We start from the raw sequence: 57,671 nt of genomic DNA on the forward strand, positions 1-57,671 counted from the left end.
AAATCCAGCTTATGGTTGGTGAAAACGGCGATTGTGTTGGGACCGGCGGGGCTACAGACAGAATAGGATGGGGAATCCATCCTATTCGCACAAACATAGGTTACTTAAGGTCAATAAGATGGGAAACCCAGCTTATTGTTGGTGAAAACGGCGATTGTGTTGGGACCGGGCGGGGCTACAGACAGAATAGGATGGGGAATCCATCCTATTCGCACAAACATAGGTTACTTTCTTGGGACAAATAGTTTTAACAACCTTACCTAACAACGAGAGGCCATCCCAACAGCCTGCCGGCTATTAAGATGGCCTTTTCTTGATGGTAGCAGCTATTGCAGAACGACGCTGTCTACGTACACGGAAGTTGCTCCGCTCGAGTTGCTCGGCGACATATATAGGATACCGATTTCCCTTACATCGCCAAGATTGGCCACCCCGCTAAGACTTAATGTAAGCGTCGATGCCGATGAAGCGTTCAAATTTACGGTTGGCGATTCATACCAAGCATAGCTTGATCCTGTCTTGATGAACAGCTTAGCCTGCAGGCCGCTGCCAAAGGTTCCCCAAGCTGCGTGCTTCACTTTGGCGGTGACGGAGCTTTTGCCGCTGAAGTTATTCGCGCCTGTATACTTGAGCGTGAACTGGCCGCCGCTGCCCAGCGTGACATCCGCCTTCAAGGAGCTGCTCCCGCTTGTCGCCCATTCCGTTACTGACCATGGTCCGCCGCCGACATTAAGTGCTGACCATCCTTGAACATTGCCGCTTTCAAAATCGTATAACGTCGAGCTGCTGCCTCCGCCGCTGTTGAATACCGTAGCTTTCACAGAAGTCGCTTTAATGCCGTTCGTACCGTTAACGACAAGGTTACCCCACGAAGTAAGCGTCTGCCAATCGCTGGTCGTCATATCGAGCCATGAATTGGAGGAATCATTCCCCGTCCAAGACCATGCCATATATCCGATTCCTTTGGCCTGGGATTGATTCAACACCTCTTGGGCATTCACTTGGCTGCCTAAGTTGTTGTTGCCGTTATTGTAATTATAGCCGAATTCCCCGATCATCACGGCGAGTCCCAGGTTTTTAATATTTTGCAGCTCCGTGCCGATGCTGCTTGCATTGTTCCACGAGCCGTACATATGGATGGAGAACATCACGTTATGATCCGGATCATGCGTCAGCAGAGCATTGCCGTACGCTTTGATCGGCGATGCATTCTGTCCCCATCCCGATCCGTCGACAACGATCGTATTGTGGATGCCCGCATTCCGAATCGTCGATATGGCAGTCTTGTATGCGTCTCGCCAGGCGGTATCGGCCAAGTCGCTGCCGCCCCATTCGTTGGCGATATTCACGAGGACGTATTTTTCGTTATTGTTTAATATCGTCTTAACAGCGCTTTGTGTAAAATATTGCGCCATTTGATTAAGCAACGCAGCGCTGTTCGAACCCGTTGCATCGTGAAGCTCTACGATGGCGATCATCCCTAGCTCCTTGCAACGGTCGATTATTTGTTGCAACCGCGTTGCCGAGCCGCTCGTCTGCCATACGATGCGCACAGCATTCGCTTTGTTATTCGCAATCGTCGTCAAAGCTGAATAAGCTTGTGTGTCGAACCAAATATGCGGGTTATTGACGCCGCGAATGACGAAGTTGTTTCCGTTGGCATCCTTCAGATTGGTTCCGCTTACATAAAATCCGTTAGCGGCATGAGTCGGCTGCGGTGCGACGAAAGGAATGACTAGAGCGAGCAGTACGGTAAACATAAACGTTAGCTTCCACCTGCGACTGAACATCAACATTTTTACTAAATCCCTCCTCTTATGGTTAGGAACGACAACTGCCGTCCATATGAGAAGTATAACTTCACGGCCAACCCATAATAAATGTCATGATGCTACTGTTTATATGGCTTAATGCGAGAAGGTTTCTGGCGTGGTTAGCCGTACATAAAAAAAACGGCGCAAGGATCACCCTTGCACCGCCATTTCCCGTATTTAAGCTCGTTCAATCGTGAACTCGAAAGCAAGATCCTGCTCGCCCGAGATCGTATATTCCTCATGCACCGGAGCACCCCAGCTGTCGTCGCCGCCGACGCCCATTTGGCGCCCAGCTACCGTAATAACCGTGTAGTGCACCTCCGGCAGCTCGTAATGATGCTGCGCGTTCTCCAGCTCGAACGCCGTATAAGGCGATACGTTGCATTCCACCGGCTCACCGCTCGAGACGATGCGAATGCCTTGTCCATCACGATTGCGTACGCTTAGACGTCTAACGCCCATGCGGTTGCCTGACTCCTGAGGCACGGCATAAGCAGCCACATTGTCTGCCGCCGTATTCTCGAATATGCAAAGCCGCGCGCCGTTCGCTCGGTCAGCATAGTTCTCCTCGGGACCCATTGCATACCATTCCAACTGATCGTAATCGGCCTTCACCTTGAACGAAACGGCGAAGATCGGCAGACGAGGCAGCCCTTCAGCACCTTTGTATTCCGCTTGCACTCGAATCGAACCGTTCGCATTAACGGTATACGCAATCTTAGCTTCAGCCGTATCGCTAATCGAGAAGCGGAATCGATAAGCTACCGTTATCGAGCTTCCGTCCTCTGCCTCGGACACGTCGATGCCTACACATTTGCGAGTGAGACTTGCTGCATACCATAGACCGGAATCATAACCTTGAGCGTACCCTTTGTCATTGTCCGTCGTCGCCCGCCAGAATAGCGGCGCAGGCGGCGCAGCGATCATCTCGCGTCCCTCAAATACGATCGACGTCATCGTATGGGCCTGCTTCGAGAACATAATGCGGAAATCTGCGCCATGCACGCCGATGTTTACGTCCCCGTTCGCAACTCTTAGCTTGCCGTAAGACGATGCTGTGCGAGCAGCCTCGCCTTCAACCTTGAAGATATGCTCACCGAACGCGATCTCATAACCTTCTTCCGCCCAAAGCGTCTGCTCCTTCAGCGTAAGTAGAGCATGTACCGCATATTCGCCTGGCAGAGCAATCTGCTCCTCGATATTGAAGCTTATCCGTGCTTCTTCGCCTGCGGCAACAGCCGCTTCCAATGGGAATCGATGTACTTCATGACCTTCGCGGAACAAAGCTATCTCAAGCGAGAATGCCCCCGTATTCACGAACAAGTTCTCGTTGCGAATAAACACGCTGTCGCGCTCTGGAACAAGCTTCACGTTCTGATAAAGGAACTTCACGTCCTGCATCTTCGGCGACAGCTCGCGGTTCGCATAAACGATGCCGTTCGTGCAGAAGTTGTAATCGGTCGCGCGATCGTCGAAGTCGCCGCCGTAAGCGAGGAACTCGTCGCCGTAACGGTTCTCCTTCACGATGACTTGATCGATGTAATCCCAGATGAAGCCGCCTTGGTACATCGGGTACTTCTGCTCGAGATCCGTATACTTGCGCATGCCGCCAAGCGAGTTGCCCATTGCGTGCATGTACTCGCAGCTGATATACGGCTTGTCCGGATTATTGTCCAAGTACTCTTCGATATCTGCAGGTTTCGCATACATCCGGCTTTCCATATCGCTTGCTTCGGTGAATGCGCGGTCGTAGAATACGCCCTCGTAATGAACGAGACGGCTCGGATCGACCGTACGGAAGTACCTTGCAACGTTCACGAGCACGTCGCCTACGTAGGATTCGTTGCCAAGCGACCAAATAATTACGGACGGATGGTTCTTGTCCCGCTCATAGAGCGAAATCGCGCGATCCATCACGATGTCCTGCCATTCCGGATTGCTTCTAGGAATGTTCCACGACGGCTCAACGGCGCCCATCTTCTGCCAAGAGCCATGTGTCTCCAAATTCATTTCGTCGATGACGTAAACGCCGTATTCGTCGCACAGCTCATACCAATAGCTCTGATTCGGATAGTGGGATGTCCGTACGGCGTTCATGTTGTTGCGCTTCAGCGCCTTGATGTCCCACAGCATATCCTCGTTCGTAATCGCACGTCCGCGGCGGCTGTTGAATTCATGGCGATTAACGCCTTTGAACACAATGCGCTTGCCGTTCAGCTTCATAATCTTATCTTCCATCTCGAAGCGGCGGAAGCCGACGCGCACAGGGATGACTTCAATCACATTGCCGTCCGCGTCTATCAGTCGAATATACAAGCTGTACAAATTCGGCTGTTCGGCACTCCACAACGAAGGACTTTTCACTCGAAGAGAAGTACGTTCAGACTCCAAATCACCTGGGACAATCTCTTCCGATAAGACCGGCAAGCCATTGACATCATATAAGTCCAGAACCGCTTTCGTTCCAGCTGGCGCAACCGAGCGGAACGCGAGCGCTACGTTGAGCGAGCCAGTGTCATAACTATCGTTGAGATCCGTCCGCAGGGACACGTCCTGTACATGCACCTCAGGTACGGTATACAGGTACACGTCGCGGAAGATGCCGGAGAAGCGCCAGAAATCCTGATCCTCCAGCCAGCTGCCTGTACTGCGCTGGTACACTTCGACAGCAAGCTTGTTGTCGCCTTCTTTCAGGAAAGGCGTCAATTCGAACTCCGACGGCGTGAAGCTGTCTTCGCCATATCCGACGAATTCGCCATTCAGCCACACGTAGAATGCTGTCTCCACGCCTTGGAACGAAATAAACAGCGGCCCGCCGGCCATATGCTCCGGTACGAAGAAACTTCTTGCATAGCTGCCTACCGGATTATGATCCGAGGAAATTTGCGGCGGGCGCAAGTCCTCGTGTCCATCCCAAGGATACATCGTATTCACATATTGCGGCTGACCGTAGCCTTGCAGCTGAATATGTCCGGGAACCATAATTTCATTCCATCCCGATACGCTGAATGAGGTCTTATAGAAATCAACAGGCCTGCTGGCCGGGTTTACTGCGTAATTGAACTTCCAAGCTCCATTCAAGGAATGCCTCCAAGGCATCGCTTCCTTGCGCTGAGCTTCCGCCAACGTTGCGTAATATTTATGATCGGAATGGGCTGGCAGACGATTGACGGCAAATACCGCCGGGTCGCTCAGCCAGTCCAAGCTTGCGCTCGTTGCTTTCATATCGACAAACCTCTCCTATCGTGCTGACTCTGTCTGTAGTTGTTGCTGCATTGTTGTCGCTTACTTGACCGATCCTGTCATACCCGCTACGAAATGCTTCTGCATCAAAAAGAATACGATAGCCGTTGGCAGCGTTGCGATCAAAATAACGGTCATAATGACGCCGTAATCCGGCGCGTAGCTGGAGCCCATATTGGAGATCAGAAGCGGAATCGTCCGTTTCTCCGGAGATTGCAGTACGACGAGCGGCCACAAATAGTTGTTCCAGCTCGACATGAAAGTAATGATAGCCGCTGCCGCATACGTCGTCTTCATCGTCGGCATATAGATGCGGAAGAACACGCCAAGCTCGTTCAGGCCATCAATTCTTCCCGCCTCGAGCATGTCCTTAGGGAACATTTTCGTGCTCTGACGGAAGAAGAAAATTAAGAACGCCGTCGTTACCGTAGGCATAATAACGGAAGAAATCGTATCGATGCCGACGAACGGCACGGTTTGCGAAATCGTTCCGAACATGCGGTACAACGGTACCATAAGCGCCGCGAACGGGATCATCATCGAGAGCAGCAGGATACTGAACACGACATCCTTCGCCTTGCTTTTGAATATTTCAAAGCCGTATCCGGCAAGCGAAGCAATCAGCATCGCAAGCAATGTGGTCAAAATCGAGATTTTCGCCGAATTAATCAGCGACGGCAGGATGTCCACGTCGTTAAACGCTTTGTCCAAGTTCTCTAACAAGTATTTGCCCGGCAGAAGCTTTCCCTTTGTAATGTCGATGGAACGATTCGTTGTGCTGGTAATCATCCATAGGAATGGGAAAATCGATACGATCGCCGACGCGCTTAGAAATACATATATAAATATCCGCTTGAGCTTAGTCATTGCGATCACCTGCCAATTTGAACTGAAGAATCGAGAAGATAACGATCAGGATAACGATGGCATACGATACAGTCGCCGCGTAACCGAAGTCAGGCGTGTACTTGAACGACAGGTTGTAAATGTATTGCGATAGCGTCATCGTCGCATTGCCCGGTCCGCCCTTCGTAATGTTCATTACCTCGTCGAACAATTGCAGCGTACCAATCGTTGACGTAATGGATGTGAACAGAATGATTGGTTTCAGAAGCGGTACCGTTATTTTCGTAAACTGCTTGAACGAGGATGCGCCGTCGATGCGCGCAGCTTCGTAAATTGAGCCATCTATGTTTTGCAGCGCCGATAAGTAGAAAATCATGTTGTAACCGGTCCAGCGCCATGTAATCGCGATTATGATCGTAATCTTCGCCCAGAACGGATCTGTGATCCATTGGATAGGCACGGAAATCAGATGAAGCTTGAGCAGCATCTCGTTGATGAGTCCATCTGCGCCGAACAAATATTTGAATATAACCGAGTAGGCAACGAGCGACGTTACCGCCGGCAGAAAAATAGCCGTCCGGAAAAAACCTTTCAGCTTCAAGTCCTTGTCATTCAACAGTACGGATATAAACAGCGCAAGCACGATCATGATCGGCACTTGCACAATCAGATACAGGAATGTATTCGTCAGTGTCGTAATAAACGTGGAATCACTGAACAGCCGCGTATAGTTGTCGAGCCCGACATATGACAGATTCGTTCCAGTACCCGATTGGAATGACATTAATAATGCTCGTATCATCGGATAGAAATAAAAGGCGCATATCATTATTACCGCAATAGCGATAAATGACCAGCCAATGACATTTGTTTTGTTGCGTAAATTTACAGCTTTGGCTTCTCTCACTTTACTGTCATCTCCTTCCAGCATTCGTTTTTGTTACTGTCTGTCTCTATAATCTCTAAATAACCTTGGACACCAGCCGCCCGCTTATCCGCCGGCAGCCGATGTCCAAGGCCGTACCACATAATTACACTATTTCAATTGGGAGTCTGCTTGTTTCTGAGCGTCAGCAAGCACTTGATCGATTGCTTTGCCGTTCAGGTAATTTTGCATTTCCACAACCATAATATCTTCAACTGCGTAAGTGTGCATACCGTAGTTGACATTAGGGATTTGAGCAGTCCAAGCAGCGAAGTCAGTTACGATAGTTTGTCCGCCGAAGAACTCGTTAGCCGCTTTGTAAGCTTCGCCTTCTGCAGCAGGCTTGTAAGTTCCGATTGCGCCGATTTCTGTAACCAGCTTTTGGTAAAGGTCAACATTCGAACCGAATGTAGCGCCGAGGAATTCAGCCGCTTTTTCCTTGCCTGGAACGTTAAGGACATACCATGAGCTGCCGCCAAGGTTGGAAGCATGTACCGATTTGTCGTTGTTCGTCAGCTTAGGAAGCGGAACGATTGCCCATTTGCCGGCTTGATCAGCAGCAGCCGTAATGGATGGAGTGAACCAGTTGCCTGTTGGTACGGAAGCAGCGTCGCCGTTGTTGTAGTTAGCAACGAATTGGCTCCAGTCCGCATGAATCTTAACGATGTTGGCATCCATCATTTTTTTGTATGTTTCCATAGCTTCTTTCAAAGCCGCATTTCCTACGATGTCGGCTGTTTTGCCGTCTTCTTTCATGTACCACGAGCCGGCCGATTGCGCCATTACGCGGATGATGCCCAGATCGTTCGGATCAAGGGAAATCCAGTCTTTGCCTGTTTTCTCTTTAACCGCTTTGCCGATCTCGATGTACTTGTCCCAAGTAATATCTTGCATATCAGCTACCGTGTAGCCAGCTTGCTCGAGATAGTCCGTTCTTACATAAACGCCAGTTACACCGGAGTCGAATGGAAGACCGTATTGCTTGCCGTCGAAGCTTGTCGGGCCGATTTTGTAATCAGCGAAGTCTTCTGTTTTGAACGAATCCGTCAGCGGGTAGAATGCATCCGGATAAGCTTGCAAGAAGCTTTGCGCGCGGTAGTCCTCGATCAATACGATGTTCGGAAGACCTTTGGTCGTGCCGGAGCTAAGACCCGTATTCAGCTTTTGAACGATATCGTTCTGAGCGTTCTCAATAATGTCGATCGTTACATCCGAGTGATCAGGTGCATAAGCATCCTTCGCAAGGTTCATCGCTTTGATGTTGAAGTTCGGATCCCAAGCCCAGACTGTTACTTTGCTTGTCTCACCTGCAGCATTGTCAGTACCTGTATTGTTGTTCTTGTTGTCCGTATTGGACGAGCAGGCTGTGAAGATCATGATGCACACAACCAGCAATGGCAATAATTTTTTCACTTTTGAAGACCTCCGTCTCTCTTTGTAAAATGCTGTAAGCGGTTTCCCGTTTACTGTTTTATCGTAGCATCTTGAATATCGTGCCCGTTAGGATAATCTTTGCTTCGTTTAGTGAAATTATTATAAAAAAAAGTCCAAGCCTCTAAGTCGTTTGCACGATTTTTAGAAACTTGGACAATTTTTATCCTTTGAGCAGCGGCAACCGGATTTTCACCTTCGTTCCTTCTCCTAACTCGCTTGAAATCGTTACGCCGTATTCATCTCCATACAGCAGCTTAATACGATCATGAACGTTTCTTACGCCAATTCCGGTGAACAGCTGCCTAGTACCTTTCGTTTGATCAGGCAGTTGCTCGGCGGTTATGACCATGCCGTCGCCGTTGTCGACGATCTCGCAGACGAGTGCGTTCAGCTCTTGGGCGACCAGAATGTAAATATGCCCCTCTGACTTCTTGTTGAACCCATGGAAAAAGGCGTTCTCGATAAACGGCTGTATAATAAGCTTCGGTACCATATAACCCATGCAATCAGGTGAGACGAAATAATTGACCTTTATCTTCTCCCCGTAGCGCACATGATTAATGAACACATAGTTCCTCATGTTAACGAGCTCTTGACTGATCGTAATCGTCTCGCTGACGTTGCCGATCGAATTTTGCAGCAGCGAGATAAGCGCATTGATCGTATCGGCCGCCTTATCTTTGCTGCCTTGCTGCACCATAAACTTCACCGATGCCAGTGTGTTGTAAAGGAAATGCGGATTAATTTGCTGCTGCAGCGCCTCAAGCTCCGCGTTCCGCTGCCGCCTCTGTGTCTCTACCAGCTCGTCCACGTAATCGTGAAGCTCGTCGAGCATCGCGTTAAACGCCTGCCCGAGCTGCCTCGTCTCATAGCTGCCGCCAACGGTGACATAATGATCGAACTCGTATTTGGAAATCGTCGATATTTGTTTCACCAGTCTCGATAAAGACTTCGTCAGTCGGCCAGAGATGAGGAACACGATCAGAAGCGCGATCGATACGATTGCCGTTACGATAAGCACAATCGCGCGCGTATCCATCAGTTGACCGATCGCCGTCTTCTTATCGATGACGTTTACGAGATACAGATCTTGTGCTTCCAAATATTTTGCAATCAGCAATTCATCCTTGCCTAATCGTTCCACGCTCTTGTACTCCAGCGATTGCTCCACAATCTCACGGGCTTTGACGAGTAGCTCAGGATCGGACTGGCCGATCCAGTCGGTACGATTAGATGAAATAATCATGCCTTTGCCGTTCAGTATAACGACATCGTTGCCTAGGCTTGTATACGATTCATAGAGTTGCTTGAATTCACGCTCGCGAAAAGAGAAATACATCGCCCCGTACACGTAACCGGTCGTTCTCTCCATGAACGCCTTTGAAGCGACAATCGAAGCCTGCCCGGTCGTCGTGTCGGTAGGCTCGACGTAATCGAACTGATAAAGCAGCTTCCTCGGTTCTTTAAGCGTCTGCTGGGTAATCGGATGCGCCTGCAGCTCGCTATCGGTCAATGGCCATATCGAGCGGTCGGTAGCGTAGCTCCTTTTGTTGATGCCCGTTATTGTAAGACCAACCTCATACGTATCCACGATAGAGGTGATCCGTTTCATTTGCTGATTCATGTTGAAATAGGTTTTGGCGATCGACTTCGAATTGCCTTCGCTTTCCGTCAGGAAGTTTTTGATCGAACCGCTTTGAAGCATCGTGTTGGACGCTAGAACGATCGAATAGTTAAGCGAGGTGAAGCTTTTCTCGATCTGGGTCAGCACCTTCGAATTCGTAATGCTGAATGTCTGCATGAAGAGCCGCTCGGACGTATTGAGCGTAACCCATGTGATGGCAATCGCGACTGCAACGATGCTCAGGAGCATGACAAGAAACATTTTCACAAACAGTCTGTTGTTGCGGAATCGATCATTTAGCCGTCTAATCATTATCGGTTCATTCCTTATTTCATATATTGGCGGCGGTAGCTGCTCGGCGAATGTCCGGTATGGCGCTTGAACACCTTGCAGAAGTAGCTGTGATCCGAATAGCCGACCATGCCGCTTATCTCGGAGATCATTGCCTCTCCCTTGCGCAGCAGCGATGCTGCTTTGTCCGTCCTTACTTTGTGCAAATATTCGATGAACCCTTCCTCGTTGTGCGTCGAGAAATAACTCGATAAGTAAGATGGGTTGAAATGAAAATGCTTCGCCATCTCCGTCAGGTTAAGCGGCTCGGCGTAATGCTCGTCGATATAATCCAGCAGCCGTTTCATATTGACGTTGCCGGACTGGGACTGTTCGGACTTGTCCGCAATGCAGGCCTTCGCGAGAACGATGAATTGCTCTAGCGCAGCAATCGCTTCATTCGCAGTCGCCGCGTCTTCTATCGCTTTGAAATAAGCGAACTTGCTGTTGTCCAGCTCCTTATTGTCATACTTCATATTGCCGAGCAGCACCGTCATGTTAAATATAAGATTGCCTAAGAAGGACTTGAATTCGAATACATTCATTGTGTAATTCGACGATAAGGCAAGCACATGTCCGCTTAAATAGTCGAACGCCTCAATGAATCGCTCTCGCTTGAATTCATCGGTGAACCGGTTCAAGTTGAACGGCTCGATCGTCGACGCTGGGAGCTTAGGCAATTCATCGTAGATGAGTAACTGAACCTCGGGCAGGAAGAAGCCGTAGTCCAGAAGCTTCCGCATATTGTCTTCGTACCGTTCACGGATCATTGCCAGCTCTTCGAAGGGCTCTCCAATGACTACCGCCTTGCCGGCGCCGAAGTCCGCGCTCTCCGCGAACCACTGTTCGGCTTGACGAAGGAGTCTATCGCATCCGCTTTGATCCGTATTTACGAGAAGCACGGTACAATCGGTTATATGGGGCAGCGGGGTAACGAGCAATTGTTCCGGAATGGACGATTCCAGCAGCTTGCGCGTATCCTGTACGAATTGCGCACCCGCTCCTTCGACTGCTTTCGATCCTATCAGAACGTAATAGGAATACGGCAAATAGTCCTTGGCCTCCGGCAAGCCCTCCTCCATGTCGTAACCGGATATTATTTTTTCCAGCAGCGAATCCAGCGACAGTCTATTGTCCGACTCCAGCTTCCCGCTGCCGAGACCCGGGATTTTGTCGGCTGCAACCTTAAGCACGCTAAGCAGATGGCGCATATCGAGCTTCGGTTTCAGAATATAGTCCGCAACGCCGCTTTGGAACGTAGAACGCACATAACTGAATTCACCGAAGCTGCTGAGAATTATAACTTCGATTTCCGGATAACGCTGCTTGATGATTCTCGTCAGTTCCTCTCCGTCCATCACCGGCATGACAATATCCGTAATCACGATATGCGGCCGCAGCTCCTCGATCCGTTCGAGAGCCTCGCTGCCGTTCGACGCTTCGCCCACGATCTGGAAGCCTTCATGCTCCCAATTCATGAAGTGTTTAATCCCTTGCCTTATGAGTTGTTCGTCATCGACGATTAATACTTTGCAATAATTGAGCGCGGTCATCATGACGCCTCCAAGCCTACACATATTTGTACAGCCATTATAACCGATAACGCATAAGTGTCTATTCGAAATCGCGCGACACTGAACGTAGCCTTCCTGCATTTCCCTGAGTATCCATAATCCTTTTCTTGAATCTAGGCCATGAAACTCCGATGAATAGTAGTGACGTATGTAATCGATATGATTATCAACGCAGATTCTACATACCGGAGGTACGCATTTGCCTTTTATTCAGACAGAAAATAAGCTTCGCGAGCTTATGGACGGCTTCGGCCACAATTCGCATACTCATCTTTATTTTCTTGGCGACAAACAATGGTTCTGCGATTCGGAACAACAGGCGTTTCTCGCTTACCGAGCGATAGGCAATCGCAACATTGTGCTGGGGGACCCTGTGGGCAACCCGCAAGCGCATCACCAAGTCATTAAGCAATTCGTTACTAATTGTCATGCACAGCGGCGAACGCCGGTTTTCTATCAAACGAGTTCCGCTTTCCTCCCCCTATTCAAAAATTTGGGCTTGCAAGCCAAGATGATCGGGCAGGAGGCGCGTGTCGAGCTTGGCGCTTTTCACTTGAACGGCAAAGCCTGGCTCAAGTTGCGCAATCGGCTTAATAAATTTCATCGCAGCGGCTATTCGCTTAACGTTCTTCAGCCTCCGTATTCGGATGAATTTCTGTCCAAGCTTCAGACGATATCGGATAATTGGCTTCAAAAACGCAAAGAAAAAAGTTTTTCGGTCAGCGCTTTTTCTCCGGAATATGCCAGCCGCTTCCCTATAGCGGTTCTTATTGACCCAGATGACCAAGTCGTCGCTTTTGTTACAATCGCTGGGGACCCGTCTCCGAAAGAAACCGTTACTTCCGAGGAAGTTGCCGCTCAAGGTCAAATTACGCTCGATCTGATGCGTTATTCGCAAGCTTGTCCGCATGGAACGATGGATTTCCTGTTCCTGTCGATTTTGCTATGGGCTAAGGAGCAGAAGTACGCAGCCTGCAGCCTAGGAGCAGCGCCCTTGGCGAACGTCTGCGATTCCGCAGTTGCCAAACTCGTTTATCATTACGGCAACAAGCTATACAACTTTAAAGGACTGTATGAGTATAAAAATAAATTTGGGCCGCACTGGAAGGATTTCTATCTCGTTGGAGCTCCGGCAACCTTGCCCTATTCCGCCTTCCTGTTGACACTGCTCATACATTCGCCTTGCCCGGGCAAGCTATTTTCATTCCATTCTCCGTTCAAGCGTCTCTATCACATAAATCGAGAACGATAATCTAGATTAGTACTAGGTACTAAATTTATGTTATACTCATTGCAGCGCTTTATGCGACCAGACCAGCACTTGGAGGTTATTTACAAATGTCAGGATTACTTACCGGAAAAAATATTATCGTAATGGGCATCGCCAACGAACGAAGCATTGCTTGGGGAATTACGAAGTCGCTGCATGAGGCGGGGGCTAACTTAATTTTCACATATAGAAAGGAACGTTCTTACAACAAATTGACGCAATTGCTCGCGGCCAACGGCATCGAGCCGCTGCTATGCGTATCTTGCGATGTTGCTGACGATGCGAGCATCGAAGCGGCTTTCCGCGAGATTGAGGCAAAAGTGTCCGTTATTCACGGTCTCGCCCACTCTGTAGCATTCGCGGAGAAAGAAGATTTGCAGGGCGAATACGTCGAAACAACTCGCGAAGGCTATCGCCTGTCCCAAGATATTAGCGCATACTCGCTCGTTGCGATGGCTAAGGAATGCAAGAAGCTCATGACGGAGGGCGGAAGCATCGTCACTCAATCGTATCTCGGCGCCGAGCGCGTCGTGAAAAACTATAATGTAATGGGCGTAGCCAAAGCCGCGCTGGAAGCAAGCGTAAGATATTTGGCAGATGATCTCGGCAAATACAATATCCGCGTTAATGCGATCTCGTCCGGACCCATCCGCACGTTGTCCGCGAAAGGCGGCGTAGCTGGATTTACTGATCTGTTCTCTACGATCCAAGAGAAATCGCCGCTGCGCAAAAACGTTGATCAGGACGAGGTCGGCGATGCGACGATGTTCCTGTTAAGCAAGCTGTCCCGAGGCATTACAGGCGAGGTTATTCACGTCGATTCGGGCTATCACATCTTGGGCTATTAAGTAAGAAAAACCAGGCTTCCGCAGATTTGCGGTAGACTGGTTTTTTCTTACTGTTACTACTATTACGTTTGCCTGTATTTCTTACAGGCAAATCGATGCCAATCGTTTGCTAAGTGACTTTTGATTGGAAAACATGCAGTCAAAACCGGCATTCTAGCCTTCAGCATCCTATTTCCGTCCATTTGCCTGCACAAAATCCAATCAAACGCTGATATCTTCTCATGCCTAGCCATTTGATTGTATGAAATCCATTCAAGCATCAGCCCTCAACCGAAGACTTATGAACGAAGCATAAACGAGAGGGGCCCTGAAGGGCACCTTCGTTTCATAGCTCTATGCCGAAATATTGGCGCAAGCTCTCCTTATAATTCTCTTGCGAATCAGGTATAAACACCGTAACGCCTTGCGCATTGAAAATGCGAAACTCGTTCCCCCCCACCGTATTGCGCCCCTCATTCGTCCGGATGGCCAACATGGCTGCTTTCTTAAACTTCGATTCCGGATTAGTCGAGCACCAATAAGAGGTCGTTACGTAGTCGATCGCTAGATTCGGCTCTTCGGTAAACGAATAAATCGCGCGCCATTCCTCCCCCTTCTCTTCCTCCAGCATCCAGCCGAATTTTTGATCTCTCGTCAACCGATAGGCTTCCTCCTGCTGCGCTTGCCGGATATCGGCAGCAAACCTCAATGGCCAGCGTGGCGAAGCCGCTCCCGCTCCTACATCCACGATATATTTCGCTCCATCCAGCTCCACCTGCAAAATATGATGTCTACGCTTCGAAGGTACGACCTCCTCGTCCCGCCAAAATCGACCAAAATAGTTCGTGACCTGATACCCAAGGCTTTCAAGCAGCCAGCCAAACAATGCATTAAGCTCGAAGCAATAGCCGCCCCGACCGCGGGTAACGATTTTATCGAATAAGCGTTCGATTTCCAGCGATATTGGTATGCCGTTCATTACATCCAAGTTCTCGTAAGGGATGTGATGAAGATGGGCGTATTGAAGTCGGTTAAGCGTATCAAGCGTTGGAGCTGCAGGACCTTCGATGCCGATCCGTTTCAAATAAGCAATCACTTTTGTCTCCATTTTATATGTCCTCCACTCTTCATCGTCGACTGTTCGCACCTATATATTACCACAGCGCAATTCGCTGTTGGATGATTGTTTGTACGATGACTCTTTCCGATATAGCTACACGAAACAGAACAAAACTTAATAAAAATGAATAAACATGAAGTTTAATGTTGACAAAACAGATAAAACAGGAATATCATTATGCTGAAAGATGGTAAATATTAGACGATAATACGGGAGGGTTCAGCCATGTTAGCGGAGCAACGCCGACAAAAAATTTTGGAACTGCTGCAAGCGGAAGGACGCGTTATCGCCAAGGATCTATCGGAGCACTTCCAAATGTCCATCGATTCCATACGAAGAGACTTAACGATTATGGAAGATCAAGGTACGCTTCAGAAAACGTACGGCGGGGCGATCCCTCTCGCCGTATCACCTAAAGTTCGCACTCTCCCGCAAGGGGAGGCGAGACGTTACGGTGAAGGCGAAGCGCATCAGAATGCGATATCTAAGCTGGCGGCCTCGTATATTCAAGAGAACGACACAGTGTTTATCGGCGGTGCCGGCATTCAATACGGCATGTTGAAATATTTGCGCGACGATATCCCTTTCACTGTCGTTACGAATTCGATCAAAATCGCGGAGGAGGTTCGTAAGAAAGAGAACATCGCCGCTTACCTCATCGGAGGCAGATTAAGAGCCGAGTCGGCAGGCAGCATCATCGACACGATCGCCATCGAAATGATCAGCAAGTTCACGCTGGACATCGGCTTCGTGACCGGCGGCAGCTTGGACGCTGTCGGATTAAGCACGGCTACGCCCGAAGGAGCGGCATTCGCCAGGGCAGTCGCGCGAGTTTCCCGTAGAAATATCTGCTTGGCCCCGCATGAGAAAGTAGGACATCGGATGTTCATCTCCTCTATACCTATCGAGGAAATCGACACCGTTCTAACCGATGTTGCCGCATCCGAAACGGCCATAAAGGAGATCGAGAAGAAGGTCACAGCTGTCGTCTACGCCGACCAGGCTTCTGAGGAAAACAACCAATGAGATGAATTATGCCCTAGAACATCTAAACGGCAGAGCAGGATGACTTCCCCGCACTGCCGTTTTTAATTACTCTTCGACGATCCGATAGTTTGGCTTCACATTGTTGAAGTCCGGATTTTCGCCGCTTACCATCAGGCCCATGCCCCAATCGAAATGAACATTCTCCGTCGGAAGATCGGCCGCGTCGCGGTATTGGAACAGTACGTTTCTGCGCGTCCGCTCGCTGCGGTTGACATCAGAGCCGTGAATCGTTAGGTAGTTGAAGAACAGCACGTCACCCGCCCCAGCAGGACAAGGTGTTCCCGACGATATTGGATGCTCCTTATGGTTGAGATAATGAACCCCGATATGCGGGATTGGCCCCTGCTTATGCGAACCTGGAACGACGCATAGACAGCCGTTCTCCATATCGGCATCGTCCAGATGCACGCTAGCCGCCAGCATGGAATGATCGCGATGCGGGAAGTAAGGATAGTCTTGGTGCATCGGGAATGCCGCGCCGTTCGCGGGAGGCTTTACGAGCATTTTCGAATGATGCAGTTGCACGTTAGGCCCGATAATTCCGTTTAAAACGCTCACCATATTCGGATGCGTCGCCGCCCGAGTAAATGCTGCATCGTGGTAATGCACGTCATGGAATCCTTTCAAAACAAGCTTCTTCAGCTGGTCCGGCGGCAAGAAGTCCCCCTGCCAAGCATGGTTCGCATCCGCCTTGGCCCGCGCGGCACGCTGGATAATGCATTCAACGGATTCGCGCATCTCAAGCACCTCCGGCTGAGAGAACACTCCCTTCACTAGCAGATAACCGTTTTCTTTGTAAAATTGCACATCTTGGCTCGTAATCATATTCAATCTCCTTTGTAAGTGAAGGTTGCAAATCTGTCTTTATTATAGGTATTCTATAGTCAAAACGTATTTGCAGCCGAAGGACATCTTTTTGCAATATTACGCCAAAGGGGTGAACATGATCATGATTAATTGGCAGGTTAGCGTCGATCGATTGAACCGGATTCCAAGGGTACTGGAAGGCGATCAACTTACTTTCCACACTTATTATTGGGGAGCGGAGCAGCATTTGCCCGCGAACGTCGTCCATAAACATTCTTTTTTCGAAATATGCTATGTCGACGGCGGCTCGGGCGTTTACACGGAGGAGGGCAAAACGTATCCGTTGTACGAAGGGGTAGCTTTTTGCTCCAGGCCGGGTATCTATCATCAGATCAAAGACGTAAACGGACTCGACCTGCTGTTCGTCACCTTCGAGCCGATCGAAGAGCATTCCAGCGCAGAGAAATTCAGCCGTTACTATGAAAGGTTGGAACGCGGCTCCGTATGGCTGGACAAGAAGGAACTCTCGCCGATCGTTCAGTTATGGAAATCGATGCTTGCGCAAAGCGAACCGGGCGGAATAGTTCCCTCATCCGTGCTGCCTCAGCTTGCAAGCTCTTTACTTGCCTCTTTCCCGAATTTGTTCAGTCCGCTTGAGCATGAAGCCGAGCTGCCGTCTCCCCGTGCCAACGCCGCGCATTTGATCCGGCGGGCCAAGCTGTACATTCGCGACAATCTGGCAAGCAGCTTGACGCTGCCGGATATCGCCCGTTATCTGAGCATATCGGAGCGACATCTGTCCCGGTTGTTCGCTTCGGGTATCCACGAGTCGTTCTCGGCAACCGTTCGGTTGGAGCGGATTCGCGCCGCGGAGAAGCTGCTCGGCGAAACCGAAATACCGATCAAGGAAATCGCCGAGCAGGTCGGATTTTCCACCGTCCATTACTTTACAAGGACGTTCTCGCAAGCCAAAGGCGTCCCCCCGGCCGCCTATCGCGAGGCAAGCCGGAGAAACGCCTTATTCGTTCAACATTAATGTTCGGTTGGACTAAACACCTCGAACTGCTCGACCGTTTGCTCGAATCTGGCGCCGTGTGCCCTCGATCTTAAGCGTCGCCTATCGGCGATTTCACGACAAACGTTTCCCCAGTATCGGTCATTTCGTACAGCTTGCAGCGGGAATCCGGCATTTTGAACGGAGAATGAACGATAAGCATCCAATTACCCTCGAACGTGCGGAACAGCATTCCGTGTCCGCTATCGCCGCGAACGAGCGGCTCCAATTGCTCCCAAGGTCCTTCCAGCTTGCCGCTGACGGAACGCGCGATTGTCTGGACGTAGCTTCCCGCTTCGTACGTAGACCATAACATCACGAGCCGATTGCCCGATGTGCGGTACAATTGGCAGCCATCCGTCACATACATGGAGCGCTGCGAGCTATCTGCCCGATGATCGCCGTTGTCCCAAGGAGCCGCTGAACCGTCGAACAGATGGATCGGTTCGGACGAGCGGCCCGATAGATCGTCGCGCAGCCGAACCGCTTCGATCGTGCCGTCGGCCGTCTGTACCCATTCATGGCAATAGACCATCCATGGGCTGCCTTCCTCGTCGATATACAACGATCCGTCCAGCGTCATATGCTCGGAAGGCGCGATCGGTTCATCGGTATCCATGAATTCGAACGGTCCTTCCAAGGAATCCGATACCGCAATTACCGTTCCGCGCCGCTGGAGCGGATAACCGCCATGTCCCACGCCTTCAAGCGGCTTGTCGTTATGGTGAAGCGTAATGAACAAATAGTAGCGCCCGTTATACGCATGGACCTCAGGCGCCCAAGCGCCATGCTGCGGATGAGCCCACGAGTCATCGGGAATGGTGAAGACGACGTACGGCCCTTCCCACTTAGCAAGATCCGTGCTTTTGTAAGCAAGGACGCCGTAACGATCCATCCCATGCAACCGCGGGCTTCCCCCGGTGTACAAATAATAAATGCCTGTCTGAGCATCGGCAACGATGAACGGATCATGGGCCGGAATGTCGGCCAGCTTATGGCCGGATTGCGGATTTGCAACATCGGAAGCGGCATTGAATACTGTCATTTCGTTCATCCTTCCCATCTGAATGGATTATGATAGCTACTGCGAGGATGGATGGATCAGCATGGATTTAAGAGGCACCATCGAATCCTCCGGAACGTAATACTTGAATTTGTTGTCGCTGATCTGCCCAAGCAGCTGGCGCCGGATCGGATCGGCGTCCTTCAGCAGCGTCTCCGATGCCGAATGATAGTCGATAGGACGCATCCAGATCGGGCTGTAGCCTAGGAACAGCTGCCTTCTCGTGAAAGCGGAGCTATTCGGCGAGCCCGCATGCCACAGGTTTTGGGCGAATACGAAGACGTCGCCCGGTTTGCCGCACACTTGAACCTCACCGTCAAGCTGCTGGCGCACATCCTTGTGATTCGGGTTGTAGGGCTGCTTGTGACTGCCCGGAATCACTTTCGTATTGCCGCGGTCCGGCTCCGACATATCGCTCAAAATATAGCAAACCTTAATATAGTAGGTTGCCGTCAAGCCGTTGATGACGGGAAACTGCGGATGCGGGCCGTCTTGATGCCAATCGATGAAGCTGTGCGTCGCCGTTTGGGCTTCGCTTGGATTCGGTTGTCTGATCGTGAGGTGCGAGATGTGAAGCTGAATGTTATGGCCAAGCAAATTAACGATTAACGGAAGAATGGCAGGCTGATCGATTAATGCTGCGATCTCGGCATGGCGTTCTACGCTGTTATAGATATTATGCGAAAGCGCTTCCGGTTCCGTCAAGACAATTTCGTCGATGGCTGCATTCAGACGGTTCACCTGTTCCTGAGACAAAATATCCGGGATAACCAAATACCCTTGTTCGTGAAATTTCTCCATAAATTTCGGTAATTCCAATTGGGCTGTTTTCATCCTTCATACCTCCTACTTGTATTTAATTTAATTATATATTGCGAATGATCATGTTATAATGTAAGAAAAATCGATTCTACTTGTAAATAATTTCACTTTGCGAAAAGGTGTTGTCACGCTATGGAGTTCAGCCGATTTCTAGAGCCCGATCTGCAATACCATGTCTACGTGAAGGATACGCCTCAATTTCAGAAAACGCATGATACGTATGATCACTGGGCGTTGTTCGTCGTCGAAGAAGGCGGGTTCGAATACAGAATGGGCAGCCAAAGCGGAAGGGCGGTCAAGGATGACCTCGTATTATGCCCGCCCGATCTAACCTTCTACCGGCATACAGACGGTTTATCGTTTCATCTCATGGGGTTTCAATGGGTCCCTTCCCTAGAAGAGCCTCGGCATGGGGCGGGCTTCCCGGCTATCGGCAAGCTGCGGCTGTTGAACAACAAACGATTCCTGTCCACCCTCTCCCAATTTCGCGAGGCCCAATACTTGCATGCAGGTGTTGGCCATACCTACAAGAAACATCTTCTTAAAGATCTGCTCTATTTGATTCAGATCGAGCAATCCGAGCAGCATACGAAGTCGTTGTTCAGCGAGGATCCGACCCTTGGGCGAGCCTTGCATCTGCTGCAGCAGCAAGCTGAATTCGGCATTTCGCTAAAGTCAATCGCTGTGGAGCTTGGCCTCACACAAGTACAGCTGACAAGACTATTCACACGCGAATTCCGTATAACGCCTGGTGCTTACGCGGCTAATCTTAGAATGGACAGAGTCAGGCAACTCCTTGTACACTCCTCGCTTACCCTTTCCCAAATCGCCGAGCATTGCGGGTTTACCGACGAGCATCATTTGAGCAAAAGCTTCAAAAAGCTGTGCGGCGTCAATCCTTCGTCGTACCGAAAAACACATAACATCTAATCGAAGAAGCCGACCTGCATCGAATGAGAGGTCGGCTTTCGTTCCTGTTATTTAGTTCCCGTAACCGAGTGCCTTAAGCTGCTCCATGGCGCTGTCCGCTAACGCTTTGTAGTTCATGGATGTTTCCAGCGTCTTGATAAAATCATCGTATTCGGTCAATGGTCGTTTATCGTAAATAAACTTCGCGATCTCTTCTTCCATATAACGGTCCGCATCGGCCGGGTTATACCCCTCCGGATTGTCGATGAATCCGTTCAACGCTTCGATGCGAGGCTGATCGTTCGCGAACTCGATTGCAGCCGATTGCGCGGCGAACTTCGCCTGCAAATATTCCATTTCCGGTCTGCCGGTGAATTGGTACAGCCAGGAATGGCCGACCTCGCCCGCTTTGTCCGTCATCTTCGGCTTTCCGTCCACCAGTGTGAAATGCGTATCCTTCACCCCGAACTGCACGAGCAGCGAGCCCCCGTCCGGATTCGAAATATAGTTGAGCATATCGAGCACCCGCTGAAGCTTCTCCGGATCCTTCTCGAGCGCTTTCGGAATTGCGTAACGGCCAGGCGCCGCGCCGATGTCCCATGAACCGTCGAATTGTCCGCCAGTACCCGACGGAGCGGCGATTTGCAGCCATTCCGCATTCGGATTAACGGTTTTGATCTGTTCCACGAACTGCTCCTTCGTCATGTTCGGCCAGTCGAGATAGACGATGCCCGCTTGCCCCTTGATCGCCTTCTCTTGATGTTGCAAGCCGCTGTTCGCAAGCAGCTCAGGATCGACGGAGCCAGACGCAATCATGTTCTTAATAAAGGCCAAAGCATCCTTCATTGCCGGCTCATGCAGCGAATTAACGACATTGCCGTCCTTCTCGTAGAAGTTGCCCGGCATGCCGACGCCGAATGCGCCGAAGACGGTCGAGAAAGCGAACAGCTTGCTTCCCGTTAGTCCGAAGGTGTCCGGTTTGCCGTTTCCGTCCGGATCGTTTTTCGTGAACGCTTCCGCAACGGAGGCCAATTGCTCCACGGTCGTCGGCACTTCCAGCTTCAGCTTGTCGAGCCAATCCTTGCGGATCCATAAGGTGTTATAAGGGATTTGAGGAGATTTGGAGATGCCGTAAACTTTCCCGTCGACCATCCCCTTCTTAACGCTGTCCTCACCGATAAATGCCACCGTTTGTTCCAATTTATCCATGTAAGGCGTCAGATCGAGCAGCAGCCCTTGCTTGGAGAATTGAATGAGCTGCTGGCGGCTAACCATGAACAGATCGGGAAAGTTGCCCGACGACATCCGAACGTTTAATTGATTGTTATAATCGTCCGCTGCGGGATACACCGTCAGATTCAGGTCGATATTCAGCGCCTTATCCAATGCCTGCTTAATCATGTCTTTATCCGGAGACGGCAAATTGTTCCCCGTCTCGATAATGTCGAGCTTAACCGGCTTGCTGCTCGGCTGCTCCGTCGCTTCCGCTCCAGGCTTGGCGGTAGCCCCCGAATTATTTCCCGGATTATCGCTGCTGCCGTTCCCTCCCGAACAAGCCGTAAGCATGGCTCCCGCTAATGAAACGGCTACTAGCAAAGTCCCTAATTTCTTCATGATCATAACCCCTCTCTGAATAGTTTCATCGGTCAACCTTTTATCGAACCAAGCAGCATCCCTTTTGTAAAATGCTTCTGAAGAAACGGGTAGATCACGATGACCGGCAAGCTCGCAATCATGACGGATGCCATCTGCATCGTCTGCGTCGGCATCATATTTTCCGCGTTCTCCAGCGGCTGCTGACTTTGCATCAGAATTTCGCGGACGACGACCTGCAGCGGATACAGCGTGCGATCGGTCACATAAAAAATCGCTTGAAAAAACTCGTTCCAGTGGCCGACCAAATAAAACAATCCAACCGTCAGCAAGACGGGAACGGAAAGCGGCGTTACGATTTGCAGCAGGATGCGGAACTCCTTGGCGCCATCCATTCGGGCCGACTCGAACAGTTCCTCCGGCAGCCCTTCAAAAAAGCTTTTCATAATAAGAACGTTGAAGCTCCACACCGCATTTGGCAAAATCATCGCCCAGATGGAATCGAGCAGCCCCATCGACTTCACGACCAGATAGGTGGGAATAAGTCCCCCGCTGAACAATAACGTGAATACGATCATGAGCAGAAAAAAGTTTCTTCCCGGCAAGTTCCGGCGGCTGAGCGGGTACGCCATCAGCCCCGTCAAGACGAGATTGACCGCCGTTCCGATGACCGTAATGAGGACGGTTATTTGGAATGCCTTCGGAATGTTGGACTCCGTTAGCAGAGTGCGATATGCGGAAAACGTAATTTCCTTCGGGAACAATATGAATCCGCCGTTGCGAAGCACTTCCCCGAAAGGCGTAATGGATACCGATACGACATACAGGATCGGCAGAATGGCGGCAAGTCCGCACAGTCCGAGAATAACGTATATGATCGTGTTGAAAATTTTATCGTCGAGGCTTCTTACCATATGCCCTCCCCCCATTTCTTCGCCACGCGGTTAGCGCCCAGTACGAGGATGAGCCCGATGACCGATTTGAACAATCCGACTGCCGATGCCAAGCTGAAATTAAGCTGCTGCAGACCGGTTCGATAAACCCATGTATCGATAATGTCAGCGACCGGGTACACCTGTATATTGTACAGGATGTAGATCTGGTCGAAGCCGGCGTCAAGCAGATGGCCGAGCTTCAGAACGAACAGCAGGACGATGATGCTTCTAATGCCCGGCAGCGTAATATGCCAGATCATGCGCAGCCGGCTCGCGCCGTCCACCTTCGCCGCTTCGTAGAGGGTGGGATCGATGCCGGCCATTGCGGCTAAGTAGATAATCGCACCCCAGCCGAGATTTTGCCATACCTCCGAGCCGACCAGTATGCTGCGGAAATACTCCGTCGAGGTCAGGAACGGAATCGAGGTTCCGCCCGCCTCCACGATCCAACGGTTTATGAGGCCTCCGTTCTGGGAGAAGAGCGTCAGAAGAATGCCGAAAATGATGACCCAAGACAAGAAGTGCGGCATGTAGGTCAGAGTCTGTACGATCGACTTCAACCAGCGAACGCGGCATTCGTTCAGCAGCACGGCCAGAACGATCGGAGGAAGCGTCCCCCATACCAGCTTGTAGAGGCTGATCAATAGCGTATTGGTCAACAGCTGACTGAAATAAGGCGACTCGTAAAAGCTCTGAAAATGCTTATACCACGGATCGACCCACGAGCTGCCCGTTATGCCGTCCAGGATGGCAAAATCCTTGAAGGCGATAATGACGCCGTACATCGGGAAGTACCGAAATATAACGAAATAAATAATGCCGGGCAGAAGCATGACGTAAAAGGCTTTAAAGCGCCATGCCAATCTTGCAATCATGAGCAGCTTGGTCCGCGGAGATGGCCGTATCCGAGGGGCTGGCGTTAGGCTATGATTGGCTTCCATCGTATCCCTCCTAGTGTGAATGCGCTTCCAATAAGGTAAGTATAAAGGGCGCGGCGTTTCCCCGATATGCACAAAAACGTAAAAAATGTACGCATTTCAGGCGCTCGGCCGGCTCATTTAGAGGTGTGCTAAACTTTTGAATGGATTCCATACAATCAAAAGGCTAGGTGTTCAAGATAACTGCGACTAACCAATAGTTGTACGATTTATCATATAAACCAAGCAACGGATAGGCTAAATCAAGGCATTTGATCGAAAATTCACACAAAATCATCGGCCGTGCGGATGGATTATTCACTTTTGTACGATATATCGTATAAGTTTTACTAATCCCATCTTGTTTAACTGGTCTTGTGTGAAAAACCGTATAAATTGACTAATTAGTAATCCGTTAATGGAATACAGGCAACGATCAACAGATGAGACAAAAGGAGATGCACGGATAGCCGAGGGCTATACGTGCATCTCCTTTTATGTTCCCAAATCCGCAATCGATTCTCATTTACCAAATGCCCAATTGCTCGTCGCTTTCCGTCAGGACGGGCATATCGACGCGGACGACGGTGCCTGTCCCCTCCGCGCTTCCGATCCGCAAGCCGTACGTCTCGCCGTGATGGATCCGAATCCGCTCATGCACGTTCCGCAATCCAATGCCCGTAAATCGGTACACCGAGCGCCGCCCTCCGTCCTGATCCTGCAGCAGACTGCCCCGCTTCTCCCGCGCAATGCCTATCCCGTTATCGCGAACATATAACCTTAGAATTCCGTTCTCAAGTCCGCCTTTGACGACGATAAGACCGCCATGATTAGGCGTTAATCCGTGAAACAACGCGTTTTCCACGAGCGGCTGCAGCGTAAGCTTAAGAATGCGGTACTGCAGAAGGTCAGGATTGATATCAATCCTGAACTGATATTGATCCCCATAGCGCACCTGCTGGATATGCATGTACATGCGCAGCCCTTCCAGCTCTTCCGCAAGCGTTACGTATTCCGATTGCTTGTCAAAGCTGAAGCTTAACAGCTTGACCAGCGAACGGATCGTGTCGCGCACCTCGTCGATGCGCTGCTGCTTGGCCAAACTGCTAATGCAGGCAAGCGTGTTATACAGAAAATGGGGCGCAATCTGGCTTCGCAGCATCTTCAGCTCGTATTCCTTCTTCTGCTCCTCCGCCGACTTCGTCTTCTGGAGCAAACTTTGAATTCGCTCAAGCATGGCATTGTAGCTTTGCGTAAGCCTGCCGATTTCGTCCCTTCTCGTGACAGGCAGCTTCGCCACGACCTGAAGATCGTTAAGTCGGTCCATCTTCTCGACGAATCGGCGGATCGGATGCGTGAACGACCGGCTGAGCAGATACGCGCTTAGCAGCAGCATAATGATCCATACGATACTTGCGGTCCGGTAGTTGTTGTTCAGCTTCTGCAGGTCCTGATAGAAATAATCCTCTTCAATGAACGCCGCAAGCGTCCAGCCTAGACGGTTTTTGGTCGACTTCACGGCAACGAGCGGATTCAAGGAATCCCCCTCTATGCCGCTGACGCCTACTTTGAGACCAACGAGTTGCCCGCGAAAGCTCTCCTCGAGCGTCGGCGGATAGGAAGCCGTTTGGAAGGGAAGCAGCTTATCCCGGGAATCAAGCCGGTTGATGACGCTGCCTTCCTTCGTGAACAAAATATAAGATTGATAGATCATAGGCGCAATGCGCTCCGTGAGCAAATCAAGATTAAGCTCGGCGACCACAACGCCCTTCACCTTATTGGTGGCATCGGCAATCGGCAGCACGTAAGCAAGCGTACGGCCCGACATCGGCGAATCGTAAGGCTCGCTCACGTTAATGGCCCCATAGTTCATGAGAGCCAGCTCATAAAGCTGGCTCAGCCTAGGATTGCCCATGATGTCGTAAACGACCTGCGAGCTTGCGAACACTTGCCCATCGGCTCGAATCATGTACAGCGTTCTGGCAATCGAGTTGTTAATGCCCGCGAATTTGCGAAGCGTCTCGACCGCCGCATCCTCGTTCCCGTCCTCCAGCAAATCGGCGCGGGTCGAGAGCAGCAGCAGCATATTTTCCACATTGTCCAGGCTTGCATCGATATACTGATTCGTCCGGCTAACGAGCAGCTCGGCATCGCGAATGACCTGATTCTGAAGCAGGCTCTCCGCCTCGTGGAGGTTGCGCCATGCAAGCACTTGAACGAGCAGCAGCGTCACGATGAACAAATAAATAAACTGCTTGGTAGCGAGACCAAGGCTGGCATACCAATGAAACAGCTTCGTCATATCCACCCTTCCTCCGCGCCCGTTCTCTCTCCCCTGATATCAGCCATTCCGTTTGTAGTCCGTCGGCGACACTCCGGTCCAATTCCGAAACGTAATGGTAAAATAGCGATAGCTCGGAATGCCGACCTCTTCCGCAACCTCGTACACTTTCTTGTTCGAATGCCTTAATAGCTCGATCGCCTTCTCCATGCGGAGACGGGTAATATACTGATTGACCGTGCTCCCCGTTTCCTCGCGAAACAGTTTGCTGATATGATGCGGGCTTAGACCTACCTGCTCCGCAATTACGGGCAGCGAGATCGGCTCCCCTAGATGGTCTTTAATCCATTGCACGGCCGAACGAATCTCATAGCGCGAACGCGATTTCCCAAGCTCGGCCGTCTCCATGTCCTGTACGAGGCTGGCAATCATCTCGGTCAACGTTCCTGCATCCATCAATTGCCCAATTCGCGTTGCATTCAGCTCCGCGCCATCTTGTTGCCTGTGCCACTCAATCTGCCAATGAATGACCCGCTCCTTCAATTGGCTTGGCTTCACGCGCTCTCTGAAACACCAATCCCTGAATTCACCCTGCAAGCATTCCTTCAAGCTTTCGGCCGACCGTGACGCTTTTCTAAGCAGCTCGCCCATTCCTTTCGCTTTGTTATCCGTCATTTCCGTCAGCGGCCGTGATTGTACAGCGAACACGGTGCTTTCGCCAGGGCATCGATCGTAGAAAAGCGCATCCTTCCATTCACTGGAGACAACCAGCGCTTCCGCAAATCCTTCTTTGGATGTGACCGATTCGCTTACAAGTGCGTAAGCCGTTGCATTTCGTTCCAGCACCGTCGATTCCCGGCTTATCAGCTCTGCCAAATGCAGAACATCCGATTGCAACTCTTGGACTACTGTTTCAGAACGTTGCCCCCCTTCGATTACAATAAAATATTCCCGCTCCCGAACCGTAAGCCACGTCAGCCAGTTCGGATCCCTGCTCTCCCGCTCGGTCAGCCACTGCTGAACCGTCTCCTTCACAGGCAGATAAACTAGTGGAGGAATGTCCAGTTGAAGCCGTACTAATCGAATCGAACGATCTGCGCTAAGCGCCATCGGCTGCCAGTCGGAGCTGGACGGCTCTTGCCCGTGAAGCAGCTTGCCGAATAAGGCGGCTTGGAGCTGCCTCTGCTCCCTTCTCGCATGCCCTTGCGCCATGCGCTCCTTGAAGATCGCAGCTCTCACTTTGTCCATCGCCAGCTTAAGCTCTTCTTCCTCCATTGACACCTTCAAAATATATTCAAGCGCTCCGAGTCGGAGCGCTTCTTGTACATAATGGAAATCGCTATGACAGGTCAACAAGATGATTTGAACGCTCGGGTACCGCTTCCGTAGCTCACGAATGAGAGCAATGCCGTCCATAACGGGCATCGTAATATCCGTTATAACGACATCCGGCTCACAGTCGGCGCATAACTGCAAGGCTTCCTGGCCATTGCTCGCTTCACCGATCCATTCGGCGCCGCACGCTTCCCATGGAAAGATCCGAAGCTCTTGCCGCAGAGGAATTTCATCGTCGACGATTAATACGCCAAGCGGCTTCACAGCCATGATATCCTCTCCTTTCAAGTCTTAAATGCATATGAAATGAAAGCGCTGTCAATTACTTTTTCCCATTATAGAGCATAGACTCTTATTTCGGCAACCTCCGCGCGTACTCCTCCGTTCGTTTCCTCGATCCATAATCGAATCCTTCGCGACATGACGGAACTACTGAGCTTATGCACTTTTTTGCGCTTATGGTTGTGCTTCTCTTCAGCCACTGTGACCCATTCCTCGCCGATGAGCGCCTCTATCCGATAAGCTCGGACGAGCTCGGGAATCGTTTCGAAAGTTGTGCGATGATGGTGCAAATTGATTAAGTCTTCATTAACGTCGTCGTTAAACGTGACGTGAACCTCGGCGATCGACTGCTCTTTGGCCCACTCCAGCTGCAGCCATTCCGGCATGCCGGGGGACATCGGCTCGGACATCCACGAATGCGGACCGGCGAACGGCCTATTATACCCGTCAGTCACCGCTGCGGCAGCGTATGCTTCCGTATTCGGCGTAACTTGAAGACATAGTGGCCGACGGTTCCAAAGGCGCATGCTCCACTGCACGACCGGCTGATCCGGCTGACGATCCTCCAGAAGCGTAGAGACGATCGGTGTCGGTCCCTTCTCAAAGCAAAGCACGCCGGTCATCGGACGATCCGATCCGTGGACCGCAATCGATTCGTTCGCCTTAATAATGAGAAATGCATTGCAGGCAGCATCGGGTTTCCAAGCCAGGTCCAGCTTCACCCACTGACCGTCGCCTTCGGATACGGTTACCGATGCGGAAGTCACCATTTGTTTCGGTACGTAGTTTTCACCTTTCCCCGTATGCCACAGTTCCGCTTCAAGGGTAGCTGGCTTCGACGCATCGACCAGCAGCGCCACCGATTCAAGCGATGGATTTACCGGAAACAGAATACCGAGATCTTTGTCCAGCGGGTACGTATAGGACGAGTGCGTTAAATCAACTTGGGTCATCGTACTTGATGCCGTAATGCGGGCCGACTTGGCGAGATCGTAAGGATCGTCTGCCGCGATCCCGATAATCGACGCATCCTGACGCAGCATCGTCTGCTGCAGATCGTTCATATGGTCACGGTGCAGCTCACGCGGCGATATCCCCTTCTGAATGCACAGCGCGGCGCCGCTTCCGGCTGCTTCGCCGATGACGGCGCAGGTCGCCATTACTCTCGTTGTGCCGAAGGCGACGTGAGTTGCGCTGATGTCGCGGCCGGCGAACAGCAGATTGCCGACGTTGCTGGAGTATAAGCTCCGGAATGGAATATGGTAGATGCCGTCTGAAAATAAATGCTTCGAACCGCTTTCCGTCGAATACATGCCTTGCGGCGGATGAAGATCAATCGACCAGCCTCCGAAGGCGATGCGGTCGGCGAACGGATTCTGGGCGATAATATCGTTTTGGTTAAGCATATAATCGCCAGTGAAACGGCGGTACTCCCGTTTGCCGGGAATCGACCCGACCCATTCCAGCGTCATGCGATCGGCATCGAAATTGCCCGAGTTTTTGATATAATCCCATATCCCGTAAATAACCGACCAAAGCTCATCGCGTATTCGTTCGTTGTCATGCACCGTATCCAGCTCGCCGCCCCATTCGATCCACCAATAATGACAGCCTGAATCGCCGCTGCGAATGACGCGCTTCATCGGAATCGTCGTTTGGGTAATGTCCTTCGCGAAGCTCGGCGGAGTGTACTTAACCGGCCGGTCGGCCTCCTTCGTATAGAATAGGAGCGTGCTGCCAAGCGTAATATCGTCACCCGTCTCCGGTGCCCATTCCTCGTTATACTCGTCTCTAGCCTCTCGGCCGATCCGGTATTTGGCGCCTGCCAAAAATCCCGCAAGCCCATCCCCTGTACAATCGATGTACATATCGCTTTCAAACCGGATTCTTCGCTCGGAGCCCATCATCCAGCCCGTAACGGATTTAATGACGCGCTCATCTTCCGCTCCGTCCCCTTCCACCTCGTGCACGTCCGTGTTAAGAAACAAAGTAATTTTCGGCTCGGCGCGAACCGTCTCTAATACGACGAGATCCCATAAATAAGGATTGCCATCGGGATTGCGGAATTGATTCTCGACGAACATTTCGCCCATAATGCCCGTTTCTCTTGCGTAACGTTGCGTACCGTGCGCCGTAGCGCCGCATACCCACACCCTAACCTCGCTGCTGGAATTGCCCCCAAGTACGGGTCTGTTGTTCACGAGCGACACGGTTTGTCCGAGGCGCGCGGCAGCAACGGCAGCGCATACGCCAGCCAAGCCTCCGCCAATAACGGTAATGTCAGATTTTACTGATTCAAGCTTCATTCGAATCCCCCCAAGTCAAGAATTACTTTCATCTTAACCCTAGGGGGTCGTTATTTAACATGCACTGCGCTATCATATAAGCATATACTTTATTTCATTTAGGAGGCTGATTGCAGGGATGTTGATGTTTCGAAGCTCCGTCCTATTCCCAACGCTGCAGCATCATGTCTTTTGGAATCATAAAGAGAAATTTCAATACAGCGTAGACACTTACGAACATTGGGTTCTATTTGCGGTGGAGGGCGGCAGCTTTCGTTATGGGATTGGAAACAGTGAGGGGATCGCGCAGATGGGCGACGTCATATTATGCCCGCCGGGCATCGATTTTCATCGCGAAGTTATCCATGCGGCTTCCTTTCATTTCATTGGATTTTCGCTTAGCTCCCTATCGGGAGATGAGGATGCGGGGCAAGAGGAAGAGCAGAACGTCCGCTCTCGATTGGCGGCTTCCGCCTACAAGCCGGCCGTCACGCATAAGGAGCGGCTAGCCGATAATTTGAAGTATTTCAAGGGGCAGAACGAAGCCGCCGCAGAGATCGATCGGCGAAACTATTGGCAAAACCATGCGCTTAACGATATATGGCTGTTTTGTCTGCAATCAATAGCTGCCGGGTCGGTCAACGAAGATATGCAGCCTGCCGATCCGCTGATGGAACAGGCGCAGCTTTATATCCGGCAGAACGCCTTTGAAGATATGAGCTTGCTGGTGCTTGCGGACGAGCTGGGTATTAGTCCCGTTCAGCTCACCCGCCGATTCACCAGAAGCGCGGGGATGCCCCCTTCGCGTTATTTAAGTCATATTAGACTGGAGCAAGCGAAATCCTTGCTCGTCGATACAGAGCTCAATTTAGAAGAAATCGCTTTGGCATGCGGCTTCAACAATGGCTTTTACCTCAGCCGTGTGTTCACCAAGATGATGAAGATCAGCCCTTCCTCATACCGTAAAACAAACCGGGTCTAAGCCCTATATACGGAAATCGGCAGCATTAGCACGAATACGCTGCCTTCTCCGGAGCTTTCTCTAAGTGAAAGCTGCCCGCCCTGAGCTTGCGCTAGAAGTCTGCTGAACGTGAGGCCCAATCCGAGGCCTCGTACGGTATGTTTCTTGTTCTCGCCGCGGAAGAATCGCTCGAAGATGAGATCCTGCTCCGGCTGCGGGATGCCTTGGCCGTTATCGGCAACGACAATTTCGGCGAACCCATCCTCTCGCGCGCTTAGGGAGACACGAACGCTAAGCGGACGATCCGGATGACGGGATTGTACGATATTATTGAGCAAATTGACCATTATTTGTTGAATGCGCAGCGGATCGCCTATGATCCGAACCGGCTGACCTGGCAGCGACAATGAAGGCTCGGCAATGGTCTCGTCTTGATGCAGCGACCATTGGTAAATAATTTCGGGTATGAGCACGGCAGCGTCGAGCGTTTCGCGATTCAAGCGTACGAGCCCGGCTTCCAAGGCGTTATAATCTAGCAGATCGGCAACCATCCGCTCCAGTCTGCCTGTCTCTTCGAGGGCGATAGACAGGAATTCGTCGGCATCCTCGCCCTGCACCACCTTTTCCTTCACGGCATGGACGAGCCCTTTCACCGATGTAACGGGCGTCTTCAGCTCATGCGTCAAGCCGGCCAGCATGAAGTTGCGGGAATGCTCCAATTGCTTGAGGCGGCCGGCCATCTCCTTGAACGAAATAATCATTTCGTTCAGCTCTTGCTCCTTCGCATTTGCCTCCAGCTGGACGTCGTAATGGCCTAAGCTGATCTCGCGGGCCGCCGACGCAACATTGCGGATCGGACGTACGAGCTTGCGCGACAGCAAGTAAATCGTCAGCCAGCCGAGTGTTGTCAAACTAACTAGCAGAAGACCGATTGCCCACTTCAGCTCGGGAATATGGGTTAACGATTGGGTCGGCTGGAGAAGCGTCACCTGTCCGATCTTGCTTCCGTCATGTTCGATCGGCGCTATGATCGCTTTCATTCCTGGCTGCTTCGCCTTATCGAGCCTGTCGTTCAGCTTCGTCTTCAAATCTTCTTGCCTCAACGGATCGTTTGAATACAGCAGCCTGCCTTCCGTATCGGTCACTATGACGCACATGCCCGGCCCGAGCTTGAAGAAGCGCGACCTTTTGTCAATGTATTGTCCCAAGTTAGCCGGTACTTCAATCGTTCCTTCCGCCCCATTCAACCGATCGGCAATTTCCTGCGCGAGCAGCTCAACCGTCTGCAGCCGGCTGTCCAGCGTCTCTCGGTTCGTCCACCAGATTGCGGCGGCGGCAAGAAGCAGAAGTCCAACGAGCAGTATAATAAAATATCGCATCGTCCAGTAGGACAACAATGAAGCCTGTTTTACTTTTCGATCCATAATTGATACCCCGTTCCGCGCAACGTCCGAATCTCGCCTTGCTCAGACGGCCAATGGGACAACGATTGACGCAGCCGCTTGATCGACAGATCAACCGCGCGATCGCTTCCTTCATAGTCCGCGCCCCATACATATTCGATAAGCTGTTCCCTCGTATAGATCCGGTTCGGATTTTCCGCCAGAAATAGCAGTACCGCCAAATCACGCGGCATTAACATGACTTCGGCGCCGTTCAAAGAAACGGACTGCGCTAGAAAATCGATGCTTAAGCTCCCGAAACGCCTCTGTCTGCCCCCGTCCGTCCAATGCGCCGGCCTCCGCAGCACCGCTTGGACGCGGGCAACGACCTCCTCCGGAATGAAAGGCTTCGGCATATAATCATCGGCTCCGCCGTTTAGACCGTTTAACTTGTCGTCTATACCGCCTCGCGCCGTCAACATAATAACCGGGCAACTGCTTGTCTCGCGGACTTTGCGAAGCACTTCAAAGCCATCCATATGCGGCAGCATGACATCAAGCAATATAAGCGCTGGAGCTTCCGCTGCGAATAATTCCAAAGCTTGTCGCCCATCCGCGGCCAACGCAACGGCAAAGCCGGCTTTGCGCAAATAAACGGTCAGCACGCGGGCAATGGCCGGTTCATCTTCGACAACCATAATCGTTTGCACACCATACGCCCCTCTCATGATCGTTGCCCTCTATTGTAGCAACAGTCAGGTCAGGCGGCAATGCCGTCGAAACAAAGAAATCTTCCGATCATGCTCCGACATCTTCCCGACTTATTCGTCCGTTACAATGAACTTAAATAGAGGGCATCAGCCCAATAAATGGAGGGAAATCATGAAGAAAAAAGGAATCATCTGGACAAGCGTCATCGCGGCGGTCATTGTCATCGGCGTGGGAGGATACGCGCTAATGAACGACTATCTCGGCAACAATGTAGAGATCGAATCGGTCATGGCTCCATCGGCGGAAAACAATGAAAATGCTTCAGAGGAGACGGGCTCTGGCGAAGGCGTTACGGCCGGCGCCGCCGTATCGGTGGACGAGCTTAATGGTGAATGGAATATCGCTAGCGGCTCGAAGGTATATTGGTCAGTCACGACATCGAAGGAAACGGTCAATTTTGTTAACGAATCTGTAAGCGGCTCATGGACTGTAGACTTGAACGACGCGTCGAAAATGGCAGGTGAAGGCGTCCTCGAAATGACGGCGCTTGATTCCGGCAACAGCCAGCGCGACGGTCATGTTAAGGATCGCGATGACCTGCTTGCCGTTAGCCAGTACCCGGAAGCGACATTCACAGCAACGGCTATTACGCCTCAAGCAGCCGAGTTCACGGAAGGTACGGCCGTTCCGCTAACAATCGAGGGAACATTAACGGTTAAAGGTGTCGAGAAAGCCGTTACTTTTGATTCCAATGCCATGTATCAGAACGGTCAGCTTCTATTGTCCGGCACAACGAAAGTCACGTTCGCTGATTTTGGAATGACCAGCCCGCACACCGTCGTATTAGAAACGGAAAACGATCTGTCTGTTCAGCTTGAACTTATATTGGCCCAGGCATAACCCTATTCGATCGTATAGTGAAGGCAGGTCTAGTGACCTGCCTTCTCGCTTCTCTAGCATTTGGCTAGCACTTCCTACTCTAATTGTTCATATATTAATAGATATCAACAGCTAGAGGAGAATGCTCATGCCTTTAAAACCGAAAATCAAACCGCCAAACGCAAAAATCGTTCGAAAGCGTCAGACCAGCGGTAAACAAGTTCGTGCGAAGCAAGTAATCAACCCTGGTTTTACAGATCCTTATTTCACCCCCTGGCGTGACGTAGGCGATGTTTATTTATCGACGCTGCGCCCTAACGTAGGAGCACAATCCGCTTTTTATGCCGTTCAACCCGGTCGTTCCGCCTCTCTCACACAGCGCGTTACGCTGGGAAACACCGGAGCTGAAGGGAAGCATCGGTTATTTTTCAGCGTGCTTGCTGATCGCAACAATAATGGCGGTGTGCTTCAGGTTAGTTTCTTGAATACCGCCGTTAGTCGAACTTTCCCGCTAAGAACGTTGGCTACCGCCAACTATCAGACGATAATCATTGATTTTACACCTGCAAACGTAGGCAACGCTTCAAGTGTCGAGTTGCAATTCCGAGTGAATGGGGCCGGAATAGGACCATCCTTCATGTTTCTAGATACGGTAGTGATCATTCCCATATAAATTTAAAGCAAGCTCGGCAGTTTAGTTGCCGAGCTTGCTCCTAACGTACATCCATTAATGTCCAGAAGCATATTCCTCTAGCTCGGACGCCGGATCGAACTTTTCCTTGCTCATAGCTAGTGCTGCCAGAAGCGCGACGACCGCTGGGATAATAGCCCATGCGAACGTTTGAACGAGTGACGAGGACAGCGCCCCCGTAATCTGATCGAGAACTTCGGTCGGAATATGCTCCCGCGTCGCCGGAGTAAGAATTTGACTTGGATCCCCTAGATCGATGCCTTCCGGCACTTCACCGCCGCTGCTGAACTTGGCAGCCAGCTTATTCGTAAAGATATGGCTCTGGATAATACCGAATACTGTAATGCCCAGCGTCATTCCAAGCTCCCTCGTAAAGTTCAGCGTAGAGCTTGCAGAACCGCGTTGTCTTGCCGTGAAGCCATGAATCGCCGCGTTGCTCAGCACGGAGAATGATGCGCCAATGCCGAGACCGATCAAGATCATGAAGATCGTAAGGATGAAACGCGACGAATCTGGCGTAAGAGTCGTCAGAAGTACGATGCCTATGACAAGCAGCGTTAATGTCGCGATCATGATGGAGCGGTACTTAAACTTCGTAAGCAGCGAACCGCCCCCTGCGGCAGTAACGACTGAACCTAACATCATAGGGAGCAAAATATGCCCCGAATTCGTTGCCGATCCGCCTATAACGCCTTGAATGAAGATCGGAATATAGACCGAGGCGGTAATAAAAGCTGCGCCGCTGAACAAAGCCATCATATTGCTTGTTGAATAGAGACGGTTCTTGAACATGCCGAACGTAATAATCGGTTCTTGCGCACTGCGTTCGATGAAGACGAAACCAACGATAAGGACTGCAAAAGCCAAAAACAATCCGATGATCATGCCGGAGTCCCAAGCGTATTCCTTGCCGCCAAGCTCAAGCGCGAACATGAGGCAGACGATCGCGGCTACAAGCGTAAATGCGCCCATATAGTCGATTTTTTGCTTAGAATGCTCGATAGATTCCTTGTAAAACAACGTAATCAGGCCGAACGAAATAAGGCCGAGCGGCAAGTTAATGTAAAAAATCCACGACCAATTGATGTAGTCCGTAATATAAGCGCCTAGCAGCGGTCCGAAAAGGCTGGATAGGCCGAATACGGCGCCGAACAACCCGCCCATCTTGCCGCGCTTATCCGCTGGCACGACATCGAACATGATCGTGAACGCGATCGGCAATACTGCACCGCCGCCGATCCCTTGAATCGCGCGATAAATGCTAAGCTGCACGATAGACTCCGCAGTGCCGCATAAGGCAGAGCCTATCATGAACACGATGATACCGAATATGAAGAAACGCTTGCGTCCGTACATATCCGATAATTTGCCGAAGATCGGCATACCCGCCATCTCCGCTACCATATAAGCGGAAGTTACCCACATCAATTTGTCAAAACCGCCTAATTCCCCAACGATCGTTCCCATAGCCGTTGCCACGATCGTATTGTCCATCGATCCCATGAGGATGGCCAGCAGCAAACCCGCAATGATGATCCCCATATTGTTTCTTTTAACCACGTTGCTTACTCCCTCCACGCACTCTTGCGTCTTATCTCTACCTTACATGCCTTCTGCCAGCATTTGCTTCAAGAACCGTCCCGTATAAGAAGCTCTCACTTCAGCCACTTGCTCAGGTGTGCCTTCCGCTACAAGCATGCCGCCTGCTGCGCCGCCTTCAGGGCCAATATCGATCACCCAGTCAGATTCTCGGATCAGCTCCAGGCTATGCTCAACAACAATAACGGTATTACCCGAATCGACGAGTTTGCCGAGCAGCACATGCAGCCGCTTGATGTCCAAAGGATGAAGACCGGTTGTCGGCTCGTCCAGCAAATACAGCGTATGATCTTTCGACGGCTTGCTCAGCTCCTTCGCTAACCTGATTCGTTGACCTTCACCGCCGGATAATGTTTTGACCGATTGACCCCATTTCAAATAACCGAGCCCCACCTCGCATAGCATTGCGATAAGCGCTGCAATCTTCGTCTCTGAGCTTAAGATGGGCAGACTTTCCTGTATGGACATATTGAGCAAATCGGAGATCGAATAGCCTTCATATTGTACTTCCAGCACATCGTCAGTAAATCTTCTGCCTTTGCAGTCATGGCACTTGACCTCTAGATCCGGCATGAAGTTCATGTCTACCGTTAACACGCCTAAGCCTTGGCATGTCTCGCAGCGCCCTCCGGGTGTATTGAACGAGAAGTGCTTCGAAGTGAGCTTACGCTTCTTAGCCTCCGGCAAAGCCGCGAACAGCTGACGCAAATGCGTGAATACATCGGTATACGTTGCGACATTCGAACGCTGCATTCTTCCCATTGGCGTCTGATCGAAAATGATCATATTTCCCGTCTGTTCTTCTGCGAGAATATCGAATACGAGCGTTGACTTGCCGGAACCCGATACCCCCGTTACAGACACTAGTTGCCCCAGCGGAAAACGGACTTCCGGGATGTTCACGTTGCGAAGCTTCGCATTCTTAATCGTAATCTGCTTGCCATTGCCTTTCCTCCGAACGCGAACTGATGCGGAAGATGATAGCCCCTGCCTCTCTTCTCTCAAATAAGCGCCCGTAACCGACGACTCGCTTGTCAATAAGTCTTCCAAGCTGCCTTCGCCTACAACGGTGCCGCCGTACAGACCAGCCCCCGGTCCGATATCGATAATATGATCGGCCGCGCGCATCATCTCGACGTCATGCTCAATGACGAGCACCGTATTGCCTAGATCGCGAAGCTCCTGCAGTACCCGAATAAGGCCGACCGTATCGCGGGGATGAAGTCCGGTCGTCGGCTCATCGATAATATACAGCACTCCGGTCAGTCCCGATCCAAGCAGCGAAGCGAGCCGTAGACGCTGTGCTTCGCCGCCGGACAGCGTTACCGTCTGACGGTTCATCGAGAGATAGCCAAGCCCTACATCCATAATCCGTTTAAGCCGGGTTGGCATATCGTGAAGAATCGGCTCAAGCAGATGCAGCCCCTCTGACGGAATCGTATCCCGTAGCGTTTTCGTCCATGCGTATACTTCGCCAAGCGACCAGTCCGATACTTCCGTAATCGATGCGTCTGCTACGCGAACTTGACGCACCTCTTGTTTCAATCGTGCGCCGAGACAAGCCGGACATTGCTGTTCATGGAAGAAGCCGCCCTCCTTCTCCTGTGCGCCCGCTTCCGCTTCCTTCTCTTTATAGCGCCGCCATAAACCAGGGATGACACCTTCGAACTTCGTACCCTGGACAGGCTTCACATTCGGATAATGACGTTTGAATGCTTCGCTTTCCACGCCGTAATAGAGCAAATCCCGCTGCACCTCGCCATAGTGCTTCAACGGCTGGTCGGGATCGAGCTCGAAGCCATAATGCTTAGCCGCCGCTGCAAGAATACGAATCTGAATATCGCGATGAACGCCGTTAAGCGAAGCAACGCCTCCTTCGCGCAAGCTTAGCTCCGGGTTGAATACCGCCGCTTCATTGATGCTAGCCACATGGCCAAGCCCGCCGCATGACTCGCATGCGCCTTCCGGCTTATTGAAGGAGAAATGCGACATACCAAGCTTCTCAAGCTGCGTGCCGCAATGCGGGCAGCCTATCGTCTGACGCTCCATCCAATCGTCTTCCTCCGTGATGGCTCCTTGCGGCTCGAATGAAGGCGCGATTATTTCGCTGCATGATGGACATACCCTTTCGCCCAGTCTGGCGAAAATAAAGCGGACGAACGTATAAATGTCCGTCACTGTCCCGACCGTCGAACGCGGATTGCGATTGGTTACATGCTGTCCAACGCTTATGGAGGGCGACAATCCTTCGATCGCATCCACCTTCGGCTTGCTGATGGAATCGGATGTCATCCCCATAGAATCCAAGTACAGCCTCTGGCATTCACGTTGGAGCGTATCCATCGCTAACGTTGACTTGCCCGAACCTGACGGCCCGGTAACAACGACAAGCTTGTACTTTGGAATCGATACATTTATATTTTTTAAGTTATTTTCCCGCGCACCCTTGATCATGATCATATCTTTCATTAGAAATAGAGCCTCCCTCGCTTTATTTTGCACTTAAAGAACGTTTAGTATAGAATGTATTTAATTGTTCGGTTCATCAAATATCTCTATTATCTAATATCTCGTTTATCAAGATATTTATATCTTAAAAGGAGGTTCGTTCTTTTGTCAAGCCAACAACCTACGCCAACAACTCGTCTGCAGGAGCAGCTCGCTCTTCGCATGCGGGGACTCGGAAGTCGTACCGTCTTGTATCAACAAAACGTCGCTGCAGCGCTCAAGGTGTACAATAGCGATTTTCTGTCCGTCGATATTTTGCGCGAAAGAGGTCCAATTACGGCAGGCGAGCTATCCAAGTTAACCGGCCTATCCACCGGCAGCGTTACCGCGCTAATCGATAGGCTCGAGAAGAACGGCTTTGTCCGCAGGCAGAATGACCCCAATGATCGCCGCAAAGTCATTATCGTTCCGATATACGAAGAGAAGGAAGACGTCAGCCATATTTACATGCCGCTTAACGACGCCATGATGGAGCTGGCCTCCACTTATTCAGATGAAGAACTCACACTCATCACGCAGTTTCTAGACAAAGCAAGCAACGTTATTGAAGAGCAGATGGCTACGCTCAGCTCCATCACACGCAGCAAATCAACGACCTAATACCATCGCATTCTAAAAAGACGATTTCCGTGCAGTCCACGAGACTCTACGGAAATCGTCTTTTGTTCTACTACTGACTAATTGACGAATATCTAACGGATGTACATCTTAGTAACGAACGTCAGAAACCTTAATTGTTGATTTTCCTCCCATCCTCATCCCTAACGAACTCTGGTACTCTTATTTCACTCAGTTCAATACATAAGAGTACCATCTTGGTGAAATAAGACTCCCATGATTCCCTACAAACCCAAAAACCTCAGAAATTCATGAATTAGCATATCTGAATTCGTTAAGGCATAGATGACGTTGCATGGAATCTTTTTTATTACATTGTCAGCAAAATGTTGTTCGTTAAAACGAACTCGTTCTCTTTCCGTCCTTAGAAACTATGATTAGAACGACGAAGAGCAGGCAGAGCACCTAGCCCTCCTGCTCTCTGTTCATTACTAGCGAACGCAAATAGAACATTCGATTAAAATAGTTGAATGCTACCTACCTTAATGCGGAAACCTATACTTCGTCATCTTCGACGTCTAATCCTAAATCTTCTGGTTCATAATCCCACTCGACAATTTGATCCAAATAACGTCCGGGCTGGCTTAGGAAAGACTCCCAAGTCATATCATGTAAAATCATAACCAAATCATAAACATCATATGTCGCTAGAACCTCTGCAGGTAGACCCGCAGACGTAAGCTCAGCCATAACAAAGCTGACTTCAGGATACTCCTGAAATCAGCAGCTCCCTTAATGCGCGAGCGCAAGCGCGGAAGATTGGATGAATCGAACGTAATTAACCGCTTCCTGCTTGAGTCGATCATCCGTTATCTCCATTGCTCCGTATACCTCGAACGACGGCAAATAGATGCCTCCGCATCTCTTGATCGTGCGCTCGATCGGCCGGAACAGCTCGCTAAGCGTATATTCATTGTCCCCGCCGGAGCGGTATGAATTCCAAGTGCCCCCTGCAGTTGTCGCGATTGCGAACTCTTTGCCGTGGAGATGATTTCCTCCAGGACCGTATGCCCAGCCGTACGTTAACACGTCGTCGAACCATTTTTTCAAGAGCGGCGGGCTGCTATACCAATATAACGGGAACTGCAGCACAATACGGTCATGCGCAAGCAGCCGTTCATGCTCTTTCTCCGCGTCGATGTCCCAACCCGGATACTCCGCGCTTAGATCGCGATACGTAACGTTCGATTCCTCCATGGCGGCAGCTGACAGCGCGCGGTTAACCCGAGATTCGCCAATATGGGGATGCACGGCAATAATCATTATGTTCATAACAACCATCCTTTGTTCGATAATTGCAGAATCGCGATCTACACCCCCATTATGGACCCGATGCAAATTTTAGGAAAGTACGCAGTTTTTACGTACTTGGTACGGTTAACCATACTTAGTACGCTGGAAAATCGTACTCCACAATAACGGGATTCATCTGTTAAAATGCAAGTATCGGTCTTAGCACTAGATAGTCGGGAGTGAATCGTAATGGGACTAACGAACGGTATTATCGCTACGCTGCAAGTAATCGGAGGCAAATGGAAACCGCTTATCTTATTCTTATTGCTGAATGAAGGAACGCTTCGATTCGGAGAACTGCGGCGTTTGCTGCCGAATATTACGCAAGGCATGCTGACGAGCCAGCTTCGCGAAATGGAACGCGACGGTCTTGTCGTTCGCCGGGTATATCAGGAAATTCCGCCGAAGGTCGAATATGAGTTGTCCGAGCATGGCCTTTCGCTTCATCAGGTGCTGGCCGATATGTGCGGTTGGGGCTTTATCCATATCGATTATATGAAAGAGACGAATAACCAAAGCGAGGATGAGGCTGCTCTCTCGCCAATCAACAGCGCCAACAAATAGTTTCGTAGTTTAGTTGCCAGTCTATCGTTTTTGTGATAAAACGAACTTATCTTTCTTATATTTGGAAGAAAAGGAGCTGCGTATACGACAATGGAAAAAGCTCTACTTGGCCGGACAGGATTGCCGGTAACGAAACTTAGCTACGGCGCTATGGAAATTCGAGGTCCACGCGTATGGAGCGGAAGGCCCTTCGAGGATATAGACGCGGAGCGCATATTGAATACCGTACTGGACTTAGGCATCAACTTCATCGATACCTCTTACGACTATGGCAGAAGCGAGGAATTAATCGGCCGTTTCATCAGCCATCGCCGGGATGAATACATTCTCGCCACGAAGTGCGGCTGCTGCGTCACCGATCGCGGCGACCATGATGAAACCTCTCATATTTGGACGCGCGACAACCTGCTGCATAATATAGACACGAGCCTGACAAGAATAAATACAGATTATATCGACCTCCTCCAACTGCATGGCCCAACACCGCAGCAGGCCGAGGAAGGCGAACTGGTCGATGTTCTGAAGGAAATTCAAGCAAGCGGCAAGGTTCGTTATATCGGTGTGTCCTCCTACCTCCCCAACTTACCCCCATTTGTCGATTGGGGCACATTCGATACGTTCCAGCTTCCCTACTCAGCCTTGGAGCGAGAGCATGAAGATTGGGTAACGAAAGCTGCCGGCACCGGAGCTGGAATCATCGTCCGAGGCGGCGTTGGCCAAGGCGAGCCGGGAGTCGGGCGCGGATCGACAGACCGATGGAGCGCTTGGGAGGAAGCAAAGCTTGACGAACTGCTGGAGCATGGCGAGCAGCGAACGGGCTTCCTGCTTCGCTTCACCTTGTCTCATCCATCCATGACAACGACGATCGTCGGAACGAAGAATCCTGATCATTTGGCGGAAAATATCCGCTATGCCGAGATGGGGCCATTGTCTGCCGATGTGTATGAGGAAGCGAAGAAGCGTCTTGATGCGATCGGACGCAAAGCATTAACCATTGCGTAAGCGACAACCCAAATAGCTCATTCCTAGGCCGACATAGGCCATGTGGATTGAGCTTTTATAGTATGCAGCCCCCTATTAATCCAACGCTACCCGAAGCGTCCAACGGTTCGTGGAATGCCCTTGCACTTGCTTTACCTTGCCGATTCGATGCGCATAGTCAACGCTGTCCATATAGCCGGAAGCAGGCTCGATGGCGAACGTGTAATCGTCGAAGCCGCCGTAATTGGCCCAGATGGCCAAATATGGATTCTCCTCCGGAGAGAAGCGGAATGAAATGCGATCGCTTGTGACTGGATCCGCCAAGCTTGCGTATCCTTCCTGCAAAGCATCCGTGAAATAATATTTCTCCGCCGCCAAGGTTGAGCCGTCCTCAATAACGGACAGGTTGACTTCATCTCCGTTTTTTGTCGGAGCTATAGGGTAGCATGTCACGTCCAGTTGTTTACCGATTCTATCAAGATGAGAGTATGAGATCTGAATATTGCCGCTCGATGGCTCTGTATCTAGCTTCATGCCGGGACTAACGGCTAATAGCGGATGGGCTGCCCATAAATAAGAGAACACATGCGGCGTATTATTATCTAGACGGTAATCGATCTTCAGTTCATTGCCATCAAGCGCGATTGTCTTCGTCAGCCGATAGGGCACTTGAACGCCTTCGACCGACAGTATTAACCGATCGCCATCAAACTCTCGGTTCCATGGCATACACCATACTTCGCCGTGATCCGGATATCGCTTGTCCGTCCAAGGCTCGTCCGGACAGGGGCAAGCTTCGATCGTCGGGAACATCTCGTCCCAACCTCCCCGGTCTCCCTCGTCCCAGCGCATGCCATAATGAAGCTCCTGCCAGGGACGGTCCGTACGATGAATCCACTCCCTTCCGGTGCGCTTGTCCGCGAGCGAAATGATTTTGCCTCCCCGCTCCGGAACGATATGAACGATTATCCGCTCGTTCTCACCGATTAAGCACGTATAGCCTTGTTCCTCGTATTCGCTCCATGTAGTGGTCATTATGATTCCTCGCCTCTTGTTTTTTGAAATATTAAACATAAACTATAGGTATAGATAGTTGCCAAAAAAAGCGGCACAGGAGAGATATCCGAGTGAGAACCGATCTGCGCATGGCGCCACTATACTTTTCATATGAACGCAAAAGCAGCTACGAAGAACAATATCAAGGCGTATTTCATGCCCATCTAGAATTCGAAATTCTGATGATCCATGAAGGTCAGGGCTCGATAATCGTCAATCAGCGGAATTACGAGATCAAGCCCGGCATGATCTGCGTATTCCAGCCCTTCCAATTGCATCATGTGCAAACGGTAATTGGCGAAAATACGCCCTTCGTGCGCTCCGTCATTCAATTCGAGCCATCGCGATATGAGGCCTTCTTCGAGAACTGGCCTGCTCTTCATGCTTTCTTTAAGCAATTTCACAAAGGAAAGCCGCCCACTCCCGGGTATTACGAACCTAAGGAGATGGAGCGGCTATCGCATATTTTGCTAAGTCTGCAAGAATCGATAGAGAGCTTGTCCAAGGATCAATATCTCGAGGAGTTCTCTCTTTTCCTGATCGCTTTTTTCCGTACCTTCAGATCTCTGTACGAGAGCCGGCGCTTGGATTCGCGGGCGGAGCAGCAAACCCGTCAACCGCACCAAGCCGAGAAGATCATGGAGTGGCTGGAGAGCCATTACAATCAACCTTTGCGCCTGGAGAAAATGAGCACCGATTTGCACCTTTCCCCGTATCATTTGTCTCATTTATTCAAGGATTGCACGGGCAGCACAATATCGGAGTATCTAACCGCCAAGCGAATGCAGCAAGCCGTCATTCTTCTTCAATCGAGCGATTATGCCGTTTCCCGAATTGCCGAGGAGGTAGGCATTACGAACAGTTCCCACTTCTGCAAGTTATTCAAAAACCATTTCGGCTCGACGCCTTACCAATATCGCAGGCAATGGCAGGATCACGTCAAATAATCCGAATCGCGTCTCGCTGCGCGATCAAGCTGAGCTCGGCCGCCATGAAGGCATGCTCTTGGGTCATTGCATTTTCCGTGCGATGCAAGCAGTCCAAAATCAGCTGACCGAAATACGGGAATCCTACCTTGCCTTGCACCTGAATATGCTGCTCTCCTGCCCCATTGACGAGATACACATGTTCTCCCGTCGCTTCTCTGCCGATATCGACATACTTGCGCAATTCGATATAGCCGTCCGTGCCTAAAATGGTCGTTCTGCCGTCTCCCCACGTACTTAGGCCGTCCGGCGTGAACCAGTCCACGCGGAAATAGCCGGTTGCTCCGTTATCCCCGATGAACGTGGCATCCCCAAAATCTTCAAAGTCCGGATATTGCGCATGATGGTAGTTGGCGACTTTACTATGAGAGAAGATCGAATGGCGAGCGCCGGTGTAATACAAAAACTGCTCGACTTGATGGCTTCCGATGTCGCACAGAATACCGCCAACGGACTCCATCTTGAAAAACCAATCCGGTCTTTGGTTCGCGCTCATTCTGTGGGGTCCAAGACCGATGACTTGCAGGACGCGGCCTATCGCGCCTTGCTCGATCAGTTGCCCCGCATAAATCGCGCTTTCCGAGTGTAACCTTTCGCAGTAATATACCGCATATTTCCTGCCTGTTTCTTTCACCATCGCGCGCGCCGATTCCAGCTGCTCCAATGTCGTGAAAGGAGCTTTATCCGTGAAATAATCTTTTCCTGCCGCCATGACGCGCAAGCCGAGCGCGCAACGCTCCGACGGGATCGCGGCCCCCGCGACTAAGATAACGGATGGATCAAGTAAAATCTCATCCAAAGACGTTGCGACGCGTGCACCCGGAAATTTATTGGCAAACTCGCTTGCTTTCACAGAGTCAGGATCGAACACCCATTTCAGTTGACCGCCCGCCTCTTGAAGTCCGTTGCACATCCCGCCGATATGCCCGTGGTCTAAAGCTGCAGCCGCGAAAATAAATTCGCCTGGCTCGCATACCGCATTAAATGTGCCAACCGGCGCAAAATGCATACCGCTAATCTTATCCATATGGCTTCTCTCCTATGCTTTGTAGTCGCTGCCGGTAGATATCGAGAGCGTTTGAAAGTTTTCTATGGATTTATTTTTTTCATAGAAATGGGTCGCATTGGCCTGAATGCCTTCTCTTGAATAAAAAGCATCATCTGGTTCCAACGGCAGCTCCACAAGCTTACCTGTGCTTGCCGATTTATAAATTGCCGTAATCATCTCCAGAGTCTGTCTACCGCTGATGCCATCGATCAACGGAGAAGCGTTCTTCTCGATGGCAGTCAGAACATCGTCAATCTGTCCGGCATGCCCTTCGTGAATGACTTCAGGCAAGCTCTCGTAATAAGCATGAAGCTGCTTCTCCAAATCGGTATCCTTCTCGGGGAATCCATTGGAGAGCGAAGTCGACGCCGTTACTTTCCAAGGGACGGACACTCTCGCTTTGGCTCCTTGGAATATTAACTGCTGTTCTTCGCCATGGTGGACGACGGAGCTCGTAATTTGTCCCAATGCCCCATTATCGAACCTGAGCATGGCGATAGACAGATCCTCCACTTCGGCATTGTCATGGGATACGTTGCTCATGAAAGCTTGCACTTGATTCGGCCTGCCGTTCATCCAAAGCATTGCGTCGATATGATGTACAGCATGGTTTAGCGTGGGCCCTCCGCCCTCTTTCTCCCAAGTGCCTCTCCACCACAAATCATAATAGCAATGGCCGCGCCACCAGAAAGAGTCCACTTGAACATGCACGATTTCGCCCATCAGCTTGCTGTCGAGAACGGCTTTTAATTTCATCATCGGCGTTCTGAAACGGTTTTGCGCAACGACGGACAATATTTTCCCGGTTCTGCGGGCAGCATCATTCATTAAATCGCATTCTTCCAAAGAGGATGCCATCGGTTTCTCCACAAGTACGTGCTTGTTCGCTTCCATAAAATCGACTGCCAGAGAAGCATGCGTGTAAGGAGGCGTACATATGGATACGAGATCAATATCTTCCGCCAGCAAATCCTGAACGTTTTTATAGCCTTTGGCCTCAAGCCCAAACTTCTCGATTTGGGCCCATGCTTTGTCTTCATAACTGTCGCTAATAGCCACAATCTTACAGCGGTCCGGAAACTTTAAATACGACTCAATATGTGCGCTGGAGATGGCCCCTGCGCCGATAATAGCAACCTTAAGCATCTCTTAACCTCCCATGGATTTGATGCTTATATCGTAACAAGGACAGCACACGAATTGTGACTTCATCTTGCGCAAAAATACCGTTGCTTTGCGGTGAAAATTCAGACTAGGCATAAAATGAGAAAGGCAAGCTCGATGAGCCTGCCTTTCTCAAAATATAGGTTGTTCTATTAGCTTTTGTTTGCGAGAAACGCGGATGCCTGCGTCTCGACTTCAGTCTTCACTTTGTCGATGCCTGCCGCCTTCATCTTGTCATTCAGCGTTGCAATCGCGCTGTCAACGTCTTTGACGGCCCCGATCGTAATCGGGAGGAAATATTGAGCCGCAACGTTTTTCAAGTTGGCAACTTCCGACTTTATGCTCTCCGTATTGACCGCAAATCCTAGATAGGTCGCTGGCGCAAGATAGTCTTTAATTTTGCCGTTCAAATCAATGTACGAATCCGTCCACGATGCGCTTGGCTTAAAGAAATCTTTATTAACGAACCAGAAGCCTGCCGCATCGGCCGGGTAAGTGTTCGTATCCGGCGTAACTCCCTCTGGAAGTGTAAGCTTATCGTCGCCCGTAATAGCGTAATGCTTGCCTTCGATGCCATAATAAGCCAGATACACATAAGACTCGTCTTGCATAATTAGATCAAGCGCTTGCAAGGCTCTCTCTGGATTTTCCGAATTTGCAGCTATCGCAATGCCGTTATTCAGCCAGCTGCTTGACGGAGCATGACCCGTTGGAGAAAGCACCGGCATAATATACGTTTCGATTCCTTTGTCTTGGCAGCTCGCCAATGTCGCTTGAATATCGATGGAGTTGCCGAACGCCACGCTCGCCTTGCCTTCGCAGAAGTTGTCTTTGGAACGCACTTTGTTGGAATACGGATTTTTGTTGACGTAACCCGCGTCGTACCACTTTTTCATAATATCAGCTGCATATTTATACGAGCTTTGAATCGGCTCCTCTGCCAAGCTGATCACTTTGCCGGAAGGATCTTCGTTGTCGGTAAACACGCCGATTGACATCGGATCCCCCGAATCCATCGGAGCGCCTTGATAGGCGAACTTCTCGCTAACAAGCGCGCCGAATGGAGCCGGCAGGTCGTATTGCGAATCCAGGTTCAACGGTATCATATCCGGATAACCTTGCTTAACAGCCGCAAAATAAGGATCGAGTTCAGAAATTTTCGTCGGATTGCTTAGTCCCGCTTTGTCCATAATGTCCTTGCGCAGAACGATTACGTTTACTTTACGGTCAGGTGTCGTAGTTGGGATCATATATTGCTTGCCGTTCACTTGCGCAGCTTGATAAGCTGCCGGATCCTGCTTCTCGTAGTACTTCGGCATGTTCGTCTTTAGTAAATTCTCATCCAGCTCCTTGAACGAGCCCTTGTTCGCTTCCGAATTGTAGAAGTTCCAATCCGCGGCGAACACGAAGTCAACGTCTTCGCCGGATGCAAGGATAAGCGGATATTTAGATGCAACGTCACCCCAGCCGATGTAATTGATTTCTAGCGTTGCATTTATGTCGTTCTTAAGCTTCTCGTTGAGTGCTGCCATCACTTCGGGCATTCCCTTCGGTGCTTCGCCTAGCAAATATCCGACGAGTTTGACTTCTTTGGAATTGTCCGGCCCCGCTGCCTCCTCCGTCGATGCTGGCGTATTGCTTGATTCTGCCGGAGCATTCGTAGCTGGACTGTTCGTCTTGTTGTTGCCGCTGCAAGCGGCCAGTACCATTGCAAACATAATTACCGCTAAGATGGCAAGACTGCTTCTTTTTACTGCTTTCATCTGATTGCCTCCCTTTTTATGTTCAAATCATTTGTATATAAACTCCGTCATAATTCCGGAACCTATATCAGCCTTTGACTGCACCGATCGTAATGCCGCTTACGAAGTACTTCTGAACGAATGGGAACACGAGCACGATTGGGCCCGTAGCAATGACGGTCATCGCAAGCTTGAACGTCTCTTTCGGCGTGTCCAGATTCGATACGTGCTGCGCCATGGCCGCTGATAAATTAATCGCCGACAGCATCTTGTACAGCAAGTATTGCAACGGCATCAAATAGTCTTTGTTCGTGAACATCATCGCTGTCCACCAGTCATTCCAATAAGCGAGCGCCGTGAATACGCCGATGGATGCAAGCGCCGGTTTCGTGAGCGGAAGCACCATTTGCAGAAAGATACGCAAGTCGCCGGCACCATCGATTTTGGCCGATTCGATTAATGGTTCAGGAACGGAGCCGCGAATGAAGCTTCTCAAAATCAAAATGTACATGACGTTAAACATCGGTGCCAGAATGAGGACCAAATACGTATTCGTTAAGTGAAGATTGCGGCTTAGCCAAATATAGTAAGGCGCGAGCCCGCCGCTGAACAGCGTTGTGAAGAAAAGGAAAAAGGATAGCGCGTTGCGGTACTTCAGCTCCTTGCGGCAAAGCACGTATGCCGCCATTGTAGAGATGAAAAGCGAGACAACTGTGCCAATGCCCGTAACGATAATAGACACTTTGTATCCTGACAACACATCCTCCGGGTAACGAAAGATATAAGCAAATGCTTCCAGGGAAAATTCGCGCGGCCAGAACCAGTAGCCCTCTCTCATAACCGAACTCTCCGAAGAGAACGCGCCAGAGATGAGCACGATGAACGGCAACACGCACACGATTGCGATGATGGAAACGATGACGTACGATACGGCCGTATAGACCGGTGACGAATTCAACTTCTTTTTAACGACATTGCTGCTCATATTAGTCACCTGCTTGTCATGAAATGGGTATGTTTTGATTAAAACAATGCTTGATCCTTGTCATATCTGCGTACGAGCCAGTTGGCGCTCAATATAATAATCAGTGTCAGTACCGATTGGTAGAAACCAACGGAAGATGCCATTCCAAAGTCCGCTGTTCCCATCAGTGATCTAAATGCAAGCGTATCGATAATATCCGTCGCATCCATAAGCAAGCCGTTGTTACCGATCAGTTGATAGAACATATCGAACTCGCCCCGCATGATCCGTCCAAGCCCTAACAACAGCAATATGATCATGGTCGGCTTCAGAAGCGGCAGCGTTATTTTCGTGATTTTCTGGAGTCTTGTCGCACCGTCGATTGTCGCGGCCTCGTACACTTCCTGGTCAATGCCGACTATTGCCGCCAAGTAGAGAACGCTGCCGTAGCCGACCCACTTCCATACATACAGAAACGGTAATATCAGGTACCAGTACCAGGTCGTCGAGTAAATATCGAGCGCATCAACATGGAAATAAGCTAAAATACGATTGATGATACCGTACTCGTAGTTCAAGAAGTTGTACACGAAGGCCGATACGGTAACCCAAGAAATAAAATAAGGTAAAAACATAAGCGTCTGAGACAGCTTTTTAAACCATTTCTTCTGGATTTCGGAAATGACGATTGCTGCCAGTATCGAGAAAAAGGTGTAACAGCTCAAAAAAATGACGTTGTATACGATCGTATTTCGCGTAACGAGCAATGCCTTGCCGGACTGGAAAAAATAAGTGAAGTTATCGAAGCCTACCCAAGGACTTGCAAAGATGCCGCCCTTTAACGTGTAGGATTGAAACGCCATGACGATGCCGGCCATCGGAACATAAGCAAATATAATGAAATATATGGCTATCGGAGCAAACATCAGGTAAAGCACCCAATTGGATTTCATATCTCTGAACAGTCCGCTCTTCTTTCTATTCCGAGGCCGCTTCGCTGCCATTACGGCTTCTGCTCCTGCTCTCGGCTGTGCTTTCATGCTCACGTTCATCACCTTCCGTCTCTGTTCTCTTGTGTCGCTCTCTCTTTCTTCATTCTAAGGGAGACGACTATATCGACGTAATGCGACAAACCTACGATTACCTTTGAATTCCTATGCTGGCTTTGCTATTTCGTATGAGAAAAGGCAGCCGGAAGCTGATATGCTCCCGACTGCCCCTATTCCAATCCCCGATTAGTTCTTAGTCAATGACCAATCGTCCACCCGCAGCCAATTGCCCGCATTAGCAACGCTATATACGCCAATCTGTGCCGATCCGTTCGTGACGGCAATATTGGATATGGTAATCTCGGTCCAGTTGTTTAGCGAATTGTTTATTGCCGCGTTTTTCTCCGTTCCACCGAAGTTTTTCACATAGATTTGGGCGATTGACTGCCCTCCGCCGCTCCTCACCCACGCCTTCAGCGTGTATGTTCCGTTCGGTAAACCCGTAATGTTCTGATACATGCTTGCGCTGTAAGCCGAAGCGCTATATTGCGTCATGGCGTACCGTCCCGTTCGTCCGGGCGAAATATTGGAGTTCGGATCCGTCGTTACGTTCTTCCAGTTGGACCAGCCAGTTAGAGTATTCAGCGTTATCCGATCCGCCTCATAGCTCGGATTCATGACATAGTTATTGCCGGCCGCCACGCTCCAGGTCCCTGCCGCCGCATCCAGATTGAACTTGCTCAAGGAATTAAGCACCGGCGTTGTCCCGCTGAACGTAACCGGCATCCATTGGTTGTACCCGAGCCCGTTGCCCGCGAAGTCGCTCCAACGATCTCCGGCGAACAGAATCGTTGTTCCCGAGCTGCCTTGCACTTTGATGAAAAAGCCGGTTTGGGTGACATGCGAGTAATCCTTATCTGAATTGATCATGACGAATTCGCTGGAATATGGCCCCGTTATGTTGGAGGATGAAATGCAGTAGGCTTTCGAAGCGTTCCAGCCATGCAGGTCGGAGGAGCATAAGTAATAAAGGCCGTTATGCTTGAACATGGCATTGCCCTCTCGTCCACCCTGCGTGCTCTGGTACACCTGTGTAGCCGGCTCGATATTCAAATAATCCGACGTTCTCAGCTCCGAGACATACAGGCGTGATCTTCCGTTCGCGTTGCTGAATACAAGATATGCTTTGCCGTTATCGTCTACGAAGGTTGATTGGTCGCCAGGCAGGTTGTTCACGACGTTCGTTACCGAGGTCTGGACATGATGGAACGTGAAACTGCCAGTTGGCGTGCTGCTTGTGGCGAAGGCCGTGCCGGAGCCTGCTGGTCCCGCATATTGCGTGAGCAGAACATACTGCTGCGTGTTGGAATTATAAACGACTCCGAGCCTGCCAAGCCAATCCGGATCCCATGTCGATCCCTCAGGACCGGCCGTAATGACGTTTCCTTGGAACGTCCAGTTGACCAAGTCCGTCGACGAATAGCAAGTGACGGCAGCGAAGCTGGTATCGCTGTTTTTGCCGCTTGGGTTATTGTAGTAGGTAACCGCCCCGTTGTATTTGACTCCATACCAGTAATACGTGCCGCCGACCTTTAGGATATTGCCGCCTTGTGAATAAATTGGATTACCCGAAGTATCTTTCCAGAATACATCGTTGGTTAGTGTTGCACTGGCAGCGCTGGCGGGCACTGCGCCGAAAGAAAATGCGGTAATGAATACAAGCAGGAAACATTGAAGCACGCTGTAAGGCTTAACTCCTTTGATCATCTTGAACATCCTTCCTCATTGAGATGATAACGACTGTTTCTTACGTGGATTTGCTTTCCGCTTCCCTTTCTGCTTAATGGATTGCGAACACATTATATAGCTAGGCGATATCAAAAACGTAGTATAAAAACCTATGATTTCCTTTTATTAGTTGCGTTTTAGTAAGTCATGGGCACAAAAAAAGCTCGTGCGATCGGATTTTCCGGCCGGACAAGCTTTTAAAGCTATCTTTTTTTATTAGCCATAAATAACGCAGCCTGCTGTTCAACTTCCGCTTTCACCCTGTCGATGCCTGCTGCTTTGAGCTTGGCGGTCAACGTATCGAACGCAGCGTCCATATCATCAACCGCGCCAAAATAGATCGGCTGCGCGTATTGCGTCGACACGTTTTTCAATGCGGCAATTTCGGATTTCACGTTGCTGGAGTTGAACAGAAAGCCCATATAGGTTGTCGGGACCAAATAATGTTCGATCTGCTCCTTCAGCTTGATGTACGGTTCGGACCATGTTGTCATCGGCTTGAACAGATCCTTATTCACGAACCAAAAACCGGATGCGTCGGGAGGATAGGTATTCGTCTCGGTCGTAACGCCCTCGGGCAAGCCGATCTTGCCGTCGTCGGTCATGACATAGTTGATTCCCTCAATCCCGAAGTAGGTCAGATATACATAGGCAGGCTCCTCCATAATCAGATCGAGCGCTTGCATGGCCCGCTCCGGATGTTTGGAATGAACGCCTAACGCGACTCCATTATTCAGCCATGTCGCATTAGACGATTTGCCTGACGGGTATAACATCGGGAACGGATATACCTCGATTCCTTTTTCCGCGCAAAGGGAGAACACCGACACCATGTCGTTCGAATTTCCGAACGCGACGCCTGCCTTGCCCTCGCAGAATGTATCCTTCGACCGCTCTTTGTTCGCAAACGGATTTCGATTGATATAACCTTTGTCGTACCAGCTCTTCATGATGCCGGCCGCGTACTTCTGAACGCTCAGCATTGGCTCCTCGACCATCGTCCAAAGCTCGCCGGAAGGATTCTCGATATCACTCGTGATCCCTTGCGCCAGCGGCTCGCCGGAATCAAAAGGCGCTCCGGCCCATGCGATTTTTTCAGACAATAGATAGGAATACGGCGTGGAAAGATCAAATTGGGAATCCAAGTTAAGCGGAATCATTTCCGGATAATTTCGTTTGATTTCGGCTAAATACGGTTCTATCTCGGAAAATTTGCTGATCTCGTCCATACCGGCTCGATTCATGACATCCTTGCGGAACAACGCTACATTAACTTTCCGGTCGGGGCTGGACGTTGGAATCATATACGAAATGCCATTGACAAGAGTCGAATTCCAAGCCTCCGGCGGCAGCTTGTCCATATGTCTAGGCATATACTCATTCAGCATTTCCATGCTAAGAGGCAAAAACGCCCCTCTCGTTGCTTCCGATACGTAGAAATTCCAATCGGATGCGAATATGAAATCGATTTGTTCCCCTGATTCCAACAGGAGCGGGTATTTCGACTGAAGGTCGCTCCAGCCGATATATTTCAGCTCGAGCGTCGCATTGATATCTCTTTTCAGCTTAACGTTAAGAGCTTTTAGCACCTCAGGCATGCCGGCAGGCGCTTCCCCGATCAAATAACCGACCAGCTTCACTTCCTTCTCGTTATTATTGTCCGTTATTGCCGATTCGTTCATGTTGTGTTGCTGCGAATCATTATGGCTTGAGCATCCGGATAAACAAGTCGATAGGACGATAATGATCGCCGCTAACAACAGAGTGCAATTGCCGACTCTATTCAACAGCGAGTCCTCCTTTGACGCCGAATCTCTGATCTGGCAAATGAAGCAGCACGCGAGTGCCTGCCCCGGGCTTGCTTTCGAATTTCATGCCGTACGCCGCTCCATAGGAGAGCTGCAGCCTCTCCTGGATGTTGCGCACGCCGTAGCCGCCGCTGCTTTTGCCGCTATATCCCTTTAAAACGGTTGCCAATACGGCTGCATCCATGCCAACCCCGTCGTCAGATACCGACAGAACGACGTCTCCTTTATTCTCCCAAGCGGATATGCGAATCGTGCCCTGCTCGCTGTCTTTCTCCATAATGCCATGCAAAATGGCGTTCTCTACAAGCGGCTGCAACAAGATCTTAGGCAGCTCGCAATCATACAGCTCCCGAGGCACTTCCAGCTCCAGCCGAATGCCGTCTCCGAATCGCATATTTTGAATGCGGACGTAAGCCTCGATATGCTGCAGCTCGCTCTCGAGCGTCACATATTCACGGCCGTTAGACAGGCTGAGCTTATAAAATACGGCCAATTCGTCGACGACGCGCTTAATTTCGCGGGAGCCCGATTCGATCGCCATCACATTGATCAGATCAAGCGTGTTGTACAAGAAATGGGGATTGATCTGTGCTTGAAGCGCCTTCAGCTCCTTGTTCTTCAGTTCGCGGCCGAACGTAGATTTCTCGTCGATCAGGTTCGACATATTTTGCACCATGACGTTAAAGTTGTGCGTAAGCTCCCCGATCTCGTCCTCGTTTGCGGGAAGAGAAGCGATTTCGAACTTGCCGTTCTTTACTTTGCGGACATGCAGAATTAACTGACGAATCCGTTTCGTGGCCGATGCCGATACAAAAAAAGATAACGGAAGCATAAGAGGCACAACGATCAGAAAGATAGAGATGATCCGATTTCGAGCTTTGGTGCTTGACTGTAAAATATCCGAATACGGGACGATCAACGCGACCATCATCGGCGTGTTCGGAATTTGCTCTACGCCCATCATATGGCGCTTGCCGTTCACGACATAGTTGTCGTTCGAATAGCTTGTTCCGTTCTCGGCTGCCGACATTAGCAAGCGAATATCGGATATCGGAAAATCCAGATTTCGGTTTGAATCCGCTTGACTGAGCAGTTGTCCCTGTTCGTTGAATAGATAGGCCGAAGCATGCGGCGTTAATATGGCATGATCCAAGACAGACTGCATCGCTGTCGATTTCACTTTGGCGCGGACGATGCCATCAAACTGTTTGATGTTGTGGGCATTGGGAATTTTGCGAACAACCGTAATCTCTTTGCTGTCCTCATCCTCATCCTCATCTATAGTCGTGGACGGCATCCAGGCGAATGCCGAATTCGACGCTGCAAAGCTCTGATACCAAACCTCGGACTCGTAGTTGTTCATATTTTGAAAATCGGCATTTTCCGTAGCGCCTGCCAGCCCATACCTCATAAACACTTGTATCGTTTCTATGTCATCATTGTAACGGAACTGATTGACAAGCCGCGATAATTGCAGCGCGTCCATATGCCATTTGTTTACATCCTCATATTGCTCCGAATCAGCTGAGACATAAGTTAGAACAAGCGGATTAAAGGTAATGAAATTAAGCACTTCCGTGATCGACTGCGATTTGTATTGCAGGTACGACTTCGTCTCGTCCAGCATTTTCTGGGAGGAGTAAAGCGCCGCTTCTTCGTTTTCCTTCTGCGTCATCGTAATGTGAATGAACAGCAGCAGGAGAAACGGAATCGTAATCACGAGCAAGTAAGTCGCAAAAAGCTTGTAACGGATGCTTAAGTTCGAGAAACGAATCGTCTTTCGTTTCATTTGACGGCACGCTCCCGATATTCGCTTGGGGTGATGCCCTCGCAGCGCTTGAAGAAGGTTGTAAAATAGTTCGCGTCCGTGAAACCGAGGTTCAGCGCAACCTCAAATAACTTCACGTTCGACTCGCGCAGCAGCTCCTTCGCCTTATTCATTCTCGTCTCCGTGATGAACTCCTTGATCGTCTGCCCGCGCTGCTTCTTAAAGAATGCGCATAAATACGTTTCGCTGAGCCCGACATGATCCGCAATGGACTTGATCGTAAACCCTTTTAAGTGAAAATGGGCATGAATGTAGCGGTCGATATCGCGCATCTTGCCAGAGCCTGGTGAATTGCCCTCCTCCTGGCGCTCATCCAGCAAATCAAGAAACGTTAGCACGTACTGCTCTAACGCCGACAAGCTTGATATGCGATCGATTTCCTTCCACATATAACGTCTTTCTGTATCCTCCGACAGCTCGGCCAAGCCAAGCTGAACCGCAATCTCCATAATGGCTAACAGAAACTGAAAGTACGTATCCTTCAATCGAACAATATCCAGATCCATGCGGGTGCGTGCATACGATGTCCACTGTTTCAACGTTCTCCTCCCAGCCTCCATTTCCCCTCTTCGCAGTTGATCCCTCAGACGTCGGACTTCCTCCCAATTCGTAAGCAGCGGTTCATGCCCGCCAAGCGTATCCGAGAAAATTGGATTCGCATGGTTATAATAGTACTGGAGCGAGCTGGCAAGCGACGCCAGCTTATACGATGCGGGAATACTGGTTAATTCCATGACCGGCTCGCCGATTCCTAGCTTTAATTCTATCGTTGCGCCCGCTATGCCGCTTAAAATTGTCGCTATCTGTTCAATCGTTTCTCGGCCAGACCGGTAAGCACTTCGGTACTCCCCCGGCAAGACGAGCACAAGCCGGTTGAAAGAATCAAAACCGGCAATCACCTTTAACGACAGGAGCTGCGATTCACGATTGATCGCATCCAGCATCCAGTCATGGACTGGCGTCGGGTCTTCGGGATGATCCACAGGATTCCAATAGAGGTTCGCCGCTATTACCGTATAAGGACCATGGAGCGGCAGCAGAAACGTATCTTGGCTGCGAAGAGCTGGCTCGACATGCGGAGAAGCAGGATAGTTAATCAGCTTCTTGACCATTTCTTGACGGAGATAGGGCAAGCTGCGATCGATGTCAGCCTGCAGTTGGATTTCCTCTTCCTTCTTCCTGCTCTCTTCTCCGCATAACTGAATCGCGGTTTCCACAGATGCGCGTACTTCCCCCAAAATGATGGGCTTCTCTAAATATGTCAGCGCTTTCAAATGAATAGCCGATTTTAAGTACTCTTTATCTGAAAATCCGCTCAAAAAAATAATTTTGCAATTCGGATCCGCTTCACGGTAATGACGTGCAAAGTCAATGCCGCTCATCTTAGGCATCCGCACGTCGCAAAGAATGATGTCTGGCCGCCAGTCCAGCGCCCTTTCAAGTGCAAGCTGGCCATTACGCGCCGTGTCCACCTCGCCAATGCCAAGCTCTTCCCATGGAATGTAGGTTCTTAACAATTCTCTTGTGCGAATCTCATCTTCTACAATTAACAGTTTCAAGAGAATGCCCCCTCGGAACGAGTATTTTAGCGTTAGGCTACTATTATAATTGAATCCTCGATTCGCGCCTACTTCTAATATCTATGATTATCTTTGATTTTTGCAGGTGCATAGCGGCGAATTACTTCAGTTTGCTGCAGTTATCTTTATCTCTACAGCTCACCAGCAGTTTGAATAATTTTTTTTGACAAACGCCATTTGTTGATAGATTATAT

The 57,671-nt window shown here is 50.3% G+C and carries 45 protein-coding genes; 12 read left to right on the forward strand and 33 right to left on the reverse strand.

Annotated features, from left to right (window positions below; translation table 11 throughout):
• Positions 1-326: 326 nt before the first annotated feature.
• The 7 genes from V8F51_RS25650 to V8F51_RS25680 form a co-directional block, all read right to left on the reverse strand.
• Positions 327-1,796: a glycoside hydrolase family 5 protein gene (locus V8F51_RS25650; RefSeq protein ID WP_337103346.1), complete on the reverse strand. Its 1,470-nt coding sequence runs from the start codon at positions 1,794-1,796 to the stop codon at positions 327-329.
• 195 nt (positions 1,797-1,991) lie between these two features.
• Complete coding sequence (locus tag V8F51_RS25655; RefSeq protein WP_337103347.1) at positions 1,992-5,039, reverse strand: glycoside hydrolase family 2 TIM barrel-domain containing protein; 3,048 nt, start codon at positions 5,037-5,039, stop codon at positions 1,992-1,994.
• Positions 5,040-5,099: 60 nt separating this feature from the next.
• Positions 5,100-5,924, reverse strand: coding sequence for a carbohydrate ABC transporter permease (locus V8F51_RS25660; RefSeq protein WP_337103348.1), 825 nt, complete (start codon positions 5,922-5,924; stop codon positions 5,100-5,102).
• Positions 5,917-6,732: a carbohydrate ABC transporter permease gene (locus V8F51_RS25665; protein WP_337103404.1), complete on the reverse strand. Its 816-nt coding sequence runs from the start codon at positions 6,730-6,732 to the stop codon at positions 5,917-5,919. The genes V8F51_RS25660 and V8F51_RS25665 overlap by 8 nt, the downstream gene beginning before the upstream one ends.
• A gap of 207 nt (positions 6,733-6,939) precedes the next feature.
• The gene (locus V8F51_RS25670; protein WP_337103349.1) at positions 6,940-8,241 is read right to left on the reverse strand and encodes an ABC transporter substrate-binding protein; all 1,302 of its coding nucleotides are present in this window, start codon (positions 8,239-8,241) and stop codon (positions 6,940-6,942) included.
• Between the two features lie 181 nt (positions 8,242-8,422).
• Positions 8,423-10,195: a sensor histidine kinase gene (locus V8F51_RS25675; RefSeq protein ID WP_442956489.1), complete on the reverse strand. Its 1,773-nt coding sequence runs from the start codon at positions 10,193-10,195 to the stop codon at positions 8,423-8,425.
• A 17-nt stretch (positions 10,196-10,212) separates the two neighbouring features.
• Entirely contained in the window at positions 10,213-11,769 is a 1,557-nt protein-coding gene (locus V8F51_RS25680) for a response regulator transcription factor (protein ID WP_337103351.1), read from the reverse strand.
• A gap of 220 nt (positions 11,770-11,989) precedes the next feature.
• On the opposite strand from V8F51_RS25680, the gene V8F51_RS25685 reads away from it, so the two are divergent.
• Complete coding sequence (locus tag V8F51_RS25685) at positions 11,990-13,042, forward strand: phosphatidylglycerol lysyltransferase domain-containing protein (RefSeq protein ID WP_337103352.1); 1,053 nt, start codon at positions 11,990-11,992, stop codon at positions 13,040-13,042.
• Between the two features lie 86 nt (positions 13,043-13,128).
• Complete coding sequence (gene fabI / locus V8F51_RS25690; protein WP_337103353.1) at positions 13,129-13,908, forward strand: enoyl-ACP reductase FabI; 780 nt, start codon at positions 13,129-13,131, stop codon at positions 13,906-13,908.
• 325 nt (positions 13,909-14,233) lie between these two features.
• Here fabI and V8F51_RS25695 read toward each other — a convergent pair whose 3' ends face one another.
• Complete coding sequence (locus V8F51_RS25695) at positions 14,234-14,995, reverse strand: arylamine N-acetyltransferase family protein (RefSeq protein WP_337103354.1); 762 nt, start codon at positions 14,993-14,995, stop codon at positions 14,234-14,236.
• A gap of 237 nt (positions 14,996-15,232) precedes the next feature.
• Here V8F51_RS25695 and V8F51_RS25700 point away from each other — a divergent pair, with 237 nt between their 5' ends.
• Positions 15,233-16,033, forward strand: a complete 801-nt coding sequence (locus V8F51_RS25700; protein ID WP_337103355.1) for a DeoR/GlpR family DNA-binding transcription regulator — start codon at positions 15,233-15,235, stop codon at positions 16,031-16,033.
• Positions 16,034-16,099: 66 nt separating this feature from the next.
• Here the strand turns inward: V8F51_RS25700 and V8F51_RS25705 are convergent, their stop codons facing one another.
• Positions 16,100-16,879, reverse strand: a complete 780-nt coding sequence (locus V8F51_RS25705; protein ID WP_337103356.1) for a phytanoyl-CoA dioxygenase family protein — start codon at positions 16,877-16,879, stop codon at positions 16,100-16,102.
• 118 nt (positions 16,880-16,997) lie between these two features.
• Between V8F51_RS25705 and V8F51_RS25710 the strand changes: the two genes are divergently transcribed.
• Positions 16,998-17,897 (forward strand): AraC family transcriptional regulator, encoded by a 900-nt coding sequence (locus V8F51_RS25710; protein WP_337103357.1) that lies wholly within the window; start codon positions 16,998-17,000, stop codon positions 17,895-17,897.
• Positions 17,898-17,967: 70 nt separating this feature from the next.
• On the opposite strand, the gene V8F51_RS25715 is transcribed toward V8F51_RS25710, so the two are convergent.
• Together V8F51_RS25715 and V8F51_RS25720 are read right to left on the reverse strand one after the other, a co-directional pair.
• On the reverse strand, positions 17,968-18,960 hold the full coding sequence (locus V8F51_RS25715) for a glycoside hydrolase family 43 protein (protein ID WP_337103358.1): 993 nt from the start codon (positions 18,958-18,960) through the stop codon (positions 17,968-17,970).
• A 36-nt stretch (positions 18,961-18,996) separates the two neighbouring features.
• On the reverse strand, positions 18,997-19,812 hold the full coding sequence (locus V8F51_RS25720; protein WP_337103359.1) for a phytanoyl-CoA dioxygenase family protein: 816 nt from the start codon (positions 19,810-19,812) through the stop codon (positions 18,997-18,999).
• Between the two features lie 120 nt (positions 19,813-19,932).
• Between V8F51_RS25720 and V8F51_RS25725 the strand changes: the two genes are divergently transcribed.
• Positions 19,933-20,730 carry an AraC family transcriptional regulator gene (locus tag V8F51_RS25725; RefSeq protein ID WP_337103360.1) on the forward strand — a complete coding sequence of 266 codons (798 nt, stop codon included), beginning with the start codon at positions 19,933-19,935 and terminating at the stop codon, positions 20,728-20,730.
• A 51-nt stretch (positions 20,731-20,781) separates the two neighbouring features.
• Here V8F51_RS25725 and V8F51_RS25730 read toward each other — a convergent pair whose 3' ends face one another.
• The 6 genes from V8F51_RS25730 to V8F51_RS25755 all read right to left on the reverse strand — a co-directional run bounded on the left by V8F51_RS25730 (position 20,782) and on the right by V8F51_RS25755 (position 30,358).
• A complete protein-coding gene (locus V8F51_RS25730; protein WP_337103361.1) occupies positions 20,782-22,323 on the reverse strand; it encodes an extracellular solute-binding protein in 1,542 nt (513 codons plus the stop codon).
• Positions 22,324-22,355: 32 nt separating this feature from the next.
• Positions 22,356-23,216, reverse strand: a complete 861-nt coding sequence (locus V8F51_RS25735) for a carbohydrate ABC transporter permease (RefSeq protein ID WP_337103362.1) — start codon at positions 23,214-23,216, stop codon at positions 22,356-22,358.
• On the reverse strand, positions 23,210-24,112 hold the full coding sequence (locus V8F51_RS25740; protein ID WP_442956490.1) for an ABC transporter permease: 903 nt from the start codon (positions 24,110-24,112) through the stop codon (positions 23,210-23,212). The genes V8F51_RS25735 and V8F51_RS25740 overlap by 7 nt, the downstream gene beginning before the upstream one ends.
• A 568-nt stretch (positions 24,113-24,680) precedes the next feature.
• Entirely contained in the window at positions 24,681-26,456 is a 1,776-nt protein-coding gene (locus V8F51_RS25745; RefSeq protein ID WP_337103364.1) for a sensor histidine kinase, read from the reverse strand.
• A gap of 39 nt (positions 26,457-26,495) precedes the next feature.
• Positions 26,496-28,040, reverse strand: a complete 1,545-nt coding sequence (locus tag V8F51_RS25750) for a response regulator (protein WP_337103365.1) — start codon at positions 28,038-28,040, stop codon at positions 26,496-26,498.
• A gap of 65 nt (positions 28,041-28,105) precedes the next feature.
• The gene (locus tag V8F51_RS25755) at positions 28,106-30,358 is read right to left on the reverse strand and encodes an FAD-dependent oxidoreductase (protein ID WP_337103366.1); all 2,253 of its coding nucleotides are present in this window, start codon (positions 30,356-30,358) and stop codon (positions 28,106-28,108) included.
• 118 nt (positions 30,359-30,476) lie between these two features.
• On the opposite strand from V8F51_RS25755, the gene V8F51_RS25760 reads away from it, so the two are divergent.
• Positions 30,477-31,319 (forward strand): AraC family transcriptional regulator, encoded by an 843-nt coding sequence (locus V8F51_RS25760; RefSeq protein ID WP_337103367.1) that lies wholly within the window; start codon positions 30,477-30,479, stop codon positions 31,317-31,319.
• Here the strand turns inward: V8F51_RS25760 and V8F51_RS25765 are convergent.
• Complete coding sequence (locus tag V8F51_RS25765; protein WP_337103368.1) at positions 31,316-32,722, reverse strand: HAMP domain-containing sensor histidine kinase; 1,407 nt, start codon at positions 32,720-32,722, stop codon at positions 31,316-31,318. The two genes, V8F51_RS25760 and V8F51_RS25765, sit on opposite strands and share 4 nt — an antisense overlap.
• Complete coding sequence (locus tag V8F51_RS25770; RefSeq protein WP_337103405.1) at positions 32,707-33,390, reverse strand: response regulator transcription factor; 684 nt, start codon at positions 33,388-33,390, stop codon at positions 32,707-32,709. The genes V8F51_RS25765 and V8F51_RS25770 overlap by 16 nt, the downstream gene beginning before the upstream one ends.
• Before the next feature lie 172 nt (positions 33,391-33,562).
• Here V8F51_RS25770 and V8F51_RS25775 point away from each other — a divergent pair, with 172 nt between their 5' ends.
• Positions 33,563-34,291 (forward strand): YceI family protein, encoded by a 729-nt coding sequence (locus tag V8F51_RS25775; RefSeq protein WP_337103369.1) that lies wholly within the window; start codon positions 33,563-33,565, stop codon positions 34,289-34,291.
• A 127-nt stretch (positions 34,292-34,418) separates the two neighbouring features.
• The gene (locus tag V8F51_RS25780; protein WP_337103370.1) at positions 34,419-34,943 is read left to right on the forward strand and encodes a hypothetical protein; all 525 of its coding nucleotides are present in this window, start codon (positions 34,419-34,421) and stop codon (positions 34,941-34,943) included.
• A gap of 54 nt (positions 34,944-34,997) precedes the next feature.
• On the opposite strand, the gene V8F51_RS25785 is transcribed toward V8F51_RS25780, so the two are convergent.
• Complete coding sequence (locus V8F51_RS25785; protein ID WP_337103406.1) at positions 34,998-36,503, reverse strand: MDR family MFS transporter; 1,506 nt, start codon at positions 36,501-36,503, stop codon at positions 34,998-35,000.
• Between the two features lie 60 nt (positions 36,504-36,563).
• Positions 36,564-39,029 carry an excinuclease ABC subunit UvrA gene (locus V8F51_RS25790; protein WP_337103371.1) on the reverse strand — a complete coding sequence of 822 codons (2,466 nt, stop codon included), beginning with the start codon at positions 39,027-39,029 and terminating at the stop codon, positions 36,564-36,566.
• A 144-nt stretch (positions 39,030-39,173) separates the two neighbouring features.
• On the opposite strand from V8F51_RS25790, the gene V8F51_RS25795 reads away from it, so the two are divergent.
• The gene (locus V8F51_RS25795) at positions 39,174-39,668 is read left to right on the forward strand and encodes a MarR family transcriptional regulator (RefSeq protein ID WP_442956488.1); all 495 of its coding nucleotides are present in this window, start codon (positions 39,174-39,176) and stop codon (positions 39,666-39,668) included.
• Between the two features lie 513 nt (positions 39,669-40,181).
• On the opposite strand, the gene V8F51_RS25800 is transcribed toward V8F51_RS25795, so the two are convergent.
• On the reverse strand, positions 40,182-40,376 hold the full coding sequence (locus V8F51_RS25800) for a hypothetical protein (protein WP_337103372.1): 195 nt from the start codon (positions 40,374-40,376) through the stop codon (positions 40,182-40,184).
• Positions 40,377-40,418: 42 nt separating this feature from the next.
• Positions 40,419-40,958 (reverse strand): NAD(P)H-dependent oxidoreductase, encoded by a 540-nt coding sequence (locus V8F51_RS25805; RefSeq protein ID WP_337103373.1) that lies wholly within the window; start codon positions 40,956-40,958, stop codon positions 40,419-40,421.
• Positions 40,959-41,168: 210 nt separating this feature from the next.
• Between V8F51_RS25805 and V8F51_RS25810 the strand changes: the two genes are divergently transcribed.
• On the forward strand, positions 41,169-41,543 hold the full coding sequence (locus tag V8F51_RS25810; protein WP_337103374.1) for a winged helix-turn-helix transcriptional regulator: 375 nt from the start codon (positions 41,169-41,171) through the stop codon (positions 41,541-41,543).
• A gap of 90 nt (positions 41,544-41,633) precedes the next feature.
• Positions 41,634-42,545 (forward strand): aldo/keto reductase, encoded by a 912-nt coding sequence (locus V8F51_RS25815; protein WP_337103375.1) that lies wholly within the window; start codon positions 41,634-41,636, stop codon positions 42,543-42,545.
• A gap of 75 nt (positions 42,546-42,620) precedes the next feature.
• Here V8F51_RS25815 and V8F51_RS25820 read toward each other — a convergent pair whose 3' ends face one another.
• Positions 42,621-43,559: a hypothetical protein gene (locus tag V8F51_RS25820; protein ID WP_337103376.1), complete on the reverse strand. Its 939-nt coding sequence runs from the start codon at positions 43,557-43,559 to the stop codon at positions 42,621-42,623.
• Positions 43,560-43,651: 92 nt separating this feature from the next.
• Here V8F51_RS25820 and V8F51_RS25825 point away from each other — a divergent pair, with 92 nt between their 5' ends.
• A complete protein-coding gene (locus tag V8F51_RS25825) occupies positions 43,652-44,527 on the forward strand; it encodes an AraC family transcriptional regulator (RefSeq protein WP_337103377.1) in 876 nt (291 codons plus the stop codon).
• Here V8F51_RS25825 and V8F51_RS25830 read toward each other — a convergent pair.
• The 9 genes from V8F51_RS25830 to V8F51_RS25870 all read right to left on the reverse strand — a co-directional run bounded on the left by V8F51_RS25830 (position 44,520) and on the right by V8F51_RS25870 (position 57,456).
• A complete protein-coding gene (locus V8F51_RS25830) occupies positions 44,520-45,593 on the reverse strand; it encodes a Gfo/Idh/MocA family protein (protein ID WP_337103378.1) in 1,074 nt (357 codons plus the stop codon). The two genes, V8F51_RS25825 and V8F51_RS25830, sit on opposite strands and share 8 nt — an antisense overlap.
• A gap of 12 nt (positions 45,594-45,605) precedes the next feature.
• On the reverse strand, positions 45,606-46,760 hold the full coding sequence (locus V8F51_RS25835) for a Gfo/Idh/MocA family protein (protein WP_337103379.1): 1,155 nt from the start codon (positions 46,758-46,760) through the stop codon (positions 45,606-45,608).
• A 170-nt stretch (positions 46,761-46,930) separates the two neighbouring features.
• The gene (locus V8F51_RS25840; RefSeq protein WP_337103380.1) at positions 46,931-48,541 is read right to left on the reverse strand and encodes an extracellular solute-binding protein; all 1,611 of its coding nucleotides are present in this window, start codon (positions 48,539-48,541) and stop codon (positions 46,931-46,933) included.
• Between the two features lie 67 nt (positions 48,542-48,608).
• Positions 48,609-49,505: a carbohydrate ABC transporter permease gene (locus tag V8F51_RS25845; protein ID WP_337103381.1), complete on the reverse strand. Its 897-nt coding sequence runs from the start codon at positions 49,503-49,505 to the stop codon at positions 48,609-48,611.
• A gap of 38 nt (positions 49,506-49,543) precedes the next feature.
• Positions 49,544-50,488, reverse strand: coding sequence for an ABC transporter permease (locus V8F51_RS25850; RefSeq protein ID WP_337103408.1), 945 nt, complete (start codon positions 50,486-50,488; stop codon positions 49,544-49,546).
• A 231-nt stretch (positions 50,489-50,719) separates the two neighbouring features.
• Positions 50,720-52,240, reverse strand: a complete 1,521-nt coding sequence (locus V8F51_RS25855) for a family 43 glycosylhydrolase (RefSeq protein WP_337103382.1) — start codon at positions 52,238-52,240, stop codon at positions 50,720-50,722.
• Between the two features lie 224 nt (positions 52,241-52,464).
• Positions 52,465-54,048 (reverse strand): ABC transporter substrate-binding protein, encoded by a 1,584-nt coding sequence (locus V8F51_RS25860; RefSeq protein ID WP_337103383.1) that lies wholly within the window; start codon positions 54,046-54,048, stop codon positions 52,465-52,467.
• Positions 54,041-55,858: a cache domain-containing sensor histidine kinase gene (locus V8F51_RS25865; RefSeq protein WP_337103384.1), complete on the reverse strand. Its 1,818-nt coding sequence runs from the start codon at positions 55,856-55,858 to the stop codon at positions 54,041-54,043. Before V8F51_RS25865 ends, V8F51_RS25860 begins: the two co-directional genes overlap by 8 nt.
• Positions 55,855-57,456 carry a response regulator gene (locus V8F51_RS25870; protein ID WP_337103385.1) on the reverse strand — a complete coding sequence of 534 codons (1,602 nt, stop codon included), beginning with the start codon at positions 57,454-57,456 and terminating at the stop codon, positions 55,855-55,857. The genes V8F51_RS25865 and V8F51_RS25870 overlap by 4 nt, the downstream gene beginning before the upstream one ends.
• Between the last annotated feature and the right edge of the window lie 215 nt (positions 57,457-57,671).

The organism is Paenibacillus sp. YIM B09110 (assembly GCF_037167145.1).
Lineage (GTDB): Bacteria > Bacillota > Bacilli > Paenibacillales > Paenibacillaceae > Pristimantibacillus.

Excerpts from the sequence above, each read along its gene's own strand:
- V8F51_RS25730 (WP_337103361.1), bottom strand. The coding sequence starts at position 22,323 with ATGAAGAAATTAGGGACTTTGCTAGTAGCCGTTTCATTAGCGGGAGCC.
- V8F51_RS25830 (WP_337103378.1), bottom strand. The coding sequence starts at position 45,593 with ATGGATAAGATTAGCGGTATGCATTTTGCGCCGGTTGGCACATTTAAT.
- V8F51_RS25755 (WP_337103366.1), bottom strand. The coding sequence starts at position 30,358 with ATGAAGCTTGAATCAGTAAAATCTGACATTACCGTTATTGGCGGAGGC.
- V8F51_RS25650 (WP_337103346.1), bottom strand. The coding sequence starts at position 1,796 with ATGTTGATGTTCAGTCGCAGGTGGAAGCTAACGTTTATGTTTACCGTA.
- V8F51_RS25820 (WP_337103376.1), bottom strand. The coding sequence starts at position 43,559 with ATGACCACTACATGGAGCGAATACGAGGAACAAGGCTATACGTGCTTA.
- V8F51_RS25660 (WP_337103348.1), bottom strand. The coding sequence starts at position 5,924 with ATGACTAAGCTCAAGCGGATATTTATATATGTATTTCTAAGCGCGTCG.
- V8F51_RS25735 (WP_337103362.1), bottom strand. The coding sequence starts at position 23,216 with ATGGTAAGAAGCCTCGACGATAAAATTTTCAACACGATCATATACGTT.
- V8F51_RS25665 (WP_337103404.1), bottom strand. The coding sequence starts at position 6,732 with ATGATATGCGCCTTTTATTTCTATCCGATGATACGAGCATTATTAATG.
- V8F51_RS25785 (WP_337103406.1), bottom strand. The coding sequence starts at position 36,503 with ATGGGGATCATCATTGCGGGTTTGCTGCTGGCCATCCTCATGGGATCG.
- V8F51_RS25680 (WP_337103351.1), bottom strand. The coding sequence starts at position 11,769 with ATGACCGCGCTCAATTATTGCAAAGTATTAATCGTCGATGACGAACAA.
- V8F51_RS25780 (WP_337103370.1), top strand. The coding sequence starts at position 34,419 with ATGCCTTTAAAACCGAAAATCAAACCGCCAAACGCAAAAATCGTTCGA.
- V8F51_RS25840 (WP_337103380.1), bottom strand. The coding sequence starts at position 48,541 with ATGAAAGCAGTAAAAAGAAGCAGTCTTGCCATCTTAGCGGTAATTATG.
- fabI (WP_337103353.1), top strand. The coding sequence starts at position 13,129 with ATGTCAGGATTACTTACCGGAAAAAATATTATCGTAATGGGCATCGCC.
- V8F51_RS25855 (WP_337103382.1), bottom strand. The coding sequence starts at position 52,240 with ATGATCAAAGGAGTTAAGCCTTACAGCGTGCTTCAATGTTTCCTGCTT.
- V8F51_RS25695 (WP_337103354.1), bottom strand. The coding sequence starts at position 14,995 with ATGGAGACAAAAGTGATTGCTTATTTGAAACGGATCGGCATCGAAGGT.
- V8F51_RS25720 (WP_337103359.1), bottom strand. The coding sequence starts at position 19,812 with ATGAAAACAGCCCAATTGGAATTACCGAAATTTATGGAGAAATTTCAC.
- V8F51_RS25760 (WP_337103367.1), top strand. The coding sequence starts at position 30,477 with ATGTTGATGTTTCGAAGCTCCGTCCTATTCCCAACGCTGCAGCATCAT.
- V8F51_RS25655 (WP_337103347.1), bottom strand. The coding sequence starts at position 5,039 with ATGAAAGCAACGAGCGCAAGCTTGGACTGGCTGAGCGACCCGGCGGTA.
- V8F51_RS25815 (WP_337103375.1), top strand. The coding sequence starts at position 41,634 with ATGGAAAAAGCTCTACTTGGCCGGACAGGATTGCCGGTAACGAAACTT.
- V8F51_RS25745 (WP_337103364.1), bottom strand. The coding sequence starts at position 26,456 with ATGACGAAGCTGTTTCATTGGTATGCCAGCCTTGGTCTCGCTACCAAG.
- V8F51_RS25715 (WP_337103358.1), bottom strand. The coding sequence starts at position 18,960 with ATGACAGTATTCAATGCCGCTTCCGATGTTGCAAATCCGCAATCCGGC.
- V8F51_RS25765 (WP_337103368.1), bottom strand. The coding sequence starts at position 32,722 with ATGGATCGAAAAGTAAAACAGGCTTCATTGTTGTCCTACTGGACGATG.
- V8F51_RS25805 (WP_337103373.1), bottom strand. The coding sequence starts at position 40,958 with ATGAACATAATGATTATTGCCGTGCATCCCCATATTGGCGAATCTCGG.
- V8F51_RS25800 (WP_337103372.1), bottom strand. The coding sequence starts at position 40,376 with ATGGCTGAGCTTACGTCTGCGGGTCTACCTGCAGAGGTTCTAGCGACA.
- V8F51_RS25865 (WP_337103384.1), bottom strand. The coding sequence starts at position 55,858 with ATGAAACGAAAGACGATTCGTTTCTCGAACTTAAGCATCCGTTACAAG.
- V8F51_RS25705 (WP_337103356.1), bottom strand. The coding sequence starts at position 16,879 with ATGATTACGAGCCAAGATGTGCAATTTTACAAAGAAAACGGTTATCTG.
- V8F51_RS25835 (WP_337103379.1), bottom strand. The coding sequence starts at position 46,760 with ATGCTTAAGGTTGCTATTATCGGCGCAGGGGCCATCTCCAGCGCACAT.
- V8F51_RS25740 (WP_442956490.1), bottom strand. The coding sequence starts at position 24,112 with ATGATTGCAAGATTGGCATGGCGCTTTAAAGCCTTTTACGTCATGCTT.
- V8F51_RS25775 (WP_337103369.1), top strand. The coding sequence starts at position 33,563 with ATGAAGAAAAAAGGAATCATCTGGACAAGCGTCATCGCGGCGGTCATT.
- V8F51_RS25850 (WP_337103408.1), bottom strand. The coding sequence starts at position 50,488 with ATGGCAGCGAAGCGGCCTCGGAATAGAAAGAAGAGCGGACTGTTCAGA.
- V8F51_RS25725 (WP_337103360.1), top strand. The coding sequence starts at position 19,933 with ATGGAGTTCAGCCGATTTCTAGAGCCCGATCTGCAATACCATGTCTAC.
- V8F51_RS25750 (WP_337103365.1), bottom strand. The coding sequence starts at position 28,040 with ATGGCTGTGAAGCCGCTTGGCGTATTAATCGTCGACGATGAAATTCCT.
- V8F51_RS25845 (WP_337103381.1), bottom strand. The coding sequence starts at position 49,505 with ATGAGCAGCAATGTCGTTAAAAAGAAGTTGAATTCGTCACCGGTCTAT.
- V8F51_RS25700 (WP_337103355.1), top strand. The coding sequence starts at position 15,233 with ATGTTAGCGGAGCAACGCCGACAAAAAATTTTGGAACTGCTGCAAGCG.
- V8F51_RS25790 (WP_337103371.1), bottom strand. The coding sequence starts at position 39,029 with ATGAAAGATATGATCATGATCAAGGGTGCGCGGGAAAATAACTTAAAA.
- V8F51_RS25710 (WP_337103357.1), top strand. The coding sequence starts at position 16,998 with ATGATCATGATTAATTGGCAGGTTAGCGTCGATCGATTGAACCGGATT.
- V8F51_RS25810 (WP_337103374.1), top strand. The coding sequence starts at position 41,169 with ATGGGACTAACGAACGGTATTATCGCTACGCTGCAAGTAATCGGAGGC.